General features: G+C 60.5%; 41 protein-coding genes, 1 pseudogene and 2 riboswitches. Of the genes and pseudogenes, 23 read left to right on the top strand and 19 right to left on the bottom strand.

Going from position 1 to position 57,671, the window contains the following annotated elements; translation table 11 throughout:
- Window positions 1-34: 34 nt before the first annotated feature.
- Together AC1DKH_RS18635 and AC1DKH_RS18630 are read right to left on the bottom strand one after the other, a co-directional pair.
- Window positions 35-529: a DUF934 domain-containing protein gene (locus AC1DKH_RS18635; RefSeq protein WP_477798889.1), complete on the bottom strand. Its 495-nt coding sequence runs from the start codon at window positions 527-529 to the stop codon at window positions 35-37.
- Window positions 513-2,171, bottom strand: coding sequence for a nitrite/sulfite reductase (locus AC1DKH_RS18630; protein WP_477798888.1), 1,659 nt, complete (start codon window positions 2,169-2,171; stop codon window positions 513-515). The genes AC1DKH_RS18635 and AC1DKH_RS18630 overlap by 17 nt, the downstream gene beginning before the upstream one ends.
- A gap of 523 nt (window positions 2,172-2,694) precedes the next feature.
- On the opposite strand from AC1DKH_RS18630, the gene AC1DKH_RS18625 reads away from it, so the two are divergent.
- Window positions 2,695-3,780, top strand: a complete 1,086-nt coding sequence (locus tag AC1DKH_RS18625; protein ID WP_477798887.1) for an ABC transporter substrate-binding protein — start codon at window positions 2,695-2,697, stop codon at window positions 3,778-3,780.
- A gap of 6 nt (window positions 3,781-3,786) precedes the next feature.
- On the opposite strand, the gene AC1DKH_RS18620 is transcribed toward AC1DKH_RS18625, so the two are convergent.
- Window positions 3,787-4,008, bottom strand: coding sequence for a DUF2970 domain-containing protein (locus AC1DKH_RS18620; RefSeq protein WP_123356846.1), 222 nt, complete (start codon window positions 4,006-4,008; stop codon window positions 3,787-3,789).
- 176 nt (window positions 4,009-4,184) lie between these two features.
- Between AC1DKH_RS18620 and AC1DKH_RS18615 the strand changes: the two genes are divergently transcribed.
- Window positions 4,185-10,829, top strand: coding sequence for an NEL-type E3 ubiquitin ligase domain-containing protein (locus tag AC1DKH_RS18615; protein WP_477798886.1), 6,645 nt, complete (start codon window positions 4,185-4,187; stop codon window positions 10,827-10,829).
- 148 nt (window positions 10,830-10,977) lie between these two features.
- Here AC1DKH_RS18615 and metH read toward each other — a convergent pair whose 3' ends face one another.
- Entirely contained in the window at window positions 10,978-14,688 is a 3,711-nt protein-coding gene (metH, locus tag AC1DKH_RS18610) for a methionine synthase (protein WP_477798885.1), read from the bottom strand.
- A 156-nt stretch (window positions 14,689-14,844) separates the two neighbouring features.
- Between metH and AC1DKH_RS18605 the strand changes: the two genes are divergently transcribed.
- Window positions 14,845-17,142: a fatty acid cis/trans isomerase gene (locus AC1DKH_RS18605; RefSeq protein ID WP_477798884.1), complete on the top strand. Its 2,298-nt coding sequence runs from the start codon at window positions 14,845-14,847 to the stop codon at window positions 17,140-17,142.
- A gap of 218 nt (window positions 17,143-17,360) precedes the next feature.
- A complete protein-coding gene (gene nfuA / locus AC1DKH_RS18600; protein ID WP_007912592.1) occupies window positions 17,361-17,945 on the top strand; it encodes a Fe-S biogenesis protein NfuA in 585 nt (194 codons plus the stop codon).
- A gap of 157 nt (window positions 17,946-18,102) precedes the next feature.
- Here the strand turns inward: nfuA and cobM are convergent, their stop codons facing one another.
- The 4 genes from cobM to AC1DKH_RS18580 all read right to left on the bottom strand — a co-directional run bounded on the left by cobM (window position 18,103) and on the right by AC1DKH_RS18580 (window position 20,255).
- Window positions 18,103-18,849 (bottom strand): precorrin-4 C(11)-methyltransferase, encoded by a 747-nt coding sequence (gene cobM, locus AC1DKH_RS18595; RefSeq protein ID WP_477755171.1) that lies wholly within the window; start codon window positions 18,847-18,849, stop codon window positions 18,103-18,105.
- 85 nt (window positions 18,850-18,934) lie between these two features.
- The gene (locus tag AC1DKH_RS18590) at window positions 18,935-19,348 is read right to left on the bottom strand and encodes a cobalamin biosynthesis protein (RefSeq protein ID WP_223460948.1); all 414 of its coding nucleotides are present in this window, start codon (window positions 19,346-19,348) and stop codon (window positions 18,935-18,937) included.
- On the bottom strand, window positions 19,345-20,052 hold the full coding sequence (locus AC1DKH_RS18585; RefSeq protein WP_477755172.1) for a CbtA family protein: 708 nt from the start codon (window positions 20,050-20,052) through the stop codon (window positions 19,345-19,347). Before AC1DKH_RS18585 ends, AC1DKH_RS18590 begins: the two co-directional genes overlap by 4 nt.
- A gap of 11 nt (window positions 20,053-20,063) precedes the next feature.
- Window positions 20,064-20,255 carry a CbtB domain-containing protein gene (locus AC1DKH_RS18580; protein WP_150755732.1) on the bottom strand — a complete coding sequence of 64 codons (192 nt, stop codon included), beginning with the start codon at window positions 20,253-20,255 and terminating at the stop codon, window positions 20,064-20,066.
- Window positions 20,256-20,376: 121 nt separating this feature from the next.
- Window positions 20,377-20,601, bottom strand: a riboswitch (cobalamin riboswitch).
- 197 nt (window positions 20,602-20,798) lie between these two features.
- A riboswitch (cobalamin riboswitch) is annotated at window positions 20,799-21,011 on the top strand.
- 103 nt (window positions 21,012-21,114) lie between these two features.
- On the opposite strand from AC1DKH_RS18580, the gene cobW reads away from it, so the two are divergent.
- The 5 genes from cobW to AC1DKH_RS18555 all read left to right on the top strand — a co-directional run bounded on the left by cobW (window position 21,115) and on the right by AC1DKH_RS18555 (window position 29,697).
- A complete protein-coding gene (gene cobW / locus AC1DKH_RS18575) occupies window positions 21,115-22,185 on the top strand; it encodes a cobalamin biosynthesis protein CobW (RefSeq protein WP_477798883.1) in 1,071 nt (356 codons plus the stop codon).
- A gap of 3 nt (window positions 22,186-22,188) precedes the next feature.
- Complete coding sequence (cobN, locus tag AC1DKH_RS18570) at window positions 22,189-26,034, top strand: cobaltochelatase subunit CobN (RefSeq protein WP_477798882.1); 3,846 nt, start codon at window positions 22,189-22,191, stop codon at window positions 26,032-26,034.
- A 150-nt stretch (window positions 26,035-26,184) separates the two neighbouring features.
- Window positions 26,185-27,192, top strand: a complete 1,008-nt coding sequence (locus AC1DKH_RS18565) for a magnesium chelatase ATPase subunit I (protein WP_477755174.1) — start codon at window positions 26,185-26,187, stop codon at window positions 27,190-27,192.
- A gap of 119 nt (window positions 27,193-27,311) precedes the next feature.
- The gene (locus tag AC1DKH_RS18560; RefSeq protein WP_477798881.1) at window positions 27,312-27,857 is read left to right on the top strand and encodes a vWA domain-containing protein; all 546 of its coding nucleotides are present in this window, start codon (window positions 27,312-27,314) and stop codon (window positions 27,855-27,857) included.
- Between the two features lie 193 nt (window positions 27,858-28,050).
- Window positions 28,051-29,697: a phospholipase D-like domain-containing protein gene (locus tag AC1DKH_RS18555; RefSeq protein WP_477798880.1), complete on the top strand. Its 1,647-nt coding sequence runs from the start codon at window positions 28,051-28,053 to the stop codon at window positions 29,695-29,697.
- A gap of 7 nt (window positions 29,698-29,704) precedes the next feature.
- Here the strand turns inward: AC1DKH_RS18555 and AC1DKH_RS18550 are convergent, their stop codons facing one another.
- The gene (locus AC1DKH_RS18550; protein ID WP_477798879.1) at window positions 29,705-30,931 is read right to left on the bottom strand and encodes an NADH:flavin oxidoreductase/NADH oxidase family protein; all 1,227 of its coding nucleotides are present in this window, start codon (window positions 30,929-30,931) and stop codon (window positions 29,705-29,707) included.
- Window positions 30,932-31,007: 76 nt separating this feature from the next.
- On the opposite strand from AC1DKH_RS18550, the gene AC1DKH_RS18545 reads away from it, so the two are divergent.
- The gene (locus AC1DKH_RS18545) at window positions 31,008-31,412 is read left to right on the top strand and encodes a MerR family transcriptional regulator (RefSeq protein WP_477798878.1); all 405 of its coding nucleotides are present in this window, start codon (window positions 31,008-31,010) and stop codon (window positions 31,410-31,412) included.
- 91 nt (window positions 31,413-31,503) lie between these two features.
- Here the strand turns inward: AC1DKH_RS18545 and AC1DKH_RS18540 are convergent, their stop codons facing one another.
- From AC1DKH_RS18540 to wecB, 4 genes are read right to left on the bottom strand one after another with little or no spacing between them, the layout of a single operon-like run.
- Window positions 31,504-32,382, bottom strand: coding sequence for a DUF4434 family protein (locus AC1DKH_RS18540; RefSeq protein WP_477798877.1), 879 nt, complete (start codon window positions 32,380-32,382; stop codon window positions 31,504-31,506).
- On the bottom strand, window positions 32,382-35,546 hold the full coding sequence (locus AC1DKH_RS18535) for an NfrA family protein (RefSeq protein ID WP_477798876.1): 3,165 nt from the start codon (window positions 35,544-35,546) through the stop codon (window positions 32,382-32,384). Before AC1DKH_RS18535 ends, AC1DKH_RS18540 begins: the two co-directional genes overlap by 1 nt.
- A complete protein-coding gene (gene nfrB / locus AC1DKH_RS18530) occupies window positions 35,543-37,717 on the bottom strand; it encodes a cyclic di-3',5'-guanylate-activated glycosyltransferase NfrB (protein WP_477798875.1) in 2,175 nt (724 codons plus the stop codon). Before nfrB ends, AC1DKH_RS18535 begins: the two co-directional genes overlap by 4 nt.
- Window positions 37,714-38,865 (bottom strand): non-hydrolyzing UDP-N-acetylglucosamine 2-epimerase, encoded by a 1,152-nt coding sequence (wecB, locus tag AC1DKH_RS18525; RefSeq protein ID WP_477798874.1) that lies wholly within the window; start codon window positions 38,863-38,865, stop codon window positions 37,714-37,716. Before wecB ends, nfrB begins: the two co-directional genes overlap by 4 nt.
- A 371-nt stretch (window positions 38,866-39,236) precedes the next feature.
- Here wecB and AC1DKH_RS18520 point away from each other — a divergent pair, with 371 nt between their 5' ends.
- The 8 genes from AC1DKH_RS18520 to AC1DKH_RS18485 all read left to right on the top strand — a co-directional run bounded on the left by AC1DKH_RS18520 (window position 39,237) and on the right by AC1DKH_RS18485 (window position 45,922).
- Entirely contained in the window at window positions 39,237-40,085 is an 849-nt protein-coding gene (locus AC1DKH_RS18520; protein ID WP_477798873.1) for a transporter substrate-binding domain-containing protein, read from the top strand.
- A gap of 51 nt (window positions 40,086-40,136) precedes the next feature.
- Complete coding sequence (locus AC1DKH_RS18515) at window positions 40,137-40,799, top strand: amino acid ABC transporter permease (protein ID WP_108217292.1); 663 nt, start codon at window positions 40,137-40,139, stop codon at window positions 40,797-40,799.
- An 8-nt stretch (window positions 40,800-40,807) separates the two neighbouring features.
- On the top strand, window positions 40,808-41,470 hold the full coding sequence (locus tag AC1DKH_RS18510) for an amino acid ABC transporter permease (protein WP_218430801.1): 663 nt from the start codon (window positions 40,808-40,810) through the stop codon (window positions 41,468-41,470).
- Window positions 41,467-42,261, top strand: a complete 795-nt coding sequence (locus AC1DKH_RS18505; protein ID WP_477798872.1) for an amino acid ABC transporter ATP-binding protein — start codon at window positions 41,467-41,469, stop codon at window positions 42,259-42,261. Before AC1DKH_RS18510 ends, AC1DKH_RS18505 begins: the two co-directional genes overlap by 4 nt.
- Before the next feature lie 28 nt (window positions 42,262-42,289).
- The gene (locus AC1DKH_RS18500; protein WP_477755210.1) at window positions 42,290-42,679 is read left to right on the top strand and encodes a RidA family protein; all 390 of its coding nucleotides are present in this window, start codon (window positions 42,290-42,292) and stop codon (window positions 42,677-42,679) included.
- Between the two features lie 134 nt (window positions 42,680-42,813).
- Window positions 42,814-43,578, top strand: coding sequence for an IclR family transcriptional regulator (locus AC1DKH_RS18495; RefSeq protein ID WP_108217296.1), 765 nt, complete (start codon window positions 42,814-42,816; stop codon window positions 43,576-43,578).
- 39 nt (window positions 43,579-43,617) lie between these two features.
- The gene (locus AC1DKH_RS18490) at window positions 43,618-44,835 is read left to right on the top strand and encodes an amino acid deaminase (protein WP_477798871.1); all 1,218 of its coding nucleotides are present in this window, start codon (window positions 43,618-43,620) and stop codon (window positions 44,833-44,835) included.
- A gap of 154 nt (window positions 44,836-44,989) precedes the next feature.
- Entirely contained in the window at window positions 44,990-45,922 is a 933-nt protein-coding gene (locus tag AC1DKH_RS18485) for a sugar kinase (RefSeq protein WP_477798870.1), read from the top strand.
- Window positions 45,923-46,048: 126 nt separating this feature from the next.
- Here AC1DKH_RS18485 and AC1DKH_RS18480 read toward each other — a convergent pair whose 3' ends face one another.
- From AC1DKH_RS18480 to moaA, 5 genes are all read right to left on the bottom strand, one after another.
- Window positions 46,049-46,324 carry a peptidylprolyl isomerase gene (locus AC1DKH_RS18480; protein ID WP_008066899.1) on the bottom strand — a complete coding sequence of 92 codons (276 nt, stop codon included), beginning with the start codon at window positions 46,322-46,324 and terminating at the stop codon, window positions 46,049-46,051.
- 67 nt (window positions 46,325-46,391) lie between these two features.
- On the bottom strand, window positions 46,392-48,929 hold the full coding sequence (locus AC1DKH_RS18475; protein WP_477798869.1) for a PAS domain-containing hybrid sensor histidine kinase/response regulator: 2,538 nt from the start codon (window positions 48,927-48,929) through the stop codon (window positions 46,392-46,394).
- A 203-nt stretch (window positions 48,930-49,132) separates the two neighbouring features.
- A complete protein-coding gene (locus AC1DKH_RS18470) occupies window positions 49,133-51,088 on the bottom strand; it encodes an acetoacetate--CoA ligase (RefSeq protein WP_477798868.1) in 1,956 nt (651 codons plus the stop codon).
- Window positions 51,089-51,164: 76 nt separating this feature from the next.
- Complete coding sequence (locus AC1DKH_RS18465; protein WP_477755215.1) at window positions 51,165-52,064, bottom strand: bestrophin family protein; 900 nt, start codon at window positions 52,062-52,064, stop codon at window positions 51,165-51,167.
- 5 nt (window positions 52,065-52,069) lie between these two features.
- Entirely contained in the window at window positions 52,070-53,068 is a 999-nt protein-coding gene (moaA, locus tag AC1DKH_RS18460; protein ID WP_477798867.1) for a GTP 3',8-cyclase MoaA, read from the bottom strand.
- Between the two features lie 635 nt (window positions 53,069-53,703).
- Here moaA and AC1DKH_RS18455 point away from each other — a divergent pair.
- Together AC1DKH_RS18455 and AC1DKH_RS18450 are read left to right on the top strand one after the other, a co-directional pair.
- Window positions 53,704-54,056, top strand: a pseudogene (locus AC1DKH_RS18455) (cytochrome d ubiquinol oxidase subunit II); the annotation flags it as partial.
- Window positions 54,049-54,204, top strand: a complete 156-nt coding sequence (locus tag AC1DKH_RS18450; RefSeq protein WP_477764046.1) for a DUF2474 domain-containing protein — start codon at window positions 54,049-54,051, stop codon at window positions 54,202-54,204. The pseudogene AC1DKH_RS18455 and the gene AC1DKH_RS18450, both read left to right, overlap by 8 nt.
- Before the next feature lie 243 nt (window positions 54,205-54,447).
- On the opposite strand, the gene AC1DKH_RS18445 is transcribed toward AC1DKH_RS18450, so the two are convergent.
- Window positions 54,448-55,299: a CAP domain-containing protein gene (locus AC1DKH_RS18445; protein WP_477798866.1), complete on the bottom strand. Its 852-nt coding sequence runs from the start codon at window positions 55,297-55,299 to the stop codon at window positions 54,448-54,450.
- A gap of 141 nt (window positions 55,300-55,440) precedes the next feature.
- On the opposite strand from AC1DKH_RS18445, the gene AC1DKH_RS18440 reads away from it, so the two are divergent.
- The 3 genes from AC1DKH_RS18440 to AC1DKH_RS18430 form a co-directional block, all read left to right on the top strand.
- Window positions 55,441-56,061, top strand: a complete 621-nt coding sequence (locus AC1DKH_RS18440) for a cell wall hydrolase (protein ID WP_477755402.1) — start codon at window positions 55,441-55,443, stop codon at window positions 56,059-56,061.
- A gap of 200 nt (window positions 56,062-56,261) precedes the next feature.
- The gene (locus AC1DKH_RS18435) at window positions 56,262-57,239 is read left to right on the top strand and encodes an NAD-dependent epimerase (RefSeq protein WP_477798865.1); all 978 of its coding nucleotides are present in this window, start codon (window positions 56,262-56,264) and stop codon (window positions 57,237-57,239) included.
- Window positions 57,240-57,287: 48 nt separating this feature from the next.
- Window positions 57,288-57,671 (top strand): glycosyltransferase family 2 protein (locus AC1DKH_RS18430; RefSeq protein WP_477798864.1); only part of this gene is annotated, 384 nt, incomplete at its 3' end.

Raw genomic sequence — 57,671 nt, 5'->3', positions numbered from 1 at the left:
CCCTGATCCCGAGTGGGTTCAGGGCTTCATGTTGTCAACGACGACGGAACAGCGGCAGCGGTTCGTCGGTAGCGGCCTGGTAGGTCACCGAGAAGTCCTTGAGGCCTTCAAGGGCTTCGTGCGGGTCTTTGTCGGCGCGAATGGCGAACGCGTCGAAACCACAGCGATGCATGTAGAACAACTGGTCACGCAGCACGTCGCCAATGGCCCGCAATTCGCCCTTGAAACCGTAACGGTCACGCAGCAGGCGGGCGTTGGAGTAGTTGCGGCCATCGGTGAACGCCGGGAAGTTCAAGGCGATGACCTGAAAACTGGCCACGTCTTCACCGATTTCCTCGGCCTCTTCATCGGCGTCCAGCCAGATGCCCAGGCCGCCATCGCGGGCCAGGAGCATACGACTGTGTTCGCGCCACAGCTGCAACGGCACGATGAGGTCGTCGCAGTTGCTGATCTCGTCGATGTTGAAATCCTTGGGCAGCAGGTGCCAGGTCTCGTCGACGACCTCGTTGTTCTTAATTATTCGCTGCATAGACACGCTCCTTGAAGAGGTCGATGCCAATACGCTGATAGGTGTCGATGAAGCGTTCGTCTTCGGTACGTTGTTCGATGTACACGTCGATCAGCTTTTCGATCACGTCAGGCATGGCTTCCTGGGCAAAGGACGGGCCGAGGATCTTGCCCAGGCTGGCGTCACGGCTGGCGCTGCCGCCGAGGGAAACCTGGTAGAACTCCTCGCCTTTCTTGTCCACCCCGAGAATCCCGATGTGGCCGACGTGGTGGTGACCACAGGCGTTCATGCAACCGGAGATGTTCAGGTCCAGCTCGCCGATGTCGAACAGGTAGTCCAGGTCGTCGAAGCGGCGCTGGATCGACTCGGCGATCGGGATTGACTTGGCGTTGGCCAGGGAGCAGAAGTCGCCGCCCGGACAGCAGATGATGTCGGTCAGCAAACCGATGTTCGGCGTGGCGAAACCTTGCTCGCGCAACTCGCCCCACATGGCGAACAGCTGGCTCTGTTCAACGTCGGCCAGGATGATGTTCTGCTCGTGAGAGGTGCGCAGTTGACCGAAGCTGTAACGGTCGGCCAGGTCGGCCACGGCGTCGAGCTGTTTGTCGGTGATGTCGCCCGGTGCAACGCCGGTAGGCTTGAGGGACAAGGTCACGGCCACGTAGCCCGGCTTCTTGTGGGCCAGGGTATTACGCACGCGCCAGCGGGCAAAGCCCGGATGCTGCTGGTCGAGCTCGGCCAGGGCGGCGGTCTGGTTGTCCAGCGCCTTGTAGTCCGGGTCGACGAAGTGTTTGGCGACGCGTTGCACTTCGGCTTCGGTCAATGTGGTCTGGCCACCGCGCAGGTGTTCCATTTCCGCATCGACTTTTTGCGCGAAGACTTCAGGCGTCAGCGCTTTCACCAGAATCTTGATCCGCGCCTTGTACTTGTTGTCGCGACGGCCATAGCGGTTGTAGACCCGCAGGATGGCGTCGAGGTAGCTCAACAGGTCTTGCCACGGCAGGAATTCATTGATGAACGCGCCCACGACCGGCGTACGGCCCAGGCCACCACCGACCAGCACGCGGAAACCCAGTTCGCCGGCGGCGTTGTGCACCGGTTCAAGGCCAATGTCGTGGACTTCGATGGCGGCGCGGTCGGAGGTAGAACCGTTGACGGCGATCTTGAACTTGCGCGGTAGATAAGCGAATTCCGGGTGGAACGTGGTCCACTGGCGGACGATCTCGCACCATGGGCGCGGGTCGATCAGCTCATCGAAGGCCACACCGGCGAACTGGTCGGTGGTGACGTTGCGCAGGCAGTTGCCGCTGGTCTGGATCGCATGCATCTGCACGGTCGCGAGTTCAGCCAGGATGTCCGGGATGTCTTCCACGGCCGGCCAGTTGAACTGCACGTTCTGCCGGGTACTGATGTGGGCGTAGCCCTTGTCGTAGTCGCGGGCAATTTTGGCCATCATTCGCATCTGGCGCGAAGTCAGTTGGCCGTAAGGCACGGCGACTCGCAACATCGGCGCGAAACGCTGGATATAAAGGCCATTTTGCAGGCGCAGGGGGCGGAATTCTTCTTCGCTCAGCTCGCCTGCCAGATAGCGTCGGGTCTGATCACGGAACTGCTTGACGCGGTCCTCGATGATCCGCTGATCGTATTCGTCGTATACGTACATATAAGTCCTGTTCTCAGGCTTGGGCCGGTCGGAAACAGCGGCGTTTTTTGGCTTGCTGGCGTCCGATAAAACCTCGGCAATTCTGCGCGCACGGCCGCGCACTCCCAACGGAGCCGGGGCAAGATACCAGTTTGCAGTTATGCGTAAAAGTGATGTTTGAGCATATGTAAAGAACCAAATCGCCTAATGAGAATCTTTGTTGCAAAGCCCCTGTTTGTGGTGCGGGCAATCGTCGTCTTTACTCTGCTCGAGTCTTTATGCAATCACCGATAAAACCGACAAGAGGCGATGCAATGAGCAACCCAACCAAAGCACGGAAAAGCGATAGCACCGTTGATGCCTGGGCAATTTTGTTCCTGATCATTCTGGTCGTGGGGACGGCGGTTTTCTGGGTCAGCCATCAGTAAACGACCCCGTCCGGGCCCGGTTCCGACGATTGTCTGACTAAAACCGGAAAAATCGCCGTTTTACGGAGGTTCGCTGGATATAATCCGCGGCGAATTTGCGGGGGCTCGGACGATCAATGTTGAAGTTCTTCTGTGGTGCAGTGCTGGCGCTGGGTATGGTCTGGGGACCATGTGTCCAGGCGGCGTCCGTATTGTTCCTCAATCCAGGGACCACCCAAGAGGCGTTCTGGGTCAGTTACTCGCAATTCATGCAGGCCGCGGCCAAGGACCTTGGCATGGATTTGCACATCCAGTATTCCGAGCGAAACGCTGAAACCACACTCAAACAGGCCCGCGAAGCCCTGCAAGGGCCGAATCGACCGGACTATCTGGTGTTCGTCAACGAACTGTACGTTGCGCCCGAAATCCTGCGTCTGGCTCAAGGCAGCGGTGTGAAGCTGTTTCTGGTCAACAACGGCCTGACCGCAGACCAGGTGCGCTTGCTCGGCGCTCAGCCGGACAAGTATTCCGACTGGTTGGGCAGCCTGGTGCCCGACAATGAGGAGGGCGGCTACTTGATGCTCAAGCAGCTGATTCGCCTGCATCGCCCGGTCGCGCCCGGTCAGGCCATTGATCTGGTGGCCTTTTCCGGCCTGAAGAACACGCCAGCCGCGCAACAGCGTGAGAAGGGCATGATGCGGGCATTGGCCGAACACCCTGAAGTGCGGTTGCGCCAGTTGGTCTATGGCAGCTGGACCCGCGAGCGCGCCTATGAACAGGCCAGGTTATTGTTCAAGCGTTATCCGCAAACGTCGCTGGTCTGGTCGGCCAACGATGAAATGGCCTTTGGCGCCATGCAGGCTTACGCCGAAACCGGAGGCCAGCCCGGCAAGGACGCGCTGTTCAGTGCCATCAACAATTCACCGGCCGCGTTACAGGCGCTGTTGGATGGGCGGTTGAGTGTGCTGTTGGGCGGCCACTTCACTCTGGGTGGTTGGGCGCTGGTGCAGCTGCACGACTACGACCAGGGGGTGGATGTCAGCCAGTACGGTGGGCGCGACCGGCAGATTCCGTTGTTGCAGCTGATCGATCACGCACAAGCCAAGCGATTGCTGGCTTTGAGCTCAACTCAGGATTACGGTGTGGATTTCCAGAAACTCTCGGCCAAGGGGCGACCGACGTCCTGGCGCTACCCGTTCAGCTTGCAAGCCCTGATGCACTGAGCCGGTTCAGATACCCGCCAGGTACACCACCAGTTTGACGATGCCAAACAGCGTCAACGCGAACACTGCCGTGAACAGAATCCCCAGAATCACGAAATGACTCGGCTTGCCGTGGGTGAAATCCCGGGCCCGATTCTTCCCGCTCTGTACCCCGAACGCGGCAGCCAGCACGCTGTGCAGCATCTGCCAGAAGGTCGGCGGTTTGTTGTTGTCGACTGGATCGTCCATAAATCCCTCGCCTGTATGTAGGTTCCCAGAGCATAGCCAATCCCGGCGTCGATGCCGTGACCGGCCAGGTGACGATTGAAGCAGTTTGTAACCAGTCCACCGTTGGCAATAATTATGTACCGCAGATTGGCCTCCCTGACGTGATGTCCTGACGTTCCATTTGTCAGGAAAACATTATGTCCATTTCAAACAATAACGCTCCCCCGTTGAAGTCGCGGGTATCAGGTAAAAGCAGCATCCACAGTGAACTTCTTCAACGCAAGACTCCCGACTGGTTGATCAATGCAACGCCTGAACGACGCGTTGCATTGAAGGATGCCGGCACACAATTGCCAGGCTGGTATCAGCGCGCATCCATCCAGCAACAGAATGCGTTGAGAGAGCGCTTCAGCGCCAGCCTTGCTTCGCAGACCCGGCTGGACAAGACCCTGTCGACTTTACAGGACATCGACACGTTCGCCAGGCCCTTACTGGTCAAGGCCCTGAAAGACCGGTTTGGGGTTGACGCAGATGTCGACAAGACCCTGGTGTGTCTGCGACGGCCGCTGGCAATTGGTGTGCTGGAAGTAGAAATCTCATCCTTCGAGGTGATGAAACTTTCATTGCTGCAGGCTGCACTGCATAACTTCGAAGCGTCCGAGTGCGAAAAGGGCGCTTTCCATGAAAAGTCCGCTTTTGTAGTAGAAACGTCGACTCCTGGCACGTTCCAGGTTGCCAACATCGACCTCACGATCAGGCAGTTCCTGTCCTTGTGCCGTACGCTGGATATCGGTGCGCAGTACCAAATCTATGTAAAGGCGTTTTTCCAGCCTGCCGAGGCGCAGGTTGAAGCGACGCTGCGCCGGCAATTCATCGACAGTCAGAAGACCGCAATGAGGGCGGCTGCGGAGCTGGCGTTGCTGAAAAAGGATATCGAGCCCGCAGACTACAGGATGATCCTTTCGGTCATTGATGGTGAAGTCCATCCCCGGCTGGGTGGCAAGCCGGTCTGGTTTAGCGACCTGAGCCTGATGAAGCGCAGGATGACCGGTTGCGTCGTGTTCGCCATCTGCGAACAGTACCGCTATACCGATGAGTTCATTGTTTATGTTCCTCATGATCCGCAGCATCCGCTCAAGCGATACACCTCCGCGCAGTGGCGCGAAGAGTTCAAGCGACAGTTCACGGCTCGGAATACAAAGTCTGCCGACAATGGAGGGCCGACGGCGCACCAGCGCTTTTTCAGCCAGTTCGTGGCTTACGCCGAACGCCCTTATTACTTCAGCCAGTTCACTCGTAAAGCGGCGGGTTCACCCACGGATCCTTTACATTCCATCTGGTTCAAGGTTGTTCAGTACATTCCTCCGTTTTCGGACATCGTCAGAGTCAAGGAGCTGCCCCCTGAGCATCAGGGTAAGCGGGAACCGGTGGACGATCCTTATCTCAATCCCAGCGAAATCAATCGTGTAGATGCGGCAGGAGTCTGGTCTGCCAACACCGATCCGTGGACGTATCTTTACGAACAAAACCGGGCGAAAGTCATCGCCGATGCACGTAGCCATGCGGTTCCCACGGCTGACGTCGATGCCAGGGTACGGGCGGAAAAGCTCAATCATCTGCTGGAAGTCGGCATGCTGGGGTTGAACCTGGTGTCGATGTTCGTGCCGGTACTGGGCGAAATCATGCTGACGGTGATGGCGGGTCAATTGCTGTATGAGTCTTTCGAGGGGGCGATCGAGTGGAGTGAGGGTGATCGCAATGCCGCCAAGGCGCACCTGATCGATGTGGCGGAAAATCTTGCGCTGATCACCGTGATGGCCGGCGTGGGCAAAGGCTTGGGTAAACTGGCAGCGGTGAAACCCGAACCTGTGGTCGAGCGCCTGGAGCAAGTCAAATTGCCCAATGGTGAAACGCGACTGTGGAAGCCGGATTTGCGCGCCTATGAGCTTGATGTCGCGCTGGCGGCCGATGTCCGGCCGAATGCCTTGGGGCAGTACCGGGTCAATGGCAAAACCTGCATCCGGCAGGCCGGTAAAGTCTATGAAACCACCTACGATGAATCGCTGAAAAAATGGCGCATTCAACATCCGACCGATGCGCAGGCCTGGCAACCCGTTCTTGAACACAATGGGCAGGGAGCCTGGCGCCACGGGCTGGAGCGGCCGCTGGAGTGGGATCGCTTGACCCTGTTGCGGCGCATGGGCCATGCCACCGAGGCATTGACGGACAATCAATTGCTTGAGGCCGCTGATATCAGCGGCGTCAGCGACAATGCCTTGCGCAAGATGCATGCGGATAATTTACCTGCGCCCCCTGAACTGACAGAGGCCCTGAGGCTATTCGTGGCAGATCCAGGAGCGGCACCCATCATCGAGCAGCAAAGCAGCGCGCCATTCATCGCAAGGCTGCGGCGAGCGTGTCCGGGGCTGAGTGATTCTGCAGCCCGAAGAGTTCTGCTCGACGCCAATGCCGAGGAGTTGACACGCCTGCGGAACACCCAGCGAATTCCGCTGAAAATGCTCGAGGAGGCCCGCTGGTACGCGCAGCAGGGGCGTCAGGTGCGGGCTTTCGCCGGTCTGTACCGGGACAATATGACTTCCCCCGATAGCCAATGGCTCGCCCTGCATGCCCTGGAAAAGCTGCCGGGCTGGTCCGGCGAGGTGCGTCTGGAGGTTCGTGACGGTCACGTCAACGGTCCGCTGATCGATGGCATTGGCCGCGAGAACGCCGCAAGTCGCAAGTATGTCGTCAAGCAGGGGGCGGCCTACCAAGCGTTCGATGAGCGAGGAGAGGCGCTCAATAGCGTGCCCCGCAGTGGCGACAACTTCTTCAGTTCCATCATGCATGCCTTGCCCGATGAGTCCCGCCAGGCGTTGGGGGTTCCGCACGTCGGTCAAAGCGCCGGGTTGCAAACGGCGATTTTTGACTCGGCAGTGCAACACCGGGTGCAGTTAATGCAACATCTGGAGAGCCGGGCCGGCAGGCGCGCTGTGTTCAAGCCCCCCGTGCGAGTGAATGAGCGACAGGTGGGTTACCCCGCCAGTGGGCGCGGACAAGGCTTGAATCCTTCATTGGTCGCTCGGGTTCAGTCTGTCTATCCCGGGCTCTCCGATCAAAACGCCAGCAGTTTTATCCTGAAGCAGTTGCGGGCCGGGAAAAGCGACACACAGATTTATGGCTTATTGCAGGAGCGTACGCGTGAGTGGGAGGCGCTTGAGTCAACGCTCGACCAATGGGTCGGGACACCGGAGCCTGATTTGCAGACCGTACTGGGGGGCAAAAGCGCTGTCGCGCGAAATCTCAAGGAATGCTGGCGTAATTCGCCGTTGGCAGAGCAATTGCCTTTCTACAGTTCGCTGGATTTGACCTGTGACGACCCGATTCCCCCGCTGTCGGCGGATTTTTCGCATGTGCGTGAGCTGAGCATTCAAGGGCGGGGCATTACTGATGCCAATGCCGACGAACTGCTGGCAAATTTCCCCGGATTGAAAAAACTCAGGATCAATGCAACGGGAGGTGAATTCAGTAATGTGCCAGAGGCATTGGGCAGAATGCGGGAACTTACAGGGCTGAGCCTTTACTCAGCCTCTCCCCGCGCGTTGGATATGCCCTCAAGGTTAGGTGCATTGACGACGCTGCAGGAGCTCGACGTTTATTCTTCGGATCTCACGCCGATGGCCCTGGATGTCAGTCGTTTGCGCAATCTGCGCAGGTTGGCAATATCCTCGCGCGCGCTGCGTGAATGGCCGGTCGGGGTGCTTGATTTACCGGTGCTGGAACGCCTGAACCTCAACGGTACCGGAATCGGAACATTGCCTGACGGGGTTTTCCTGGGGCATGAAAAACTCTGGTCCGGCTTGTCTCTGGACTGGTCGAACTTCTCGCGTGAACACTTCAAACCGGCGTTTGAGTACGTCACTAATCACCCCGAGCACCTGGTTGATCGGGAGGAAATGGTCAGGGGCTACTGCAAGGGTGAACTGTCGCGTCTTGCCGTGGGGATGAACGGGTCGCTCGAAGGCATGTTCAATCAGTTTTTCGAGCAGTGGCGGGAGGCAGATGCACGGTTCGAGGCGGTCGATGCCTTGAGCCAGATGTCAGGTGTGCTCGATCGTCAACTGAAAGACTGGACCCAACGCGTGATGCAGACGCCAAAGGCGATCAATGAGGTGCTGGGGCGGACAAGGGCCACGATGTCCATCAAGGCTTGCTGGCGCAACGGTGCATTCAAACGCTACGGCGCGACGGTCGACGCCACGTTGCTCGATTTGCCGAACCTGGAACTCAGTGAATTCCCCGACTTGCCTGGCGCGGCTTTCGCGCATGTTCAGCGGTTATCTTTGAAAGGCGTGAAAGCGCCTGCTGAAAAAGTCCGTGGCTTTGTTCGGGGGTTTACCGAACTTCAACAACTCGATCTGAGTGGCAGCGGGTTGACCGCTGTGCCAATTGCAGCGGGTGATCTTATGAAGCTGACCCGTCTGGACCTTTCTGGCAACGCGATTGTTGACGACCCTGCGCTGGCCCATGGTTTTGATGGATTGCACGAACTTGAATATCTGGACCTGCACAACAATCCGCTGAATTCGCTGGATGTCAGTCATATGTCGCGTCTTAAAGCCTTGGACTTGCGGGCGACCCACCTGCATGAATGGCCGACAGGGGTGCAAGATTTGCCAGAGCTGAGCTGGCTGGATTTGCGCGACAGCAGGATTTCCTCGTTCCCGGAGACGGTGCTTGAAAGCGAGCTGCTGCTCAAGACCGATCTGACCGGCACGCCATTGACCCCGCAGGCGGTGATTGTGCTGGACATCGCCCGCAGGCAGATCGAGCTGGAGCGTGGTCTACCTGAGGGCACCCTGAAAAGGTTCGCCCAGGGGAGGGTGCCGTCAGTTTTTCCTCCGACCGAGAGCGGTTTTTCCATCGCTCGCCATTTGCTGCCCCTGCCGAAAATTCCTGTGGGGGAAGGGGCTGCGCATCTTGTCAGGCGCCTGCAGCGGTTAAAGCCGATGCTCGCGGAAGATGAAGCCCTGCAAGTGATTGAACAGCTGCGCGAGAGCGGGGCTAACGAGGTGCAAATCAGCGAGCGGATTGCCGGATGGGACCGGACCCATGATGAACTGACGTGCCAATTGAACGGCTGGCTGTTCGCACGCGCGTCAAGTGGCGCTGATTGGGTAGCCTCATCGGCAAGCCGCAACCAGGCCGCATTGCGAATCCTTGATTGCTGGCGTGAGAGCCTGAGTGCCGCGCAAGGTGCTGCAGACACCGTGTTGAGTCTCGACGGCCTGCAATTGGGCGATCTTCCCGAATTGCCCGCAGTGTTCGACCACGTGGGCACGTTGATCCTGACCGGGACAAGGCTGGGTGAACAGGGCTCCGATGGGTTTCTACAGGCTTTCAAGCAGCTCAGGACACTGGAGCTCGATGGCAATGGCCTGCAAGCGGTCCCCGAGCCGGTTGGCCGGATGCACACCCTTGAACGACTGGATTTGTCCTCGAACCGATTCAGCGATAGCGATCATCTGTATGCCTCGTTGAACCTTCTGCAGCGTTTGCAATGGCTGGATCTGAGCTACAACGCACTGGATGAATTCGATCTCGGCGTTTTTGAGCGATTGGAGACGCTGGATCTGCGTAACAACAATTTGACCGAATGGCCGGTTGGCGCGCTGGATACCAGTCATCTCAGGACGCTGAACCTGAGTGGAAACGACATCACGTCGATTCCTCCACAGGCCCTGGATGGCAGCCATGACGTGCTGATGTCGGGCACGGACCTCAGCGACAACTTCAATCTGTCGCTTGAGGCCCTTGAGCAAATGCAGGAGTTTCGCGAAAGGGGGGCGCGCGCCACCGTTTTTGGATACTCGCGCGTTGATCTGGACCAGTGGATTGATCAAGCGCGTAATGAAAGTGAAGCGGTCAGTGAAAGCAGCATCGAATCTGATGAAGATCTTTCCGGCAGGGAACTCGAGGTCGAGCAGAAGGCACCCTGGTTGGCCAATGCCCCTCCCGAGGAGGTAGCCAGCAAGACTCGGCTCTGGAATCAACTGGCGGCGGAACCGGACAACGCGGCGTTCTTCCATTTGCTTTCACGGTTGCAGGACACGCGTGAGTTCCAGGTAGCAAATGCCGACCTGACGCGACGGGTCTGGACAGTCATGGAGGCCGCCGCTGGCAACACCGGACTTCGAGAAACGCTGTTTGCCAGTTCAAACACTCACGGCACCTGTGTCGACGGTCGAATCCTGACCTTCAGTGCGCTGGAAAGCACGGTGTATACACACAATGCCTTGCAAGAAGTGTCTGCCGAATGGCCCGGTGCAAAAGGCAAAGCCTTATTGAGGTTGTCCAGACGGCTTTTCCGATTGGACAAGGTCGATGAACTGGCGACGAAAGCCGCTACCCATGCCGGTCAGGATCAGGCGGAAGTACGCCTGGGTTATCGAATCGGCCTGACCGGCGGGTGGGACGATGGCCTGGAGCTGCCGGGGCAGCCGAAGCACATGACGTATGCCTCTGGCGTCACGCGGCAACAACTGGCGGACGCGCGCGCGGAAGTCGTCAATGCGGAGCGGTCCGACGGGTTTTTCGAAGACTTGATCCAGCGCGACTATTGGGTGGATTACCTCAAGGAGAAATACCCTGAAGTGTTCAGGGCACTTGATGAGGCGCAGAGTCAGGCAGGGGAGGATGACGGTGCTGATAGCGCCGATGATGGTGCCTTCTTGAACCAGCTGTTCGAACAGGCGGCGGCGCGCAATGCGAAGATGATCGAGTTGTCCCGAAAGGAGGTTGCGGGTGGGGAGCCGCAACCGGGGACCTCGGCCAGAAGCAGCTGAATCAGCCGCCGGATAACTAATGTAGGAGCGAGCCTGCTCGCGATAGCGGTCTATCAGTCAACATCAATGTTGAATGATGTTCCGCAATCGCGAGCAGGCTCGCTCCTACAGAGGGCCTTGCCAACCACAATGTGGTTGGCAAGGCTGTTTAGTTGTCGTAACCCAGGTTCGGCGCCAGCCAGCGTTCGGTCACGCTCAATTCCTGGCCTTTACGCGAGGTGTAGCTCTGCACCTGGTCCTTGTCGATCTTGCCCACGGCAAAGTATTGCGCCTGCGGGTGAGCGAAGTACCAGCCGCTGACCGCCGCTGCCGGGAACATCGCGTAGTGTTCGGTGAGGAACACGCCGCTGCGGCCTGCGCGCATTTCTTCGGCTTCTGGATCGAGCAGGGCGAACAGCTGGGCTTTCTCGGTGTGATCCGGGCAAGCCGGGTAGCCCGGTGCCGGACGGATGCCGGTGTATTGCTCTTTGATCAGCGCCTCGTTGTCCAGTGTCTCGTCCTTGGCGTAACCCCAGTAGTCTTTACGCACCTGCTGGTGCAGCCACTCGGCACAGGCCTCGGCCAAGCGGTCGGCCAAGGCCTTGACCATGATCGAGTTGTAGTCGTCGCCCGCGTCCTGATAGGCCTTGGCGACCTCTTCGGCACCGATCCCCGCGGTGGTGATGAAGCCACCCACGTAGTCGGTCACTTCACTGTCTTTGGGCGCCACGAAGTCGGCCAGGGAGAAGTTCGGCTTGCCGTCGGTCTTGATGATCTGTTGACGCAAGTGGTGCAGCTTGGCCATTGGCTTGCCGTCATCGCCATAGAGCTCGATGTCGTCGTCATGCACCTGGTTGGCCGGCCAGAAGCCAAACACCGCGCGGGCGCTGATCAGTTTCTCGTCGATCAGTTTGGTGAGCATTTCCCGGGCATCTTTGTACAGCGATGTGGCGGCTTCACCGACCACTTCGTCCTGGAGGATGCGCGGGAACTTGCCGGCCAGGTCCCAGGATATGAAAAACGGCGTCCAGTCGATGTATTCGGCCAGAACGTTGAGGTCGATGTTGTCCAGCACCCGCGTACCGGTGAAAGTCGGTTTGACCGGCGTGTAGCTCGCCCAGTCGAATTGCGGCTTCTTGGCGATGGCCGCGCCGTAGCTCAGGCGTTCGGTGCGGGCGCTGCGGTTGGCAGTGCGCTCGCGAACCTCAATGTAGTCCAGGCGGGTTTTCTCGACGAAGCCGGCCTTGAGTTCCTTGGACAGCAACTGGGTCGCCACGCCCACGGCGCGGGAGGCGTCGGTGACGTAGATTACCGCGTCGTTGCTGTACTTCGGCTCGATCTTCACCGCCGTGTGCGCCTTGGAGGTGGTCGCGCCACCGATCATCAACGGCAGGTGGAAGTCCTGGCGCTGCATTTCGCGGGCGACGTGGACCATTTCATCCAGCGACGGGGTGATCAGGCCGGACAGGCCGATGATGTCGCACTTCTGTTCCTTGGCCACTTGCAGGATTTTTTCCGCCGGGACCATCACGCCGAGGTCGACGATGTCATAGCCGTTGCAACCCAGCACTACGCCAACGATGTTCTTGCCGATGTCGTGCACGTCGCCTTTCACGGTCGCCATGAGGATCTTGCCCTTGGCCTGCGGCTTGTCGCCTTTTTCCAGTTCGATGAACGGGATCAGATGCGCCACGGCCTGCTTCATCACCCGAGCGGATTTCACCACCTGAGGCAGGAACATTTTACCGGCGCCGAACAGATCGCCGACGATGTTCATGCCGGCCATCAGCGGACCTTCGATCACTTCGATCGGGCGGCTGAAGGACAGGCGTGATTCTTCGGTGTCTTCAACGATGTGGGTGGTGATGCCTTTGACCAGCGCATGCTCCAGACGCTTGTTGACGTCCCAGTTGCGCCACTCTTCGGTCTCGGCTTCCTTGACGCTGCCGTCGCCCTTGTACTTGTCGGCGATGGCGAGGAGGGCGTCGGTGCCTTCCGGGGTGCGGTTGAGGATCACGTCTTCCACGGCGTCGCGCAGCTCCACCGGGATCTGGTCGTAGATCTCCAGTTGGCCGGCGTTGACGATACCCATGGTCAGGCCGTTACGGATCGCATACAGCAGGAACACCGAGTGAATCGCCTCGCGCACCGGGTTGTTGCCACGGAACGAGAACGACACGTTGGACACGCCACCCGAGGTCAGGGCGTACGGCAGTTCGTCACGGATGTAGGCACAGGCGTTGATGAAGTCCACAGCATAGTTGTTGTGTTCTTCGATGCCGGTGGCCACGGCGAAGATGTTCGGGTCGAAAATGATGTCTTCCGGCGGGAAGCCGACTTCGTTGACCAGAATGTCGTAGGAGCGTTTGCAGATTTCCTTCTTGCGCGCTTCGGTGTCGGCCTGGCCGGCTTCGTCGAAGGCCATCACCACCACGGCGGCGCCGTAGCGCTTGCACAGCTTGGCGTGATGGATGAACTGCTCGACGCCTTCTTTCATGCTGATCGAGTTGACGATGCCCTTGCCCTGGATGCACTTGAGGCCGGCTTCGATCACTTCCCACTTCGAGGAGTCGATCATGATCGGGACGCGGGAGATGTCCGGTTCGCCGGCGATCAGATTGAGGAAGGTCACCATGGCCTTCTTCGAATCGAGCATCCCTTCGTCCATGTTGATGTCGATCACCTGGGCGCCGGCTTCGACCTGCTGCAGGGCGACTTCCAGGGCTTCGGTGTAGTTGTCTTCGCGGATCAGGCGGGCGAACTTGGCGGAGCCGGTGATATTGGTGCGCTCGCCGACGTTGACGAACAGCGAGCTGCGATCGATGGTGAACGGCTCAAGGCCCGAGAGGCGGCACGCCTTGGGAATGTCCGGAATCTCGCGCGGCGCATATCCGGCCACAGCCTTGGCGATGGCTTCGATGTGGCCCGGCGTGGTGCCGCAGCAACCGCCGACGATGTTGAGGAAGCCGCTCTGGGCGAATTCTTCGATGACCTTGGCGGTTTCCGACGGCAATTCGTCGTACTCGCCGAATTCGTTCGGCAGGCCGGCGTTCGGGTGCGCGGAAACGTGGGTGTTGGCCTTGTTCGACAGCTCTTCGAGGTACGGGCGCAATTCGCGGGCGCCGAGGGCGCAGTTCAAACCGACGGAAATCGGCTTGGCGTGGGCCACGGAGTTCCAGAACGCTTCGGTGGTCTGGCCCGACAGGGTGCGGCCCGAGGCGTCGGTGATGGTGCCGGAAATCATGATCGGCAACTCAATGCCCAACTCCTCGAACACGCCCTGTACGGCGAAGATCGCGGCCTTGGCGTTCAGGGTGTCGAAAATGGTTTCGATCAGGATCAGGTCGGCGCCGCCTTCGATCAGGCCTTTGGTGGACTCGGTGTAGTTTTCCACCAGTTCATCGAAGGTCACGTTGCGGTAGCCGGGGTTGTTCACGTCCGGGGACAAAGAGCAGGTGCGGCTGGTCGGGCCGAGCACGCCGGCAACGAAGCGCGGCTTGTCCGGGGTTTCCAGGGTCTTGGCGTCGGCGACCTTGCGCGCCAGGCGTGCGCCTTCTACGTTTAACTCATACGCCAGGCCTTGCATGCCGTAGTCAGCCAGGGAAATCTGGGTGGCGTTGAAGGTATTGGTTTCCAGAATGTCGGCGCCGGCGTCCAGGTAGGCTTTTTCAATGCCGCCAATCACATCCGGGCGAGTCAGTACCAACAGGTCGTTGTTGCCTTTGACATCGCTTGGCCAGTCAGCGAAGCGTTTGCCACGGTAATCCTGCTCTTCGAGCTTGTAGCTCTGGATCATCGTGCCCATACCGCCATCGAGAATCAGGATGCGCTCTTTGAGGGCGTGCTTGAGAGCTTGAAGGCGAACGCTGCGATCGGACATTTGGACTACTCGGTAAGACCATGACGAAGGGCCGGGATGATAGCAAACCTGTGCGCTTTTGGAGCAAGACTCGAATTTGCATGAATATCGTTCATGTTGGCAAGGATGACAGACCGGTAGAATCGCGGCGTTTTTCCAGGATTCAGGACCAGGGACATGTCGTATCGCTTCGTCATCGGCACATTGCTGTTGTTTTTAAGCTGGGGCGCTGTGGCGCAAAGTCCGGCGATTTCTTCTGTCATTTCATACAGCCGCGACATTCAACCGATCTTCACTGAAAAGTGCGTGGCCTGCCACGCCTGCAACGACGCCGCCTGTCAGCTCAACCTGGGCAGCGGCGAGGGCGCGGCACGGGGCGCGACGAAAATCCCGGTCTACGACGGTGACCGCCGCCAGGCCGTTGCGCCGACCCGACTGTTCTATGACGCCTCCGGCAAACAGGCCTGGCAGCAAAAGGGCTTCTATTCGGTGCTCGATGCCCGGGGCAGCCAGGCCGCACTGATGGCGCGGATGCTGGAACTGGGCCACAAAACCCCATTGCAGCCCAGCGCCAAGCTGCCGGAAGACATCGTCCTGGGCCTGAACCGGGAAAACATGTGTGCCATGCCCGCGGAGTTCGACGGCTACGCCGCTTCGCACCCGAAAGAAGGCATGCCACTGGCAGTGACCGGCCTGACTGACCAGCAGTACCAGACGCTGCAACGCTGGCTGGCGGCAGGCGCGCCGATCGATCAGCAGGCGCTGGCGCCCAGCGCCAGGGAAGCCTTGGAGGTGGTGCAATGGGAAAACCTGCTCAATTCCCCGGGAGCCCGGGAAAGCCTGGTGGGGCGCTGGCTGTTCGAGCACTGGTTCCTCGCCCATCTCTACTTCAAGGATGGCGAGCCTGGGCATTTCTTCCAGTGGGTGCGTTCGCGCACCCCGACCGGCCAGCCGATCGACCTGATCAACACCCGTCGCCCGAACGATGATCCGGGCACGCAGTTTTACTATCGCTTGTGGCCTGTGCAGGGCGTGATCGTGCACAAGACCCACATCACCTATGCGCTGAGTGCGGCGAAACTGGCGCGGGTCAAGAGCCTGTTCTACAGCGGCAACTGGCAGGTCGACGCATTGCCGGGCTACGGGCCGCAGAGCCGGGCCAACCCGTTTGCCACCTTCGAAGCGATCCCGGCCCAGGCGCGCTATCAGTTCATGCTCGATAACGCCGAGTACTTTGTGCGCACGTTTATCCGCGGCCCGGTGTGCCGCGGGCAGATCGCCACGGACGTGATCCGCGATAATTTCTGGGCGCTGTTCCAGGCGCCCGAGCACGACCTGTATGTCACCGATCCGAACTATCGCGGACAGGCCACGCCGTTGCTGGCGATGCCGGGGCAGAACGATGATGTCGGCAGCGTCCTCAGCCTGTGGCACGACTACCGCGACAAACGTAATGAATACGAAGCCTTGCGCCGGGACAGCTACGCCGACCAGCCGGCGCCAAGCTGGTCGACCCTGTGGGCGGGCAACGACAATGCGCTGCTGAGCATCTTCCGCCATTTCGACAGTGCTTCGGTGACCAAAGGCCTGATCGGCGACGTGCCGCAAACGATCTGGCTGTTCGACTATCCGCTGCTGGAGCGTACTTACTATCAACTGGCAGTGAACTTCGATGTGTTCGGCAACGTGTCCCACCAGGCCCAGACGCGGCTGTATTTCGACCTGATCCGCAACGGTGCCGAGCAGAATTTCCTGCGCCTGATGCCTGCCGATTCCCGGGATGGCTACCTCGACGACTGGTATCAGAACAGTGGAAAATTCAAGATGTGGCTGGACTACGAGTCCATCGACGATGACAAGCCGACTGCGCTGAATCTCAATCCGCAGGATCCCAAGCGCGACTTTGCCATGCAGTTGCTGGCCCGTTACGGCGATCTCAATGCCAGACCCGACCCGATCAACCGCTGCGACGGCGCCTACTGCTCGCGGCCGAACATTGATCCGGACCTGCAAAGTGCCGAACAGACGCTAAGCCGCCTGACTTCGCGTCCGGCGGCCGGGTTGAAAGTGATTGATCAACTGCCGGAAGCGACCCTGCTGCGCATCGAAACCCGTAGCGGCAAGCGTGAGGTCTATAGCCTGCTGCGCAACCGTGCCCACAGCAACGTCGCATTCCTGCTTGGCGAATCGCTGCGCTATCAGCCGGGGCTCGACACTCTGACGATTTTCCCGGGTGTACTCAGCAGCTATCCGAACTTCATGTTCAACATCCCGGCCGGGCAAGTGCCGGCGTTTGTGGATGCGATGGAAAGCGCCAAGGATACCGACAGCTTCGAGAAAATCGTCGAACGTTGGGGAATACGCCGCAGTCATCCGCAATTCTGGGCTTATTTCCATGACCTGAGCCGCTACATCCAGGAAACCGATCCGGTGGAAGAGGGCGTGCTGGACATGAACCGCTACGAGAATCTCTGAACCACCACAAATCCCCTTGTAGGAGCGAGCTCGCTCGCGATGGTCTCAAGTGCTCCGCGTAAATCCGGGAGTGCGCGTTATCGTTGGCGACCATCGCGAGCAAGCTCGCTCCTACAGAAAACCAGGGGGATCGTCGGAATCTTTCCCGACAAAAATACTAGGACTTTGTCCGGCGCGTTGATTGGCGTAAACTGCGCCCAAGCCTGCGAGGAGTTTCCATGACCGCTATTACCATCACTGACGCCGCCCACGATTATCTGGCTGATCTGCTGTCCAAGCAGAACACCCCGGGCATCGGCATCCGCGTCTTCATCACCCAGCCTGGCACCCAGTACGCCGAAACCTGCATTGCCTACTGCAAGCCGGGCGAAGAAAAACCCGAAGACACCGCGCTGGGGCTCAAAAGCTTCACCGCGTACATCGACCACTTCAGCGAAGCCTTCCTGGACGATGCGGTTGTCGACTACGCCACCGACCGCATGGGCGGCCAGCTGACCATCAAGGCGCCAAACGCCAAAGTACCGATGGTCAATGCCGACAGCCCGGTCAACGAGCGCATCAACTACTACCTGCAAACCGAGATCAACCCGGGGCTGGCCAGCCACGGCGGTCAGGTCAGCCTGATCGACGTGGTCGAAGACGGCATCGCCGTCCTGCAGTTCGGCGGTGGTTGCCAGGGCTGCGGCCAGGCCGACGTGACGCTGAAGGAAGGCATCGAGCGCACTTTGCTCGAGCGCATCCCGGAGCTCAAAGGCGTTCGCGACGTGACCGACCACACGCAGAAAGAAAACGCCTATTACTAAGGTGTTCGCTGCGAAACGAAAAAACGGCGCACCGTGAGCGCCGTTTTTTTATGGGTGAAATTTACTGACGCCATCGCGAGCAAGTCGGATCGCCGCACCGTCGCTCCCACAGTTGACCGCATTTCAATGTGGGAGCGAGCTTGCTCGCGATGGGGCCCTACGGGCGATACAAATGAGCATGCCCCGCGCGATACAGCGATGACTCGCTGAAGTGGTCGCTGCCCAGCACCCGACCCACCAGAATCAACGCCGTACGGCGAAAGCCCTTGGCTTCAACCTTTCCGGCAATATCCTCGAGTGTTCCCATCACCCAATCCTGATCCGGCCAGCTCGCGCGGTGGACCACCGCAATCGGGCAATCGGCGCCGTAATGGGGCAGCAGTTCCTCAACGATCTTCGCCAGGTGATTGACCCCCAAGTGAATCGCCATGGTCGCGCCGTGTTGCGCGAGGCTGGAGAACTCCTCTCCGGGTGGCATAGTGGTCTTGTCGGCGTAGCGCGTCAGAATCACGCTCTGCGAAACGTCCGGCAGCGTCAGCTCCGCACCCAAAAGCGCAGCGCAAGCGGCTGTGGCCGTCACGCCAGGTACGATTTCGAACGCAATTCCCAACTCGCGCAGATAGCGAATCTGTTCGCCAATGGCGCCATAAAGACTCGGATCGCCGGAGTGCACCCGGGCAACATCCTGACCGTTGGCGTGGGCGGTCCTGATCAGGTCGATGATCTGTTCCAGGTGCAGTTCGGCGCTGTTGACCACCTGTTCGGCACAGTGACCTTCCAGTACGGCGGCCGGTACCAGGGAACCGGCATAAATGATCACCGGACAACTGCGAATCAGCCGCTGGCCCTTGACGGTAATCAGTTCGGGGTCGCCGGGACCTGCGCCAATGAAGTAGACGGTCATCGTCGGTTCCTGTGGGGAAAAAAGGGGCTGAACAGGGCTTCAGATGAAGAGTGTTCATGATCAACGGTGGGGATTATCGGGTTTTTTATGCCGCGCCGGCCAATGCCAGGGTTGCCTGGGCGTATTTTTGTCGTGGAATCAGCAGTTTTGCCGGGGCCTGGGCGAGTTGTTCCGCCAGGGCCAGTGCGGCGCTTTCCGCCACGCCGTAGCAACCGGTGCGTTCAAACGCTATTTGCGATTGATGACTGAGTTGCGGTTCATAAGCGGCCAGTTGTTCACTGCTGAAATACATCAATTCCAGGCCAAGCTGTTGGGCCAGTTCGATTAGCGCAGGTTCGTCACGCTTGGAGTCGATGCTGGCCAGGGCCTTGATTTCATGACGAGCAATCTGGTGCGCCTCCAGTGCCTGATCGAGCAGCGCCAGCAACGTGCTGACGGGGCAGCCGCGCTGGCAGCCCAGGCCGACCACCAGGGTCGGCGCTGTGCTGATATCCGTCATGCGTGGTATTGACCATCGCTTTTGCGACGGAACAACCAGGCGCTGATCAGGCCCAGGGCCAGCCAGAACGCCACGTTGGTCAGTTGCGAAGCGATTTTGAACTGGGCTTCCAGTGCCTCCGGAGCGAGCATCGAATGCACTTCCGGTTGCGGCGCGCCAATCACATGGGGGACGGCGAGAATCGCTGCGCCGAGGACTTTCATCAGCCAGTGACGGCTGAATACGATCAGGGCGATACCGACGGCAGTGGAAGCAGCGGTGCCAATCCACCACAGTTGCCGTTGTGCCAGATCGGCGGCGGCAGTGCCGGGCAATTCAGGTGGCAGGCCGAGCGTCGGCGCGAGCACGAACGTCGCATAACCGGCCAGGCCCCAGAGCAGGCCCTGGGAGGTTTTGGTCGGCGCACGCAAGGTGTACAGGCCGGCGAGCATCAGGGCGAAACCGACCGCTACCACCAGGTTGCCGCCGGTGGTCGACAGCACGCGCTGCCAGCCGTCTTCCGGCTCCCAGGCTTGCGCATCGTGAGTGTGGGCAGCCATCGCACCGTCGGCGTGTTCATGCATTTCAACAGCGGCCGGCTCGGATTTTTCGTAGGTCTCGGCCTGCAAAATCAGCGGAGCGACCCAGAAGCTTTGCAGCAGGGTCAGCAACAGGGCGGCCAGCAACCCGGTGAAACCTGCGGTTTGCGCAATACGCTTGATCATGACGACAGCTCTCAATGGCACGGGAACGCGGAGCTGTGACGGGTATCGTGGGCGGCGTTGTGCACCGCTTCGATGTGCGAGAAACCGGCAAAATACACAAGGCAGGCGCCAAGGATCGACGCGCAGACGGCGACGGTCAGACGTTGGGTCAGGGTTGAGGTGGTGCTCGCGGATGTGTGTTCGGCGCTGCTGATGATCGACATGGCGTTTCCCTCTGGTCTGTCAGCGGGGATTAAGAGCGCATGCAAAAAACCGCACGACCAGGCGCGCAAGGTTTCAAACAGCGCCCGCCCACCGCGGGTTTGTTGGTTCAGTGACCGTACTGGTCACTTTGTGTTGCGGGCCGGTCTCCGGGCTCACGAGGGGCAAAGGCTTGGCCTGAACCTGAAAGCATCACCTTCCCATGCCGTATTGGCACAGTGGATCTGACGCTTCGCTCGCTTACCGTTGCGGGGGCAGCACCGGACTGACATGGCTTTAGAGTAAAGCACATGATTCACCGGTTTCCCGTTTCACCCTGTGAAGGGCACCCGTAACAAGGTGCGTAGGAGAGCATGGGCAGGGGTTGGGCGTCAATTGGCAAGGGTTCTCACTTGAAGCTGAATGATGCCCGGCTCTTTGTAGGAGCTGCCGAAGGCTGCGATCTTTTGATTTTGCTTTTTAAAAACAAGATCAAAAGATCGCAGCCTTCGGCAGCTCCTACAGGGGAGGGCGCGCGTAGCGATTGACCCGCCCCAATACCATGCGTAGCCTTGCGCTTTCGAGGTTCTTCGGCGTTTGTCGAAGCTAAGAAGGGAACGCGGTCGATGCCGCGGCTGCCCCCGCAACTGTGAACGGTGATGTTCGTTGCCACGCCACTGCTGACTCAATCCATGAGGCCGGCGGGAAGGCGCAGCGAATGCCAGGCTCTAGGCCGGCACACCGTCAGCCAGGAGACCTGCCTCGTCACAGATTCTCACTTTCAACCGGGCGGGGTGATCCGGTGGCGAACTCTTCAGGCACGCGCGCCCGCGTTGCCGGTCGTCGTCCCGTATGCCCGCCACCTTAGCCATAGGGCATCCGATGAAAACACTGGCCAAACTCCCCGTCACCATCGTCACCGGCTTTCTCGGCTCGGGTAAAACCACGCTGCTGCGGCACATGCTCGACAACGCCCAGGGTCGCCGCATCGCGGTGATCGTCAACGAATTCGGTGAGTTGGGTATTGATGGCGAAATCCTCAAGCAATGCTCCATCGGTTGCACCGAAGAAGAAGCCAACGGCCGTGTCTATGAGCTGGCCAACGGCTGCCTGTGCTGCACCGTCCAGGAAGAATTCTTCCCGGTGATGCGCGAACTGGTGGCCCGTCGCGGCGATCTCGACCATATCCTCATCGAAACCTCGGGCCTGGCCCTGCCCAAGCCGCTGGTGCAAGCCTTCCAGTGGCCGGAAATCCGCAGCGCCTGCACGGTGGATGCGGTAATCACCGTGGTCGACAGCCCGGCCGTGGCCGCCGGCACCTTCGCCGCGTTCCCGGATCAGGTCGACGTCCAGCGCAAACTCGACCCGAACCTGGACCACGAATCGCCGCTGCACGAACTGTTCGCCGACCAACTGGCCAGCGCCGATCTGGTGATTCTCAACAAAGCCGACCTGATCAACCCGGCGGACCTGGCCCGCGTGCGCCTGGAAGTCGCCGAGGAATTGCCGCCAGCGGTGAAAATCATTGAAGCCAGCAGCGGTCGCCTGCCGCTGGACGTGCTGATCGGCCTGGGTGCCGGCTCCGAAGAACACATCGACAGTCGTCACAGCCACCACGACCATCATCACGATGGTGACGATGATCATGACGACCACGATCACGACGCCTTCGATTCGATCTCCATCGAACTGCCGCAAGCCGACGAAAGCTTGCTGCTGGATGCGCTGACCCAATTGGTGGTCCAGCACGGCATCCTGCGGGTCAAGGGTTTTGCCGCGATCCCGAACAAACCGATGCGCCTGCTGATCCAGGGCGTGGGCACGCGTTTCGACAAGCACTTCGACCGCCAGTGGGGCGCCGAAGAAGCACGCGTAACCCGCCTGGTGCTGATCGGCCAGGAACTGGACGCCGCCGTGCTCGAAGCGCAATTGCGCGCCGCGCTCAGCGTGTAAGCCATGCACCTGCTCAGGACCCAACCCGGCGGTTTCGTGTCGGATGACAACATTGCCGACCTTGGACAAACCCCTGCCGAGCTGGTGGTCCTGTGTAGCGGCGATTCCAGCCTGGCGCTGCTCGCCGAAGCGGCGCAGCAATTGCCCGACGATTACCCGAGCGTGCGCCTGGCCAACCCGATGCTGGTGCAGAACCATGCCTCGGTCGATTTGTACGTCGATGAAGTGCTGCGTCACGCCAGGGTGATCCTGATTTCACTGCACGGCGGCATCGCCTATTGGCGTTACGGCATCGAGCGCCTGGTCGAACTGTCGCAGCGCGGCGTGCAGGTGATTCTGGTGCCGGGCGATGATCGTCCGGACCCGGAGCTCAGTGACCTGAGCACCGTCGGTGCCGAGGATCGCGACCGGCTCTGGCAGTTTCTGCGTCAGGGTGGCATGGGTAACGCCCTGGATTTCTTCCGCTGTCTGGCCAACCGCTGGCTGGCGCGTGATTACACCTGGGGCGAGCCGCAAACCCTGCCGCGCACGGCGATTTACCATCCGCACCAACATTCTGCCGCACTGAGCGACTGGCAAGCCGACTGGCACGCCGATCAACCGGTGGCGGCGGTGCTGTTTTACCGCTCGCATTTGCAGGCGGCGAACACCGCTTTCATTGATGTTTTTTGCCAGCGTTTACAGGCGGCGGGGTTGAATCCATTGCCGATTGCGCTGGCCAGTCTTAAAGAGCCAGCTTGCCTTTCCATGGTCGAGGACTGGCTGGACGAGGCCAGCGTCTCGGTGATCCTGAACACCACCGGTTTCGCCCAGTCCAGTCCCGAAGCGCCGCACCTGCGGCCGTTCCGTCGCGATATTCCGGTGATCCAGGCGATTTGCGCCCAGGACAACGAGCCGGGTTGGCGTGCCAGTGAACAAGGGCTTGGCCCTCGCGACCTGGCGATGCACATCGCCTTGCCGGAACTGGACGGGCGTATCATCAGCCGTCCGATCAGCTTCAAGGACCTGGCGTGGCGCAGTGAGCGCAGTCAGTCGGATGTGGTCTGCTATCGGCCACAACCGGAACGCATGGATTTCGTTGCCGAACTGGCGCGGCGCTGGGTCGATCTGGCGCGGGTGCCAAATGCAGAAAAACGCATTGCCCTGATTCTTGCCAATTACCCGACCCGCGACGGGCGCATCGGTAATGGCGTCGGCCTCGACACCCCGGCCGCCGCGCTGAATATCCTGCGGGCGCTGCATGCCGAAGGTTATCCATTACCGGTTGAGTTACCGGACAGCGGCACCGCGCTGATCCAGCAGTTGCTGGGTGGCGTCAGCAACGATCTCGAGACCCTCGACCTGCGTCCGTGCCAGCAAAGCCTGGGCATGGATGATTATCTGGCGATGTTCAATGCACTGCCCGAAGCCAACCGCGCGGCGGTGCTCGAACGTTGGGGCGCGCCGGAGAGCGACCCGATGTGCCGCAGCGGACGGATGATGATCGCCGGCCTGCGCTTGGGCCTGACCTTCGTCGGCATTCAACCGGCGCGGGGTTATCAGGTCGACCCGAGCGCGGTGTATCACGACCCGGACCTGGTCCCGCCCCACGGCTACCTGGCGTTCTACTTCTGGCTGCGTAACACCTACGGCGCCCACGGCGTGATCCACGTCGGCAAGCACGGCAACCTCGAATGGCTGCCAGGCAAAGGCGTGGGGCTCTCGGAAAATTGCTGGCCGGATGCACTGCTCGGGCCGCTGCCGAACATCTATCCGTTCATCGTCAATGACCCGGGCGAGGGCGCCCAGGCCAAGCGGCGCACCCAGGCGGTGATCATCGATCACTTGATGCCACCGCTGACCCGCGCCGAAACCTACGGCCCACTGCGTAACCTCGAACTGTTGGCCGACGAGTATTACGAAGCGCAGTTGCTCGATCCGCGCCGCGCCCGCGAGTTGCAGCGCGACATTCTGCAACTGGTGCGCGACACCCACATCGACCGTGAACTGCAGCTGGACGAGCAGCTCGACAGCGATGCCGATGCAGCGATCTGGTTGCCGCGACTCGACACTTATCTGTGCGACTTGAAAGAGTCGCAGATCCGCGATGGCCTGCATGTGTTCGGCGAATCGCCCACCGGGCGTTTGCGTATCGATACCTTGCTGGCGTTGTTGCGCATTCCACGGGGCGATGGCCGCGGTGCGCAGTCGAGTCTGCTGCGGGCACTGGCCAAGGCCTTCGGACTAGGGTTCGATCCGCTCGATTGCGCCTTGGCCGAGCCGTGGACTGGGCCGCGTCCCGAGCCGCTTTTGCTGATCAGCGACGAGACCTGGCGTACGGCGGGCGATACCCGCGAACGCCTCGAGCTGTTCGCCACCCAACTGATCTCGGATGCTTTGGCTGACCATTGTGGGAGCGAGCCTGCTCGCGATGGAGTGTCAGTTGGCATCAATGTGGCTGACACTCCATCGCGAGCAGGCTCGCTCCTACAGGGGGGCGCGGACTGGATTGAGGTACAAGCCATTATCGATGGTTTGCGTGACGTCATTGCCCCGCGTCTGGACGCCTGCGGCCCCGCAGAAATGCGCGGCTTGCTCGATGCCCTGAGCGGTCGCTTCGTCCCGGCCGGTCCCAGCGGCGCGCCGAGTCGTGGTCGCCTGGACGTACTGCCCACCGGGCGCAACTTCTATTCGGTGGACGTGCGCAACCTGCCGACCACCACGGCGTGGCGCATCGGGTTCCAGTCGGCCAACCTGATTCTCGAGCGCCACCTGCAAGACCACGGCGATCATTTGCGCCAGCTCGGTCTGTCGGTGTGGGGCACCGCGACCATGCGCACCGGCGGCGATGACATCGCCCAGGCCATGGCGCTGATGGGCGTGCGTCCAGTCTGGGCGACCGGCAGCCAGCGGGTCGATGATTTCGAGATTCTGCCGCTGAGTTTGCTCGATCGTCCGCGGGTGGACGTGACCTTGCGTGTGTCCGGTTTCTTCCGTGATGCCTTTGCCAATCTGATTCGCTTGTTCGACGCGGCGGTGCAAGCGGTCGCCGACCTCGATGAGCCGGACGACCTCAATCCGTTGGCGGCCAAGGTACGCGCCGAGCGTGTAGCCTTGCTGCAATCGGGGCTCGATGAAGACGCTGCGCGACGTCAGGCCGGCTGGCGGATTTTCGGGGCCAAACCCGGTGCCTACGGCGCGGGTGTGCAGGGCGCCATCGACGGTCGTCTGTGGCAAACCCGCGAGGACCTGGCCGAGGTTTACCTCAACTGGGGCGGCTACGCTTACGGCGGTTCCGACGAGGGCACCGCCGCCCGCGAACAGTTCAGCCAGCGCTTGAGCCAGGTACAGGCGGTGCTGCAAAACCAGGATAACCGCGAGCACGACTTGCTCGACTCCAACGATTACTACCAGTTCCAGGGCGGTATGCTCGCGGCGGTGGAAAGCCTGAAGGGCGAGGCCGCGGCCAGCTATCATGGCGACCACAGCCAGCCGGACCTGCCGAAGATTCGCACCTTGAAGGAAGAGCTGAACCGGGTGATCCGTTCCCGTGCGGCCAATCCGAAGTGGCTCGAAGGCGTTAAGCGTCACGGCTACAAAGGTGCGTTCGAAATGGCCGCGACAGTCGACAACCTGTTCGCCTTCGATGCCACCACGCAGTTGATCGACGATCACCAGTACGCGTTGCTGGCCGATGCCTATTTGCTCGATCCGGACACCCGGGATTTTGTCCGCGAACACAATCCCCACGCCTTGCGCGACATGACCGAGCGCATGCTCGAGGCGCAACAGCGCGGGCTGTGGAAGGAGCCGGGCGAGTACCGCGAGGCACTGGAGAGTCTGTTGCTGGATATAGAAGAAGACGGCTAATCACCGAACCCCCTGTAGGAGCGGGTTTGCCCGCGAAGGCAATTTGTCAGCCAACGATGATGTTGAATGTAATTGCCACTTCGCGAGCAAGCTCGCTCCTACAGGGGTTGGGGCGCCAGTGAGATCACCGACCATGACCGAGATAAAACAATGACCGACACCCCGCATTTCCCGCTCTCCGCCGTGGTCGGCGCCGACGAATTGAAGCTGGCCCTGTACCTGACCGCCATCGACCCGAAAATCGGCGGTGTGCTGATCGAAGGCCCGCGGGGCATGGCCAAGTCGACCCTGGCCCGGGGTCTGGCGGACCTGCTGGCCAGCGGTCAGTTCGTCACCTTGCCATTGGGCGCCACCGAGGAACGCCTGGTCGGCACCCTCGATCTCGATGCGGCACTGGGCGAGGGGCGCGCACAGTTTTCCCCCGGCGTACTGGCCAAGGCTGACGGTGGCGTGCTCTATGTCGACGAGGTCAATCTGTTGCCCGATCACCTCGTTGACCTGCTGCTCGATGTGGCCGCCAGCGGCACCAATCTGGTGGAGCGTGACGGCATTTCCCATCGGCACTCGGCGAAGTTCGTGCTGATTGGCACCATGAACCCGGAAGAGGGTGAACTGCGTCCGCAACTGCTTGACCGTTTCGGCTTGAATGTCGCCCTCGGTGGTCACACTGCGCCGACCGAGCGCGGGCAGATCATCCGCCGTCGCCTGGATTTCGACAGTGATCCGCAAGGTTTCTGCGCCGAATGGGAATCGGCGCAGGCGTCTCTGCGCGAGCGTTGCCGGAACGCACGCAATGCACTGGCTAGCATTCCCCTCGACGACCAGGCGCTGGCACAGATTACCGAGCGTTGCTTTGCTGCCGGGGTCGATGGATTGCGCGCCGATCTGGTCTGGCTGCGTGCCGCACGGGCTCATGCCGCCTGGCGCGGGGCGAACGCCATCGCCGAGGAAGATATCGACGCAGTCGCCGAGTTCGCCTTGCGCCATCGTCGTCGCGAGCATTCAGCTCCGGCGCCTCAGCCATCCCAGGCGACGCAACAATCGGCGCCGCAGCACGCCAACCCAAGCGAAGGGCAGGGCCAGTGGGGCGAGTTGCCTGCCCAGGCGCTCGCGGTCGGCGCACGACGTGAAGTGCCGAGCTGGCCAAAAAAGCCCTAGGCATTCGCCCTCGCTGCGACGCGGGGGCGAATGCCAGACCCCGGGCCGGGCGGCTGGACCACGGCAAACAAGGCAAGCATCATGCAGCACGTAGCGGTTCGGTCAACTGGCCCGGCACCTTGCTTAATGGTCGGCCCCGTCAGCGTGCTGATCTGTTGTATCAACTGCGCACCCGTTCGCCCCAAGAATTGTGGCTGGTGATTGTCGATGCGTCGGCTTCGACCCGCCGTCATCAGGCGTTGAGTGATGCCAAAGGCTTGCTGGCGCAGCTGTTCGATGATGCCTACCGCCAACGTGCGCGCCTGGCGTTGCTGACCGCCAGCGGCTCGGTGCCCAAGTGGCAGGTGCAAGGGTTGAAGGCTTCCAACGGTTTGCGCCATTGGCTCGATGGGCTCGGCGCAGGCGGCGGAACGCCGTTGCTGGCGGCGCTGGGTGAGGCGAGGCACTGGCTGACCGCGCGGCAAAAACGCTTTCCGGCGGAACCGCAAAGACTTTTATTGGTGACCGATGGGCGGCTGAAGGACTGGTCCATGCTGCCGGCAATCGAATGCCCAGGGCTGGTGATCGACATCGAACGCGGGCCGATTCGTCTTGGGCGCAGCAAAGTATTGGCTGCGCAGCTGCAATCGGATTATCGACATATGGACGATCTGCTTCCAGGCTGAACATTGCGCTGTCTGTGCTGGCCTCTTCGCGAGCAAAGTTGCTCCCACATCAGATCTGGCAAAGATCCGGTGTGGGAGCGGCGGTGCGGCGATCCGACTTGCTCGCGACGGCATCAATCCGGTTTCGGGTCGTCAGGGTAAAAATTCATCGACGATCTATGCTCACCGGGCAAATCCATCACAGGAGTGAACCATGCGTATCCTGGCCGTCAATGAACAGGGCGATTTTCGCGTCAAGGCTTACGCCGGCACCAATGGCGTGCTGTTGGCCATGGACCTGGCCGAATCCCGTCGCATTGGCCTGTTGGGTTTTGCCATTGAAAAACAGCAGGGCAGCAAACCCTGGATGTTTCTGTTCAATAGCCTGACGTTCCCGGACAAGGACCATACCTTCCCCCAGTTGCACGCCACGCCCAGTGATATCGCACCGTTACAGAAATTCCGCTGGGCCGATTACGCGGTCAATCCGGGGATGACGATCCATTATCGGGTCTACCTGGTCTACGGCAGCCACAATGCGCCACAACTGGGTGAGTGCCTGGAGGTAACGGTCACCTCCGACGATGGCCATCCCGGCAACCAAAGTGTCAATTTCAACCGCGCAGTAGCCGCCAGTCAGGCGTTCGAGCGCAAGTTTCCCGATCTCGATGCACTCATTGGCAAAAAGAACAAGCTGCCCATCGAAGCCTGGCCCGATGCCCCGCGTAGATGGTTGGAGAACGGTTTGCTCGGGCGCTTGTTGGGGTTTATCGCGCGTGCTGTCGATGGCAAGTGGGCGCTGGATATCGCCATCTATGAGTACCAGTTACAGGTGATAGTCGACGCAGTGGAGGCTGCGCTGGAACGCGGCGTGAAAGTTCGCGTCCTTTATCACGCGCAACCGGGCGACGACACTACCGTCTTGAACGAGGTCAGCCTGAAAAATATCCCCCAGGCGAACAAACGCGGGCGGGTCACCCACAATATCTTTCACAACAAGTTCATGGTCTTGAGTCGGCTCGACGCAGCGGGGCAGTATCAGCCCGAAGCGGTACTCTGCGGCAGTACCAACTTCACCCCCAACGGCGTTTACCGTCAGGCCAACGTGGTGCATGTGCTGGACGATACGCGGCTCAGTACCCGTTATCTGCAAACCTTCGAGCAGGTCTGGAGCACGCCGGCAGATGTCGGCGCCACGCGGCAATGGATCACGCAGCACAACCCGATGGATCCGACGCAGGCACTTTTCGCCGGGTTCTCGCCGCGCTCGGGCGGAGGTGACCTGGATGAGTTCGTCTCGATCATCAATGCCGCGAAAAAGGACGTGCTGTTCGTCACTGCGTTCGCCTTGCCCGACGCCATCCTCAACGCCTTGCTCGGCTTGCCCCATGACGACATCCTGCGCTATGGCCTGCAAAACACCGCCAGCGAAATCACCGGGTTTCACGCCGACCGCACCGCTGAATTCACCACCGTTGCCCTGCTCGACAAAGGGCTGGAAGGCTGGCTCAAGGAAAGCAGGGAGGGTCAGAAGGGCAATATCCTGGTGCACACCAAAGCCATCGTCACTGACTTCACCAGTGATGCGCCGACGATCATAAGCGGTAGCCACAACCTCAGCGACGCAGCCAGCAACGGCAATGACGAAAACTATCTGATCATTCGCGGCGATACCGATCTGGCAGACCGTTATGGCCTGGAGTTGCTGCGGTTCTACGAGCATTACCGCTTTCGTTATTTCGCGAAAAAACTTGCGCTCAAGCAGGTCCAGCCGTTGGCGACGGATAACAGCTGGACTGATCAATATTACCGCGCGGGGGATCTACGGATGTTGTCGCGACTGCGGTTTACCGGCCAATAGCGATCCATCAGTCCGCGCTCATGGCCCGGCGATACTGACGCGTGCGTTTGGCGATGTATAACTGATCAATAATCAACGCCAACAACGCCGAAACCTTGGGCCGGGTGGTGCGTCCACGGCTCAAGCGATGCAGCTGGAATTTGACCACCGCCATGCTCGCCAGCGCCGCCAGGGGCTTGCGCTTCCAGCGGATCGGCGGCAGTTGCGGATGGCTGTTCTGGCCTTCGCGCCAATGCTTGACCAGGTGCGGCTCCACGGCCAGCGCGGTGCCAATCCCGGCCATGGCGATGCCGCTGTCGAGGACCTGTTCGACGATTGCCAAACGCCGGATCCCGCCCGTCACCATCACCGGCATCCGCGCCACGCTGGCCAGTTCACCGGCCATTTCCAGAAAATATGCCTCCCGCGCCAGGGTCCGGCCGTCGCGCGCTTCGCCTTGCATGGCCGGTGCTTCGTAACTGCCGCCGGAGAGTTCCAGCAGGTCGATCGGTTGTTCGTTGAGCCACAGGATCACCTGCCGTGCATCATCGGCATCGAAACCACCGCGCTGGAAGTCCGCTGAGTTGAGTTTTACCGACACACAGAATTGCGGCGACACCGCCTGGCGAACCGCCGCGACGACGGACAACAGCAGGCGCGCGCGATTTTCCAGGGATCCGCCCCACTGATCGGTGCGCCGATTGGTGAGCGGCGAAAGGAACTGGCTGATCAGGTAACCGTGGGCGGCGTGGATCTGCACACCGGTAAAACCGGCTTTCTCCGCCAGTGCGGCGCTGGTGGCGAAGCGTCGGATCACCTCAGCGATGTCGTCCTCGCTCATGGGTTTGGGTTCGGCGAACATCTTCGAAAACTGGCCGAGATCCAGCGCAACCGCCGACGGTGCCAGCGCTTGCTGGCCAAGGTTAGCCATGGTCTGGCGACCAGGATGATTGAGCTGCATCCAGAAATGCGCACCGCCGGCCCGGCCGGCACTGGCCCACTGGCGGAAGCGATCCATGTGACGCTCGTCCTCTAGCGCGACTCCGCCGGGGCCGGTCATGGCGCGGCGGTCGATCATCACGTTGCCGGTCAGCAACAAGCCGGTCTCACCCTCGGCCCAGGCCTGATACAGGCGAAACAGAGCGTGGTCGGGCACCTGATCGGTATTGGCCAGGTTCTCTTCCATCGCGGCTTTGGCAATGCGATTGCCGATGGTCTGGCCGTTGGGCAAATTCAGCGTTTGGAAGGGCGACATGCTTGACTCCTCGTAGTGATGAGTAGAGGCTAAGTTTAAAGTTAACTTTAATGTCAAGCGAACAAATGAGACCCCTATGAAGATTGGTGAATTGGCACAGTTGAGCGGGTTGACCGCATCGCGTATCCGTTTTTACGAGTCTCAGGGATTGATCCGGCAGGTCGAGCGTTCTTCCAACGGTTATCGGCGTTACTCGCAACAGGCGCTGCAGACCCTGCAACTCATCCAGTGCGCACAACAGGCCGGTTTCAGCCTGGACGAACTCAAGCAGTTGCTGCCGGATAATGTGACGGGTGCGTTCAAGCACGATGAGTTGATGGCCGGCCTGCATCGCAAGATCGAGCAGATCGAAGAAATGCAACGGCACCTGGCCCATAGCAAGGCGCAGTTGCTGGGGTGGATCGACACTATTCAGGCCCGCCCCGAAGGCATGAGCTGCGATGAAAATGCCGAACGGGTGATGACGTCATTCAAGCACTAGGTCAGCCTTGAACATGGAAGCAGGCCTGCTCGCGGATTGGATGGATTGGTTCATAAGCTCAGCCGGCGCCGATTTTTTCAACACGTCGTCTTCAATGGTTTTGTACATCGCCGACCTTGCCGTTGTACTGGTTGTCGAGAATCACCTTACCCCACGGTCGGTAGCGCAAGGAGAAAACCGACGTCGGGTGGCAGCCCGGCGTTGTTGATTGCGGGGCCATCGGTTCAGCGCGGAAAGGTTGCCCGGCAGCACTGACTTGCCGGAAGGCTTCCCTGACGATACCGATGGAGCAGGGCAGTGCCTTGGCGTAGCCGTCGCGAACCACGGGTGGCAAGCGTCCAGTGCCGGCTCCGTCCTGCCACCACACCTGGATTCCGGCGTTGGCCACTTCGCCCAGCCACTGGCCATTCACCTGTGGCGCAAGTTTGCCGACGCTGAACACGCTGATGTGCAGCGGCGCGTCGAGCTTGCCAGCGAAATCCGTGAGTTGGCGTTGCAGGGTTTGCCGACGATCGAGCGGTAGAAAGTGCGAGTCATCCAGTTCCATGGGTAAATACCAGCCGCTGACCGGGAGTTTCCAGTCCTTGCGCAACGTCTGCTGCCGGGCCAGCGACAGCCCCAGTTGCGCCTGCCAGTAGCTCGCCAGCCCGGCACTGTCCAGCTCATCGATGCGCTGGTAATAGGCCGGGTCCATGCGCAGGCCCAGCACCAGTTTCAGCCCTTGGGCCTGGGCCAGTTTCAGGCTGGTCGCGAGCCAACCGTTGGCGCCGCCGAAGTCCGAATCTCCGTAGGCCGTCCACTGCACGATCACCGTGTGCGCGCCTTGTCGGGCGGTGTCCTGCCAGATTCGCTGCCATTGCGCCTGGCTCAGGTTGGCATCGGCATTGAGCGGCTGGTAGAAAATCCGCTCGTCGGCATGGCTCGCCACTCCACCCAGCAACAGGCACAACACCAGAAGTAGTCGCCTCATCAGAAATTCAACTCCACGCCCAGCAGCACGCCGTTGCCGCCTTCATACAGATTGCCGCCCAACCACTGTTGATACTCGGTGCGCACCGACAGGTGTGCGCGATAGGCGTTGTAGAGGTCATCGTTGAACCACCATTGCCAACGCAAACCCAGCCCGGTGCGCAAATCCTGGCGCCAGTCGTTGCTCGGGTCCTGGCTGGCGAATTCGAGAAAACCGTACGGCATGAGGGTTTGCGCGCCGTTGAACGGCAGTTTCCAGGCGTGCCCTTGCTGGAAGCGCGACAGCCATTGATGGTCGCCGGCCTTGGTCCACCACGCCGCGTCGAGATAGAGGAAACGTTCCTCCCAATCGCTTTCATCGACGCGCCAATCGTTGCGGAATCGACCCTGATCGAGGAACGACGCAGTAGCGCGCAGGAGGTAGTCGGTGGTGGTGTGCCCATCCTCACGATGATCGTCAGCCTGATCGGACAGCTTTTTGGGGACCAGCATCTGACCCAGGCTCAAGCCGTGGTTGTCCTGGTCATCGAACTGACTTTGCTTGTAGATCTCACCGTAGAAGTTGATGTTGGCGGTGCCCCAGGGCTTGTAGCGCAGACCGACGCCGGTACCGAGGGATTCGGCATAGCTCGAGCGGCCCACGCCGCCGAGCAACACGCGGCCGTAGACCGACAGCGAGCTGCCGGCGCGACTGGGTTCCTCGCCCAGCGCGTGGTCCCACATGGCCATTTGCACGTTCTGCGAACTGGAACGGCGTTGGGTGCCGGTGCTGTCGTCGGGGCGCAGGATGTCGTTGGTCGATATCCCGGCCGGTGACCAGGTGCTGGCGATGCTGACTGAGTCGCGACGGGACAGGCTTTCGTGGGCGCGACGCTGGCGATAGCGACGCGCTTGCATGCTGCCTTCCTCGTCATCGGCGGTCACCGGGTTCTGTTCCAGGTCGATCACCCGGCGCAGTTCCTTGCGCGCCGAGGCGCTGTCTTCGACCTCGTCATAACGCCAGGCCAGGGTTTCGCCGAGGCGATAGTCTTCCGGGAAGTCCTGGGTGGCGCGTTGCAGATACGGGATGGCGCGGGCGCGTTCTGCCTTGGTCTCGGCACCGGCCAGGCGCACGCCGTAGTCGGCGCGATAACGGGGATTGGCCGGATCCCGGCGCATGGCCTCGGCCAGCCACTCGGTACTTTGTGGCAGGTCGCCGGCCTTTTGCGCGGTGACGGAGGCGGCGTAGAAGTGCTCGGCATCCGGTGCAAGTTGCAGGGCGGAACGCTGGCGCTGCAGCGCGAGCGTGTGATCGCCCCGGGCATCGGCAATCGCCGCGCCCAATGCCCACTCATTGGCGCCACGGGTGCGGCTTTGTTGCCAGTAGTGTTCGGCCGTTTGCGTGTCACCGATATTCAGGGCACCACGGCTGGCAGTGAGACGGGCATTGTCGCTGAGTTCGGCGTCCGGAATGCCGCGCCAGATGGCCAGGGCACCCGCCGAATCTCCGGCAGCTTCCAGGGCGTAAGCCAGTGGCAAGCGACTGTTTCGGTTACCCATTTTTTCGGCGGTCTGGTAATACACCACTGCTTCGCCGGGGCGCTCAGGCATTGCGCAGCGGCCGAGGGCGCGGTAATCGCCTGCGGCTTGCGGGTGATCGCCAATGACCTGTTGAACCGCGCTGCACTGGCCGTTTTCCGCCAATTGCGCCAGCAGTTGCCCTCGAGTGGCGGGGTCGACGCGGTTGAGCAGCGAAACGATGCGTTGCTGTTGTGCCGCGGTCGGTGTCGACGCGGCATACAACCCTGCCAACCGTTGTAGCAAGGGCGTCGGCAGATTGCCGCCGTGGCGGTCGTAGGCGTTCTCGAGCAGCTGTTGCGCATGTTCCCGTTGGCCGGCATTCAGCGCCAGGTAGGTAGCCTGATTCAGCGAATCGAGATTGCCGGTCTGCTGGTAATGCCGCTCCCAGAAGACCGCCGCTTCGCTGTTGCGACCCGATGCCTGGAGCAGTTCGGCGCGGCGTTTGACCACGTCGGCGGTCTGCGGTTGGCTGGCGAGGTAGGCCATGACTTTGTCGCTGCGGCCCTCATCCTGCCAGACATCCAGCAGGCGTTCGCGGCGTCGCGAGTCCCAGGGTTCCGGCAGGCGTGTTGTTTGCAGCAGTTCGGTGGCTTGCAGACGCTGGGCGAGGATCAGCCAGGCCTGCGGATTTTCTTCGGGTTGGCAACTTTTCAACTGAGTCAGCGCAGCTTGCGGATCATGCCGCGACAGCCAGTCGGCGGTTTCCAGGCAGGGCCGCTGCAACTCACCACTCAAGCGTTGCACCGTGGCACTGTCGCCGGTTTGCCGCGCCAGTTCCCACAGGCGCTGGCGCTGCGCCGGATCGGCAAGATCGGCAGGCGGCAGCGATTGCATCCAGCGCTGTGCCTGCTGGACGTGGCCCATGGCGATCGCCCGGTCGACCATGGCCAGTCGAGTCTTGCGCGCGGCTTCCGGGCTTGGCGCTGTTTGCAGCAATTGCTGCATGGGTTGCTCGTCAAGGCGTTGCACGTAGGCGTTGGCCAGGCGTTGCCAGCCTTGGGCATCGAGTTGTTGGTTCGCGGCCAGAGGCGCCAGTTCCTTGACGGTGCCATCCCAATCGCGCAATTGCTCGGACCAATTGGCCCGGGCCAGTTGCAGCGCTCGCTCATCACCCTTGGTCGGCAGTTGCGCCAGCCAGTCATGGGCCGAGGCTGCACCGCCGCGCTTGGCCAGGCTCGCGCTGTAGGCCTGCCACAGGCGCACGCGCTGGTCCAGATTGCTGGAGCCTATCCACTGCTCCACCTGTTTTCTGTCCGGTGGATCCTGTTCGATCCAGGCCAGGCGCAGGTTGAGCAGAGTGTCGCTGTTGGCCGGAGTATCCGGTAGCGCTTGCACGGCGTCTTCGTAGCGTTGCTGCTTGACCAGCGATTGCACCAGTAACGCCCGCGCTTCATCGTTTTCTGGCACTTTGCTCAGCAAGTGGCGCATCAGCCGTTCGACTTCCTTCCAGTTGCCGTTTTTCGCTTCGCGGTAACTTCGGTCCATATAGGGGTAACTGCGGAACTGATCGAAATCGGTCAACGGTTCGGCCTGCACCCACGCTGTCGTGTTCAGGCAGAGCAACAGGCTACCGGCCATCAAGGTTTGACGATGGACGGGCTTCATACGACCTCCCGGGCAATGCAGTAGGCAGCGTGCTGCTCGCTCGTCTGATCGGACAGGGCCTGTTCGAGGATTTCCTGGGTGATCATGCCGCGTTCAATCAAGTGTTCACCTAGAGACATTTTTTCCGCATCGAAATCGATCAGCGCCTGATTGAACAGGGTTGGCGGCACCATGCCGCGTACTTGCAACAGGTTGCCCAGCAACACCTGGTGATGGCTGACGCGCTCGATCAGGTCTTCGTCGTCCTGATGTTGCTCAAGCACCTCAAGCATCTGATGTACTTCCTCGCTTTGACGAGGGCTGGCGTACCAGTAGCGGATCCCCAGCGTAACCCGACCTTGTGGTGCAAGGCGGCAACGCACCGGGCGTTTCAGTTGACGGCTGATGGCTCCCAGAGACACCTGGCTCACCGGACCTTCGGAAGCCAGCACCAAGGTTCCGTTTTCCTCGGCGACCGGCAGCACGCCATAGTGTGTGGCGATTTTGCGCGGCACCGCATCGATCAGGCGCTTGTCGAGTTTGAACGGATTGAGTGGCGCCCATTCCAGGTCCAGCTGTTCGGCCAGGGTCTGCACCAGTTGCGTAGTGTCGATGTGTCCGCGCAGCAGCAGTTCTTGACCCAGGCGCCGGCGTACCGGGTTGGTGATCGCTGCCTCGAGTTGATCTTCAGTGAGCAGGCCTTTTTCCACCAGTCGATGGCCCAGCGGCGTGCGCTGGGCCTCGACCAGGGCCGGAAATTCATGAGTGGTCTTGTCCCAGGCGACGCGACGTGAATCGCCCATTTCCATCACCTGGCGTAGCGCCCGAAGGTTGGCGAAGAAATTGACGAAATTGCTCCACATCATTCTGGGGGCTGACAGCAGCCCTTCGCCCAGACCGTAATAACGGGTGACAAACCAACCGCGCTGAAACAGCCGATTGAGCAGCATGAAGCCGTTGAGCCACAGCAGGGTCGCCAACAACGTGCTGTCGGAGAGGAACGACGGGTACCGCCAGGCATTCGGCGTGATCACGGTGACCAGCCACATCGCCAGCAACACCAGAAGCAGAATGTTCACCAGGAAGCTCAACAGGTACGCAATCAGGCCACGGCGGTCGCGCCACAGAAAATAATTGAGCAGGCCCTTGGAGCTCCAGCCCAGATTCTTGGTGCCCTGGAACACTATGCCGACGATCCATCGTGACTTCTGGCGGATCGCGTGCCGCAAATCCCTGGGGAAGTGCTCGCGCACGCAGATCACCTGGGAAAACGCACGGTCCATCCCGAACACCCAAGGCTGTTCAAGCGCCAGTTTCGGGTCGGTCACCGAGTAGCGGGCGAAGATGCACTTCATGCCTTTTTGCTTGAGGCGAAAACCGATGTCGTAGTCCTCGGTGAGGCTCTGCACGTCGAACGCAATGCCATCACCGTCCTCGAGCAGGGCACTGATGGCCTTGCGGCTGAAGCAAGTGCCGACCCCGGCGCTGGGCACTTGCCCGGTCAACGCCTCGCGCACGATGACATCCTTGCCATGGTTCTCGGCGAACTCGTCGACATAGTGCCCGGCGGTGAAGCCTTTCCATTCCGGTGCGTAGGGGTAGACCGGAATCTGGATCAGGTCCTTGGCCGGCAGCAGGTAGTTGAACAGGCGCAACTCCATGGGCGAAATCACGTCCTCGGCATCGTGCAGGATGAAGCCGGCGAACTGGATTTTTGCATCGTTTTCAAAACGCAGGATCGCGTCGATCACATTGTTCAGGCAGTCGGCCTTGCTGGTGGGGCCGGGGCGCGCGCACACCACTTTGTGCACGTTGGGATAGTGCAGGCACACCGCATCGACGTCGGCCTGGGTCTCGGCGTCGTTGGGGTAGGTGCCGACGAAAATCTGATAGTTCTCGTAGTCGATGGTCGAGGCGGCCAGGCGCGCCATTTCGCCGACCACGCCGACCTCGTTCCACGCCGGCACCATGATCGCCAGGGGTTTTTCGCCGATGGAATACAGCCGTTGCTCATCGGCGCGCTTGAATTTTTCATAGATCCGCCAGCGCCGGATCAGTTTGCGGGTCCAGTACACCAGGTCGATGAACAGGTCATCGAGCCCGAGTATGAACATCAGCAGGGCCAGGGTAATCGCGAGGTATTTGAGTGCGAACAACGCATAGGCAAAGAAGTCGACAAAAGCCAGGCTCATACGGCTCTACCCGCCGCCCGGTGTTTCAACCAGATGCCGAGGCGATTGGCGATGCGTTCGCTGGCGTGTCCGTCGCCATAAGGACTATGGGCCCGGCTCATGCGCTGGAAGGTGGCGTCATCATCGAACAACAGGCTCGATTCCTTGACGATACGATCGGTGTCGGTGCCCACCAGCACCACCGTTCCGCCTTCGAGCGCCAATGGCCGCTCCGTGACATCGCGCAGCACCAACAACGGTTTGCCAATGGCGGGGGCTTCCTCCTGGATGCCACCGGAATCGGTGAGAATGAAATGCGCGCGGCCCATCAGCCAGACGAAATGCTGGTAATCCTGCGGCGCTACCAGATAGATATTGGGTTTGTCCGAGAGAACGCTGTAGACCGCCTTTTGCACCTGCGGATTGAGGTGCACCGGGTAGACGAATTGCACATCGGGATAACGTTCGGCGAGGGTAGCCAGGGCCAGGCAGATGTTGCGAAAGCCGCCGCCGAAGTTCTCCCGGCGATGCCCGGTGATCAGCACCATGCGCCTGTTGTCGTCGAGCACGGCCAGCGGCGAGTCGGCGGCCGGGTGCCAGTGGGTTTCCTGTTGGTGATTGCGCATCCATACCAACGCATCAATCACCGTATTACCGGTGACCTCAATGTTGGCCTTGGACACACCTTCGCGCAGCAGGTTGTCTTCGTTATTGGCGGTCGGCGCGAAATGCAGGTCGGCGATGACCCCGGTCAGGTGCCGGTTGGCTTCCTCCGGCCAGGGTGCGCGCAAGTTGCCGGTACGCAAACCCGCCTCGACGTGGCCGATGGGCAACTGGCGATTGAAGGCGGCGAGGGCGGCAATGAAGCTGGTGGTGGTGTCGCCGTGCACCAGCACGATATCCGGTTGCACCCGCTCGTAGGCTTTGTCGAGCTGCCCCAGCAATTGTTCGGAGAGGCCGTTGAGCGTCTGGCCCTGGGTCATCACCTGCAAGTCTTCATCGACCGTCAGTTCGAACGAGTCGAGGACCTGCTTGAGCATTTCCCGGTGCTGGCCAGTGGAGCAGATGTTCAGGGTGATACCTGGCCAATTACGCAGGACCCGCGCCAAGGGCGCCATCTTGATGGCCTCCGGACGCGTACCGAAAACCATCATGACTTTAAATGACATCAACACTCCTGGGACCGCACGCGCCGGATACGTCGCGGCTGCTAAAACCGGCTATTTCTCGGACATAGAATAAAGCAGTCGGATGGGGCGTTGTCCAATGAACTGCACTGGCTCGCAGTTCTTGCTTCGAATGGGTTCATCTGCGCCCGGTTGTGAACCAGATACCCGCCCTTTGTAGCCAACGGTAGCGGTCAGGAGGCCGTGCGTTTGGTAACGATTTTTCCTGTTTGAATGCATCCCCCTGATTCAAAACAAATTTCAATTTCGCTCACATTTCCTCCACATCCGGTGGCACACTTTCTGCTGTCTATTCCGTTGTTACATACATAGTTCCGGTATAGCGGAATAAACATCACCCTGGAGTGCTTGCCATGCATCGCCGACCTTCCTTGTTCACAGCATGTGTTTTTCTGTTCGCAGCCTCTGCCGCTGCCATGGGCGTGGCCCAGGCAGCAGACAGCAAGCTCGATAGCGTTCTGGCCCGCGGCAAACTGATTGTAGGCACCGGCAGCACCAACGCGCCGTGGCACTTCCAGGGTGCGGATGGCAAGTTGCAAGGCTTTGATATTGATATCGGGCGCATGGTGGCCAAGGGCTTGTTCAACGATCCGGGCAAAGTCGAGTTCGTGGTGCAGTCGTCCGACGCACGTATCCCCAACCTGCTGACCGACAAGGTCGACATGAGCTGCCAGTTCATCACCGTGACGGCCAGCCGTGCCCAGCAAGTGGCGTTCACCCTGCCGTACTACCGCGAAGGTGTCGGCCTGCTGCTGCCGGCGAACAGCAAGTACAAGGAAATCGATGACATGAAAGCCGCCGGTGACAGTCTCACCGTGGCGGTGCTGCAAAACGTCTATGCCGAAGAACTGGTGCACCAGGCGCTACCCAAGGCCAAGGTCGATCAGTACGACAGCGTGGACCTGATGTACCAGGCCGTGAACTCCGGCCGCGCCGACGCGGCGGCCACCGACCAGTCTTCAGTGAAATACCTGATGGTGCAGAACCCCGGCCGTTATCGCAGCCCGGCCTACGCCTGGAGCCCGCAGACCTATGCGTGCGCGGTCAAGCGCGGCGACCAGGACTGGCTGAACTTCGTCAACACCACCCTGCATGAAGCCATGACCGGCGTTGAGTTCCCGACTTACGCGGCGTCGTTCAAGCAGTGGTTCGGTGTGGATCTGCCAACGCCGGCGATTGGCTTCCCCGTCGAATTCAAATGATTCCGTGAGAGTGGGGCGATTTGAGTCGCCCCGCTCAAGGTACTTCTGACCATGAACTATCAGTTGAACTTTGCCGCCGTCTGGCGCGATTTCGACACCTTGCTGGCGGGGCTCGGTATGGGCCTTGAACTGGCGCTGGTGTCGATCGCCATCGGCTGCGTGATCGGCCTGATGATGGCGTTTGCCTTGCTGTCCAGGCATCGCGCATTGCGGGTGCTGGCGTCGGTGTATGTCACGGTGATTCGTAACACGCCGATCCTGGTGTTGATCCTGTTGATCTACTTTGCGTTGCCGAGCCTGGGGATCCGGCTGGACAAGATCCCCTCGTTCATCATCACCCTGTCGCTGTATGCCGGGGCGTACCTGACTGAAGTGTTTCGCGGCGGCTTGCTGAGCATTCCCAAGGGTCTGCGAGAAGCAGGGTTGGCCATTGGCCTGGGCGAGTGGCAGGTCAAGGCCTACGTCACCGTGCCGGTGATGCTGCGCAATGTGTTGCCGGCCCTGTCGAACAACTTCATTTCGCTGTTCAAGGACACTTCGCTGGCGGCCGCGATTGCCGTACCTGAGCTGACCTATTACGCGCGCAAGATCAATGTCGAGAGCTACCGGGTGATTGAAACCTGGCTGGTGACCACGGCGCTTTATGTGGCGGCCTGTTACCTCATTGCCATGATGCTGCGTTACCTCGAACAGCGTCTGGCGATTCGCCGATAGGAGGCCCCATGTACGAATCCCCCAGTTGGTTGCATGAGTTGTGGGTGGCGCGGGAAGTGCTGTGGCAAGGCTTCCTGACCAGCGTCCAGGTGTCGGTGCTGGCGATTTTGCTCGGCACACTGGTTGGCGTCGTCGCCGGGCTGGTGCTGACCTACGGCAAATTCTGGATGCGCGCACCGTTTCGTTTTTATGTCGATGTGATTCGCGGCACGCCCGTGTTCGTGCTGGTGCTGGCGTGCTTTTACATGGCGCCGGCGCTGGGCTGGCAGATCAGCGCGTTCCAGGCCGGTGCGCTGGGGCTGACGCTGTTCTGCGGCTCCCATGTCGCCGAGATCGTGCGCGGTGCCTTGCAGGCCTTGCCGCTTGGGCAGATGGAGGCGAGCAAGGCCATCGGCCTGACGTTCTACCAGGCCCTCGGTTACGTGTTGTTGCCCCAGGCGCTGCGGCAGATTCTGCCGACCTGGGTCAATTCGTCGACCGAGATCGTCAAGGCCTCGACCCTGTTGTCGGTGATCGGTGTCGCCGAGTTGCTGCTCAGCACCCAGCAGATCATTGCCCGGACCTTCATGACCCTGGAGTTTTACCTGTTCGCCGGATTCCTGTTCTTCGTCATCAACTACGGCATCGAGTTACTCGGCCGGCACATTGAAAAGCGGGTGGCTTTGCCATGACTCAGACTCAAACCAATGCACAAAACGGCCAACCCCTGCTGGACATTCGCGGCCTGCACAAGCGTTACGACCAGCTTGAAGTGCTCAAGGGCGTCGACCTGAGCATGCGGCGCGGCAACGTGGTAACGCTGATCGGTTCCAGCGGCTCGGGCAAGACCACACTGCTGCGCTGCGTGAACATGCTCGAAGAGTTCCAGGGCGGGCAGATCCTGCTCGACGGCGAATCCATCGGTTATGACGAGGTCAACGGCAAACGCATTCGCCACCCGGAGAAAGTCATCGCTCGCCATCGCGCCATGACCGGCATGGCGTTCCAGCAGTTCAACCTGTTCCCGCACCTGACCGCGTTGCAGAACGTCACCCTGGGTCTGCTCAAGGTCAAGAAACTGCACAAGGACGAGGCCGTGGCCCTGGCCGAGAAATGGCTGGAGCGTGTTGGCCTGCTGGAACGGCGCGATCACTTCCCCGGTCAGTTGTCTGGCGGTCAGCAACAGCGCGTGGCGATTGCTCGCGCAATCGCCATGAACCCGAGCCTGATGCTGTTCGACGAAGTGACCTCGGCCCTGGACCCGGAACTGGTCGGCGAAGTGCTGAGCGTGATCAAGGGCCTGGCCGAAGACGGCATGACCATGCTGCTGGTGACCCACGAAATGCGCTTTGCGTTCGAGGTTTCGGACAAGATCGTATTCATGAATCAGGGGCGTATCGAAGAGCAGGGGCCGCCCAAGGACCTGTTCGAGCGCCCGCAATCGCCACGACTGGCGGAATTTCTCAAAAGCACTCGCTTTTAACGTCATTTTCAAAGCAGGAGAAACACCCATGAGCATTACTCGTTACGGCACCGGCAGCACCGCCGCTGGCGGTCAGCCTCGCCCTTTCGCCCGCGCCGTTGAAGCCGATGGCTGGCTGCACGTTTCCGGGCAGGTGCCGGCGGTGGACGGCGAGATCATTGTCGGTGGCATCGTCGAGCAGACCCACCAGACCATGAAAAACCTGATCGCGATTCTCGAAGAGGCAGGTTTCGGCCTGGAAGACGTGGTGCGTGCTGGCGTGTGGCTGGAGGATCCGCGGGATTTCACGAGTTTCAACAAGGTCTTCTCCGAGTACTTCAAACCCGAACACGCCCCGGCGCGGGCCTGTGTGCAGGCGAACATGATGGTCGACTGCAAGGTGGAGATCGACTGTATTGCTTACAAGAAAAAGGCTTGATCGGCGGTTGCTCTTGTAGGAGCTGCCGAAGGCTGCGATCTTCTGGCGTTTTTTGATGGGTGCTGCCAAGGCAAGATCAAAAGATCGCAGCCTGCGGCAGCTCCTACGGGCGACTTTGAATGGGGACCACTGAAATGACCGAAGACACCATCAAGCGCCGGGCACGCGGTCTGGACCGGGCATTCGATATCCTCGATTTCCTCAAGGAGATCGGCCAGCCTCTGCGCCCGAACGACATTGCCAACGGCATCGGCAGCCCCAAATCCACGGTCTACGAACTGGTGGCGTCGCTGCTGGAACGGCGGATCCTGGAGCCGGTGGGCAAGGACGGTCATGTCTACCTCGGTCGTCAGTTGTACTTTCTCGGGCAGGCCCACTTGCGCCATTTCGACCTGACCCGCGAGGCCGATCACGCCCTGCAGGAAATCGTCAGCCAGACCCATGAAACGGCGCAGATGTGTCTGCTCAACGGGCGCAAATACACCGTTGCGCTGATGAAGGAGGGGGAACGGCATTTCCGTATTTCCTCGGACATCGGCGAAAACGCACCCATCCCCTGGACCGCCTCCGGGCGGCTGTTGCTGGCGCACCTGAGCGACCAGGCAATCGTCGACCTGATCGACCACGACGACTTCATCCTGCCTGACGGCGAACGCTTGCCGCTGGAACAGTTTCTCAAGGAAATCCGTCAGGCCGGAATCGATGGTTTCTTTTCTTTCGATAGCGTCGCCGACACCTTTACTCATTGCTTCGCCGCCCCGGTCAAAGACCCTGGCGGCGTGGCCATCGCGACCCTGTGCATCGTCGCTCCACGAGCCGATGCCAAGAAAAACTACAATGACTACCGCCGGGTGCTGATCGACAGCGCCAACAGCCTGGCCCGTCGCATCAACGAATAACAGCGGCTGCCTGCAGCCGCGTGAACTAGGAGTTCGACCATGTCTTCTGCCCCCCATACTGCCAACGTGGACAAAGGCGCTGCCCCGATCGGCGCCAGCCTGGTGCGTGACGTCAGCCTGCCCGCGCTGGTACTGCACCGCGAGGCGCTGGAACACAACATTCGCTGGATGCAGGACTTCGTCAGCAACAGCGGTGCGGAACTGGCGCCCCACGGCAAGACCAGCATGACCCCGGCGCTGTTCCGTCGCCAACTGGACGCCGGTGCCTGGGGCATCACCCTGGCCAGCGCCACGCAAACCCGTGCCGCCTACGCCCATGGCGTGCGCCGGGTGTTGATGGCCAACCAGTTGGTCGGCATGCCGAACATGGCGCTGATCGCCGACCTGCTGGCCGACCCGACGTTCGATTTCTATTGCATGGTCGATCATCCGGACAACGTCGCCGACCTCGGCGCCTATTTCGCCTCCCGCGGCGTGCGCCTGAACGTCATGATTGAATACGGCGTAGTCGGAGGTCGTTGCGGTTGCCGCAGCGAGCAGGAAGTGCTCGATCTGGCCAAGTCCATCACCGCGCAACCGGCCCTGGCCCTGACCGGGATCGAAGGCTACGAAGGCGTGATCCATGGTGATCACGCCGTGACCGGTATCCGCGATTTCGCCGCGTCACTGGTGCGCTTGGCGGTGCAGTTGCAGGACAGCGGCGCCTTCGCCATTGCCAAGCCGATCATCACCGCGTCGGGCTCGGCCTGGTATGACCTGATTGCCGAATCCTTCGAAGCGCAGAACGCCGGTGGACGTTTCCTCAGCGTGCTGCGTCCTGGCAGTTACGTGGCTCACGACCATGGCATCTACAAGGAGGCGCAGTGCTGCGTACTCGACCGTCGCAGCGATCTGCACGAAGGCCTGCGTCCGGCGCTGGAAGTGTGGGCGCACGTGCAGTCATTGCCGGAGCCGGGGTTTGCGGTGATTGCCCTGGGCAAGCGCGACGTGGCCTACGACGCCGGCTTGCCGGTGCCGTTGTTGCGGTACAAGGCGGGTGTGGTGCCGGCCAAAGGCGATGACGTGAGTGCGTGCAAGGTGACCGCGGTGATGGACCAGCATGCGTTCATGACCGTGGCGCCAGGGGTTGATCTGCGGGTGGGCGACATCATTTCGTTCGGCACATCGCACCCGTGCCTGACGTTCGACAAGTGGCGTGTCGGCTGTCTGGTGGACGAGCAACTGAACGTCATCGAGACCATGGAAACCTGTTTCTAAAGTTTGAGACCGAGTTGCGGTCATCGTCGGATCGCCGCCCGGAGCAAGCTCGCTCCCACAGGGTTTTGTGTACACCGAAGATCCAATGTGGGAGCGAGCTTGCTCGCGATGAGGCCCGACCAGACAACACCGAAACACCAGAGACCCCACAACAATGAACACCATCAACACCCTGGGCCCCAACACTCCACGCATCGCCCTGATAGGCGAATGCATGATCGAGTTGCAGCATCGCGCCGACGGCAGCCTGCAACAGAGCTTCGGTGGCGACACCTTGAACACGGCGGTGTACCTGTCCCGGGAACTGGGAGAGAACGGCACCGTGGATTACGTCACCGCCTTGGGCGATGACAGTTTCAGCGACGCGATGTGCCAGAGTTGGGCGGAGGAAAATATCGGGCTCGGCATGGTTCAGCGCCTGCCGGGACGTCTGCCGGGTTTGTATTGCATACAGACTGACGCCGCCGGTGAGCGACGCTTTCTGTACTGGCGCAACGAAGCGGCGGTACGCGATTGCTTCACCACCCCGGCCGCCGTGCCGATCCTTGCGGCGCTGCCGGATTACGACGTGCTGTACTTCAGCGGCATCACCCTGGCGGTACTCGGCGTGCAAGGCCGGGAAAAGTTGCTGAACACCCTGATCGAAGCCCACCAGTGCGATGCGCGAATTGTGTTCGACAACAACTACCGGCCACGGCTGTGGGCGTCGGTCGAGGACGCCCGGGCGGCGTATCGCCGTGTGCTGCCGCATGTCGACCTGGCGTTGCTGACAGTGGATGACGAAGAGGCGTTGTTCGGTTACTCCGATTGTGAGGCGGTGTTCGCTGCGTATGAGCAGATGGGTACGCCGGAGGTGGTGCTCAAGCGCGGCGCCGAAGCGTGCCTGATTCGTTGTGATGGCGAGTCATTCGAAGTGCCGGCGCAGAAGGTCGAGCGGGTGGTGGACACCACGGCGGCGGGGGATTCGTTCAGCGCGGCGTATCTGGCTTCGCGGCTCAAGGGCGGCAGCCCTTCGCAAGCTGCCGAGGCCGGGCATCGGTTGGCGAGCCGGGTGATTCAGGTGCCGGGGGCGTTGATCCCACGGTAAGCGGTGAATGGCCGCTGGCTGCGCCATCGGATCGCGAGCAAGCTCGCTCCCACAATTGATTTGTGCCCGGCGCAGAACCCCTGTGGGAGCGAGCTTGCTCGCGATGGGGGCCGAAAGCCAACAGCATCAATCCCGGAAAAACACCTGCACCAGGTGATAGCCGAACTTGCTCTTGATCGGCCCATGCACCACCCGCAGCGGTTTTTTGAAGATTACCGCATCGATCACGCCGACCATCTGCCCCGGGCGTACTTCACCGAGGTCACCGCCGCGCTTGCCCGAGGGGCAGGTCGAGTACTTCTTGGCCAGCACATCGAACGCTTCACCCTTGGCGATGCGTTGTTTGAGCTGCTCGGCTTCTTCCGAGGTTTTCACCAGAATATGGCGGGCTTGAGCTTTCATGTGGCGGTTACCTTGCAACGGTGGTGGCTATGTGGGTGGCAGCGGGGGCGCGCGATTATGCCTCAACTCAGTTTGGTTGACCGATCATCGTGCGAATCTTGTTGGCCAGCAGGTCGATGGAAAACGGTTTGGCCACCATGTCCATGCCTTCCTCGAGGAAACCCTGGCGTTCGGCGGCGATTTCCGCGTAACCGGTCATGAACAGTACTTTCAGTTCGGGGCGGTGCTGGCGGGCGATTTCTGCCAGTTGCCGGCCGTTCATGCCTGGCAACCCGACGTCGGTCACCAACAGGTCCAGCCGCAGGTCTGACTCCAGCACCGGCAGGGCACTCTTGGCATCTTCGGCTTCATGGGCGCGGTAGCCGAGCTCCTTGAGCAGGTCCAGTACCAGCATGCGCACCGCCGCATCGTCCTCTACCAGCATCACGGTTTCGCCGGCAATCGCCGCCGGTGCCTCGCCGCCGACGGGCGACAGGACTTTTTCCGACTCGGCCGAATGCAGACGCGGCAGGTACAAGCGCACGCTGGTGCCCCGTTCAGGCAGGCTGAACAGACTGACGTGGCCCCCCGATTGTTGGGCGAAACCGTAAATCATCGACAAGCCCAAGCCGGTGCCCTGGCCAATGGGCTTGGTGGTGAAGAACGGGTCGAATGCCTTGGCCAGCACCAAGGGCGTCATGCCGGTGCCGTTGTCGCTGACGGTAATCATCACGTAGTCGCCGGGCTTGAGTGGTTCCAGGGTCGTGATGTCGCTGCCGTCGAGGTACACATTGGCGGTTTCGATCTGCAGCACGCCGCCATCCGGCATGGCGTCCCGGGCGTTGATCACCAGGTTGAGCAAGGCGTTTTCCAACTGACTGACATCCGTGCTGATCCGCCAGATGTTTTCGGCCAGTTGCAGTTTGAGTTCGATGTGGTCGCCCTTGGTTCGACTGAACAAGTCTTCGAGCGAGTGAACCAACTCGTTGGGGTTCAGCGGCTTGCGGTTGAGCGACTGTCGCCGGGAGAACGCCAGCAAGCGATGGGTGAGGGCGGCGGCACGGTTGGCCGAGGACACTGCCGCCTCGGTGAATCGGCCGATCTCGCTGGCACGGCCGTCGGCGATGTAGCGCTGCATCAGGTCGAGGCTGCCGATGATGCCAGTGAGCATGTTGTTGAAGTCATGGGCGATGCCGCCGGTAAGCTGGCCGACCGCATCCATTTTCTGGGCATGGCGCAAGGCGTCTTCGGCACGCTCACGTTCGAACATCTCGTTCTGCAGGCGCTCGTTGGCCTCGGCCAGTTGGCGGGTGCGGGCGGCAACCCGTTCCTCAAGGGTTTCGTTCAGGTTGCGCAGGGCTTCTTCGGTCTTTTTGCTTTCGGTTTCATCGATCACGAAGATGTAGAAACCGTTTACCGCGCCGTCTGCGCCGTGGCGTGGCAGGTAATTCATCAAGGCCTGGCGGGTGCTGCCGTCGCGGTGTGGCGTGCTGATGCTGAAACAGCAGGGCCGGCCGGACAGCGCCTCAGTGATGTACGGGGCGCGCAGTGCATAGGCTTCTTCGCCGATCACTTCAAGAATGGTTCGCCCGTAAAGTTCTTGCGGCGTCAGCCCGTACCAGTCGAGGTACGCCGCATTGTTCAGGCGAAAGCGTTCTTCGCGGTCAACGTAACTGATCAGGACCGGCATGGCGTTGATGATCAGTTGCAGCTCGGTCTGGCTCTGGCGCAGGGCCTGTTCGGTGTGTTTACGTTCGGTCAGGTCCAGGGCGGCGCCGAGGAAGCGCATCGGCCGGCCGTGGTGATCCTTGTAGCAGCGACCGCGGGCAAACACCCAACGCATCTGGCCGTCGGTTTGGAGCAGGCGATACTCCTCGGCGTACTCAGTGCCGTGGGTGATGCAATGCTTGATGCTGCGGGCGATCAGGGCGCGGTCTTGCGGGTGTACGCCGTGCAGGTACTCGCTGATCGGCAACTGGCTGGCCATGGCCGGGTCGATCCCGTGCAGTTGGGCAAAATGCGCATCGGCGATGAAACGGTCCTCGCTGATGTCCCAGTCCCAGGTGCCGACCGCATCGGTGGCGGCGAGGGCCAGTTGCAGGCGCTCCTCGGTTTCACGCTGGGCCTTGAGGCTGGCCGCCGAGCGCTGTTCGAGTTCGAGGGCGATGCGCCGGCGTTCGTTGGTTTCGATGGCGGTGACCAGGATCCCGGCCACCTTGGCACTTTCGTCACGGATTGGGCTGTAGGTCAGGTCGAGCCAGAAGTCGGATTCCCGGTCCCCGCGTTGCAGGGCAAAGCGCTGCTCACTGTAGGTTCGCACCTGACCTTGCAGGACGGCGCTGTATATCGGGTCGGTAAAGTCTTGCAACTCTGGCCAGATCAGGTGTGTCGGTTGGCCGAAAGCGTGTGGATGTTTGCTTCCGGCGAGCAGGGCAAAGCCGTCGTTGTAGATCTGTGTCAGCTGCGGGCCCCATAGCAACAGCATCGGCATTGGCGAGTGAATGACGATGTCCACGGCGGTTCGCAGGCTTTGTGGCCATTTACTGGCCGCGCCCAGCGGGCTGCTTGCCCAGTCGATTCGGGCGATCAAGGCCTGGGCATCGCTGGCGGTTGGTGTTGCGTTCATTCGGGAGTCCTGCACATGAGTCGCTTTGGCTGGCCTCTATTCTTGCACAGGTGGTCGATTGTGGAGGACCCGTCAGGGTGAGCGGTAGGCGACACAGTACCCTGTGGGAGCGAGCTTGCTCGCGATGGCGTCGGGTCAATTTGCATTGATGTCAACGGACACTCCGCTATCGCGAGCAAGCTCGCTCCCACAGGTATCCCATTTCAATCCATCAGTTCGGGCCGGTCACGAAATTGTTCCAGCGCCTCGGGATTGGCCAGCGCATCGGTGTTCTTCACTTTCTGCCCGTGCACCACATTGCGTACTGCCAACTCAACGACTTTGCCGCTGATGGTCCGGGGAATGTCAGTCACCGCGACAATCTTGGCCGGCACATGACGCGGCGTGGTGTTGGCGCGAATCGTCTGGCGGATCTGCTGTTGCAGCGCCTCGTCCAGTTCGAGCCCGTCGTGCAAGCGTACGAACAGCACCACCCGCACGTCATCCTGCCACTGCTGACCGATGGCCACGCTGTCGAGTACCTGGGGGACTTTCTCCACCTGACGATAGATTTCCGCCGTGCCGATGCGCACGCCGCCGGGGTTGAGCACGGCATCGGAGCGACCGTGGATCATCATCCCGCCATGGGGCAGTTGTTCGGCGTAATCACCTTGGGCCCAGACGCCGGGGAACAGGCTGAAATAGGATTGGCGCAGTTTCTCGCCATCGGGATCGTTCCAAAGGCCAATGGGCATTGCCGGGAAATGCCGGGTGCAGACCAGCTCACCTTTTTCGCCGATTACCGGGTGGCCTTCGTCGTTCCACACTTCGACGGCCATGCCCAGGCTCTTGCCCATGATCTCGCCACGCCTGACCTGCGACATCGGGTTGCCGTTGACGAAGCACGAGACGATGTCGGTGCCACCGGACATCGAGGCCAGACACACGTCAGCCTTGAAGTCGCGATAGACGAAGTCGTAACTCTGCGGTGACAGCGCCGAGCCGGTGCATGGCAGCATCTTGAGGCTGCTCAGATCATGGCTTTCACGGGGCTTGATACCGCTGCTTTCCAGGGTCGCGAGGTATTTGGGGCTGGTGCCAAAGACACTGATGCGTTCGTCGTCGATCAGGTCGATCAGGCGCTGCGGCTCGGGGTGGAACGGCGAGCCGTCGTACAGCACCACGGAGCTGCCTGTCGCCAGCGCCGACACCAGCCAGTTCCACATCATCCAGCCGCAGGTGGTGTAGTAGAACAGCCGTTCACCGGGGCCGAGATCACCATGCAGGCCGTGTTCCTTGACGTGTTGCAGCAACACGCCGCCGGTGCTGTGGATGATGCATTTGGGTACGCCGGTGGTGCCGCTGGAGTAGAGGATGTACAGCGGATGGGCGAAGGGCACGGGGACGAAATCCGGCTCGCCGCCGGGCGTGTAGAAATCGTCCCACAACGTCACATTCGCCTGGGTGCGGAATTCTTCTATGTGCGCGTGTGGCCGGGCGTAAGGCACGATGATCAACTGTTGCAGCGAAGGCAGACGCTGGAGAATCTCGTTGACCTTGGCGGTTTGGTCGATTTCCTTGCCGGCGTAGCGATAACCGGCGCAGGTCACCAGCACTTTCGGTTCGATCTGGCCGAAACGGTCAACCACCCCTTGGGTGCCGAAGTCCGGCGAAGAGCAGGACCAGATGGCGCCAAGGCTGGTGGTGGCGAGCATGGCCACCAGGGTTTGCCAGGTGTTGGGCATGCACGCGGCGACCCGGTCGCCAACCCTGACGCTGGCTGCTATCAGCCCGTTTTGAAAGCCGGCGACATGTTCCGCGAGTTCGGCCCAGGTCAAATGTTCACGCAGACCGTTTTCGCCAACGGCTACCACGGCGATCGCATCATCGCGACGCTGTAGCAGGTGTTCGGCAAAGTTCAGCGTTGCGCCGGGGAACCACTGGGCGCTGGGCATCTGCGGGCCTTCGAGCAGCACCGCGTCAGGTTGCTCGTGGAAGCGGATGTCGAAGAAGTCGACGATGGCCTGCCAGAAGTCCGGGCGTTGCTCGATGGACCATTGGTGCAGGGCAGGGTAGTCGTCGATCTTGAGGTGATGCCGCTGATTGATGAAACGCCGGAAGGCCTCCATGCGGGTCTTGCCAATGCGTTTGGCGTCAGGTTGCCAGAGGATGTCGGACATGGTTTGCCTCTTCTTATGCCTTTAGATCCATTCGCGGGCAAGCCCGCTCCCACAGGTTTTGCTTTTTTGCTGGAAATCAGTTCAACACAAAATCCACCGGCTCCAGCTGTGGCGGCAACTCTGTCACACCCAGGGCCGCCAGTACATCACGCTCGATGTTGCGCACGATGGCGTCGGTGGGCAGGTCGTTTTCGTCGCGGCCGAAGGGGTCTTCCAGTTCATCGGCAATCGCATCCAGGCCGAAAAAGGTGTAGCTGACAATCGCGGTGAAAATCGGTGTCAGCCAACCCAGGGGTTCGGCCATGGCAAACGGCAAGAGGATGCAGAACAGGTAAATGGTGCGGTGCAGCAACAGGGTGTAGGGGAACGGCAGCGGGGTGTTCTTGATTCGTTCACAGACGGCCTGGGCATGGGTCAGGCTGGTCAGGTGGTTGGCCATGAGCGTGTAGCGCCAGTCGTTGATCGCCCCTGACTCGTTGAGTGCCGAGCACTGCTGACCGACCTGCATCAGTATCTGCCCGCTGACGTCCGTGGTGTTGCCCTTGGGCATCGGCTGCAGCCAGTCGCCACTGGCGGCCAGTTCGTTTTCCTGGCGCAGCCGCGCGTTGAGGGCATGGGCAAAGCCACACAGGTTGCTGAGGACCGTGTGTCGCTCATCCGTGTCTTTGATAGCCAGGGTTTCACGAATCATCGAGCGGACTTCCACGATCACATCGCCCCACGCCTTGCGCGCTTCATACCAGCGGTCGTAGCAGGCGTTGTTGCGAAAGCTCATGAAGATCGACAACGACAAACCCAGCAGCGTGAAGGGCGTGGCGCTGACCTTGGAAAAGTAGCTGGGGTGCAAGGTTTCGATGAGCACGATGGCCGAGGCGAGCAGCGTCACCATCAGGCTGCGCCAGGCGATGCGTTTGGCAATCGAACCCTTGAGGGACGTCAGCACGCCGATCAGGTTGGGTTTGGGTCTTACGATCATGGGTTTCAGCCGCCCGTCATGTTCATGAAGCGAATGACCTGAACATCGTCGTTCACTTCGAAGTTGTGTCGATAAGGCTTGAGTTTCATCGCCTCGATAATGGCTTTTTCCAGGCGCTCGGGCTGTCCGGGGTGGCTGCGCAAGACCGCCTTGAGATCCACGGCGTGCTCATTGCCCAGGCACAGCAGCAGACGTCCTTCCACGGTCAGTCGCACCCGGTTGCAGGTGCCACAAAAGTTGTGGCTGTGGGGGGAGATGAACCCCAGGCGAATCTGCGGCGCCTCGGCCAGGCGCCAGTAGCGCGACGGACCCTGGGTCGACTCGGCGGAATCAATCAAAGTGTAGCGTTCGCCGATGCGTTCACGGACCTGGGCACTGGAGAAAAACGCTTCGGCGCGGCTGTGCTCGTGGATGGTGCCCAGCGGCATTTCCTCGATAAAGGAAATGTCGAGGTTGCGGTCGATGGCGAAGCTCACCAGATCATTGATCTCATGGTCGTTGCGGCCCTTCATCACCACGCAATTGAGCTTGGTATTGCGAAATCCAGCCTGGTTGGCCGCGTCGATGCCCTTGATCACCTGCGTCAGATCACCGGTGCGGGTCAGTTCGCGAAAACGTTGCGGGTCCAGGCAGTCGAGGCTGATGTTAAGGCGCTTGACCCCGGCGTCGAACAACGGTCCGGCCAGTTTGGCCAGCTGCGAACCGTTGGTGGTCATGCACAGTTCACGCAGGCCCGGCAGGGCGGCGATCTTTTCGCACAGTTGCACCACGCCCGGACGGATCAGCGGCTCGCCCCCGGTCAGGCGGATCTTGCGGGTGCCCAGTGCGACGAAGCTTTCGGCAACCTGGTAAATCTCTTCCAGGGTCAGCACCCGTTGGCGCGGCAGAAACTGCATGTCCTCGGCCATGCAATACACGCAACGGAAATCGCAGCGGTCGGTGACCGACATCCGCAGATAGTCCACGCGCCGGGAGAAGCCATCGATCAAGACTCGTTCTGACATGACTTCCTCTCCTGGCACCGAAAAAACTGTAGGAGCGAGCTTGCTCGCGATGGTCGTTAACGATTACGCGCGCTTGCTGGTTACACGCGGTGCTCTTGGGTCCATCGCGAGCAAGCTCGCTCCTACAGTTACGAACTCCGTTAATAACGGACTTGTTGAGCGCAGGCTAAGAGCAACTTTGGCTGGCGTCCAATCACTATTAATAACTGGGTGATCGACCGGATCTATGATGAGCTTTATTTTGTTTTAAGAATGGCTGTAATAGATTTCAAGATATTGAAAAATAACAAAAAAATCCATGATAGAGCGTTTCGATAATGTGGTCATAAATAGCGATTAGACTATATTTAAACGCCATTCATATGCGTTCTCCGCAAATCGAACAATGACCTGAGTCAGGTCGAAGCCTGTGTGCATTGTCACGGAGAAGTACCATGTCTCAAGTCGACCGATACAAACCCTATAAAGGTGCCGCCGCTGGTTGGGCAGTGAAAACGCGCTGAGGAGCATTCGCGTCATGCTCAAGACCAACCAGAACAGCGGGCTCGACTACCCCGGTTGCGCCTGGGGCGAGTCGCCGGAAAACGGCATGGTCAAGTTCCTGCTGCAATGGGAGCGCGAAGCACAGGTCAACGGTGGCGAGTGTGATCTGCGTGTGGACGCCAATCCTTCATCCGGAACTCGCCACGCGCTGGTTTGCCCATGCGCACCTGGCGATGTTCGGCTTGCTCAAGACCCTGCGCCAACGCCACACCCATAGGCCGTTCGCCTTCACCCTGATGCTGGTGTTCCTGGGCTATATCGGCCTGGCGTTCAGCCTCTGGCCGAACATCGTGCCGCCGTCGATCAGACTGTGGGCGGCCGCATCACCGCCGACTAGCCAGTTGTTCATCCTGATTGGCGCGCTGTTCATTCTGCCGATCATCTGATGTACACGGTCTGGAGCTACTACGTGTTCCTCAGCAAAGTGAGGATTGGCGATGGCTAGCATTGAAACGAATCAAACCGCACCTGCGCGCTGGTACAAGCGCCTGGGATGGCTGGTGGTGATCTGGCTGGGCAGCGTGGTTGCCTTGGGTGTGGTGGCGGGGGCGTTGCGGATGTTGATGCACGCGGCCGGGATGAGTAGCCACTGATGGCAAGCCATTAAAGGGTTCCAGTTCACTTTGAGGCGTATGTATGGATTGGATTGGGTGAATATCCATTTTTGCGGTAATGGCCACTAACGGTTCCGCCGTAAGGGCGGAACCGTTAGTGGCCGTTACCAAAGAAACGGATATGTACACCATCGGCTGCACAGTCCGCCCGCGACACACTCTGTGCGCCAAGGACTTCAGTCTCACCGCAAAAACTTTCTTAAAGGGCACAGAGTCTTGTCTTTACTGAGCCCCAAACATCGCCGTCCAGTAAATCCCCGCATCGCTCTTCGGGTCGGTCGCATACGCTGCGCCCAGTTCGCGGAACTGCGGGTTCATCAGGTTGGCGCAATGACCAGGGCTGACCAGCCAGCCTTCGACCACCTTGCGTACGCTGTCCTGCCCGGCGGCGATGTTTTCGCCGATCTGCTGGAAGTCATAGCCGGCCAGTTCCGCGCGGTCGCCCGGGGTGCGGCCGTCACGGTCCTTGTGATCGAAGTAGTTATTGTTGGCCATGGAGCGCGAGTTGCCTTCGGCGGCGGTGGCCAGCGTGGCGTTCCAGGCCAGCGGCGCGGTCGCATTGAAAGACTGGGTGCCGCATTGACGCGGCTTGGCCCGTGCGGCATTGAGTTCGATGAGCAGCTTCTGGCCCTCGGTCTGCCAGTCGCCCAGGTGTGAACTCAGCAGTGGCCGCGCCACGACGATGCGCCACTGATTGTCCTGGCGGCTGACGCCGACATCGACGAATTGCGGGTCGAGGACGATCTGGCAAAAACTCTCCTGAATCGCCTTCATCGCCGAGGCGGCATCGCGAGGCCCGGACAGGCTGATGGCCTGCACATTCTTCATGGGATAACCCGCAGTGGCCATGGCCTGCTGCAGATTGCCGATGCTCGGGCCGGACAGCACCAGGCGCGGGTCGGCCGACAGCGGCGGCAGCTCCGCTGAGACCTGGCCGGCACAGCGCTGCAGTTGGCTGCGGTAGACGTTGATCGATTCGACCAATTGCGCTTCGTCCGCCGCGATAGCGTTAGCGGCGAATACCAGGCCCAGAGACAAACCGGTCAAACGCAGTGCGGATGAGATGAAACCCATGAATATCCCCTTGAGCAGATTGCGCCCATGATGCGCGAAGTTGGTCCATCCAGGACAACGGATTTATCCAGAGTGTAGTGGGGTGGGCGAAATCATTTCACTACTAGACTGAATCGAACCACTCACCGAGTGACACCGACCATGCGCCTCGACTGGATCGCCACTTGCCTCGCCTTCATGTTGTTTGCCGGCCCGGTGTCCGCTGCGGATCAAGCGCAAAAGCAGCAAGCGGCCGAGAACAAGGCCGAGGTGCTGGAACAGAAAGCCGCCGAGAACAACAACCCCGCACCGGTGCCCAAGGCTGAAGCGATTACCCCGTCCGAAGTCCAGGCCGTCGACCCGGCGGGCGTCGCGCCGCTGGACGATGCGATCACGTGCCTGGCCCGGTCCATTTACTGGGAAGCCAGGGGCAAGGACACCGCCGACATGGAGGCGGTGGCCAACGTGGTCATGAATCGCCTGGGCCACGAGGGCTTTCCGGACACGGTGTGCAAAGTGGTCAAACAGGGTTCAGAAACCAAGAGTTGCCAGTTTTCCTGGTGGTGTGACGGCAAATCCGATTCGGTCCAGGAAGAGGTGCCTTACGCGATGGCCAAGGAAATCGCGCGCAAGGCCCTGAACAAGGAACTGCCGGACCGCACGCAGGGTGCACTGTATTTCCACGATCGTACCGTCAAACCGGATTGGGCCACGCAATACATCAAGACCGTGGATATCGGTTTGTTCCGGTTTTACAAGCCACATGACGATTCGGCCAGATAATAGCGGCTGTTTCGGCCAGATATGGTTTTTTTTGCTGAGGTTGCGCACGGCGTTATCGAAACTGAAATGTTTCTGTTTTATAAGCTTCACAACGAAACCGTGCGCGAATGACGCCATAAGCAGGAGCTACACATGAAGCCCACGAGGGTCTGGATCAGTAATCTCGCGTCGATCGCAGCGCAGTCGCAGGCGTGCGTCCAATGACCGTTCTGGTCACCGGTGCAGCCGGGTTCATCGGTTTTCATACGGTCCAGCGTTTGTGCCGCGAGGGTCAGGACGTTGTCGGGATCGACAACCTCAACGACTACTACGACGTGGAGCTCAAGCACGCACGCCTCAAAGTGCTGGAGACTTTGCCGGGTTTTCGTTTCCGGAAAATGGACATCGTCGATAAACCGGCCCTGATGAGCCTGTTTCAAGAACACCGTTTTACCGAAGTGGTGCATCTGGCTGCTCAAGCCGGGGTGCGCTACTCGCTGGACAACCCGGATATCTATGGGCAATCGAACCTGGTGGGTTTCCTCAATGTGCTGGAAGCCTGTCGGCACTATCGCCCCGAGCACCTGATCTACGCCTCGAGCAGTTCGGTGTACGGCACCAACAGCAAGATGCCGTTCAGTGTCGAGGACCCTGTCGAACATCCCGTTTCGCTGTACGCCGCCAGCAAGCGCGCCAATGAACTGCTGGCCGAAAGTTACTGCCATTTGTATGGCCTGAAAGCCAGTGGCCTGCGCTTTTTTACCGTCTACGGTCCATGGGGTCGCCCGGACATGGCGCTGTTCAAGTTTACCGACGCCATCCTCAAAGACCTGCCCATCGACATTTACAACCAGGGGCAGATGTCGCGCGACTTTACCTACGTCGACGACATTGTCGAAGGTATCGCCCGACTACGCCCAAGGCCTCCGGTGCCGGAAGGCTCCGCCACCGGGGTAAACCGGCTCTTCAACATCGGGCGTGGCATGCCGGTGGCGTTACTGGATTTCGTCGACTGCCTGGAGTCCGCCCTGGGCCTGCAGGCCCGGCGCAACTACATGCCGATGCAGGCCGGTGATGTGGTCAAGACCTGGGCCGATGTCTCGGCACTGGCCGAGTGGGTGGGCTTCAGCCCGCAGGTGACGCTCGAAACCGGCGTCGGCGAGTTTGTGAAGTGGTATCGGCAGTTCTATCAGATTTGAAGCGTTCGCCTCTGATCTCGAAAAAATCAAAAGGGCGAGAGAGACCCCATGAACCAAGACATTTTTGTATCCGTACTGATTCCCGCCAAAAACGAAGCGAACAACCTCAAGCCATTGCTTGAGGAAATCCGCGTCGCATTGGCCGCTGAATCGTACGAAATCATCGTCGTCGACGATGGCAGCACCGATGCGACCCTGCAGGAATTGCGGCAGATCCGCCAGAACGGCCTGAACACCCTGCGCATCCTCCATCACGAACGTTCGCTGGGGCAGAGCACTTCGTTGTACCACGCCGCACGGGAGGCCCGCGGGCAATGGCTGGCGACCCTCGATGGCGACGGCCAGAACGACCCGGCGGACATCCCCGGCATGCTGGCGCTGGTGCGCGGCGAACCGGGCCAGGTTGACGTGCAACTGGTCGCCGGGCATCGG

The sequence above is a fragment of the Pseudomonas sp. 05L36 genome, from assembly GCF_056398125.1.
The sequence above is the reverse complement of the archived record's forward strand: the minus strand, read 5'-3'. Positions and strand labels throughout refer to the sequence as shown.

Coding starts and splice junctions, on each gene's coding strand:
- AC1DKH_RS18515 (WP_108217292.1), top strand. CDS start 40,137: ATGAACTATCAGTTGAACTTTGCCGCCGTCTGGCGCGATTTCGACACC.
- AC1DKH_RS18555 (WP_477798880.1), top strand. CDS start 28,051: ATGCGTATCCTGGCCGTCAATGAACAGGGCGATTTTCGCGTCAAGGCT.
- AC1DKH_RS18475 (WP_477798869.1), bottom strand. CDS start 48,929: ATGAACGCAACACCAACCGCCAGCGATGCCCAGGCCTTGATCGCCCGA.
- AC1DKH_RS18620 (WP_123356846.1), bottom strand. CDS start 4,008: ATGGACGATCCAGTCGACAACAACAAACCGCCGACCTTCTGGCAGATG.
- AC1DKH_RS18615 (WP_477798886.1), top strand. CDS start 4,185: ATGTCCATTTCAAACAATAACGCTCCCCCGTTGAAGTCGCGGGTATCA.
- wecB (WP_477798874.1), bottom strand. CDS start 38,865: ATGTCATTTAAAGTCATGATGGTTTTCGGTACGCGTCCGGAGGCCATC.
- AC1DKH_RS18550 (WP_477798879.1), bottom strand. CDS start 30,931: ATGTCGCCCTTCCAAACGCTGAATTTGCCCAACGGCCAGACCATCGGC.
- AC1DKH_RS18635 (WP_477798889.1), bottom strand. CDS start 529: ATGCAGCGAATAATTAAGAACAACGAGGTCGTCGACGAGACCTGGCAC.
- AC1DKH_RS18585 (WP_477755172.1), bottom strand. CDS start 20,052: ATGATCAAGCGTATTGCGCAAACCGCAGGTTTCACCGGGTTGCTGGCC.
- nfrB (WP_477798875.1), bottom strand. CDS start 37,717: ATGAGCCTGGCTTTTGTCGACTTCTTTGCCTATGCGTTGTTCGCACTC.
- AC1DKH_RS18485 (WP_477798870.1), top strand. CDS start 44,990: ATGAACACCATCAACACCCTGGGCCCCAACACTCCACGCATCGCCCTG.
- nfuA (WP_007912592.1), top strand. CDS start 17,361: ATGACCGCTATTACCATCACTGACGCCGCCCACGATTATCTGGCTGAT.
- AC1DKH_RS18630 (WP_477798888.1), bottom strand. CDS start 2,171: ATGTACGTATACGACGAATACGATCAGCGGATCATCGAGGACCGCGTC.
- AC1DKH_RS18440 (WP_477755402.1), top strand. CDS start 55,441: ATGCGCCTCGACTGGATCGCCACTTGCCTCGCCTTCATGTTGTTTGCC.
- AC1DKH_RS18495 (WP_108217296.1), top strand. CDS start 42,814: ATGACCGAAGACACCATCAAGCGCCGGGCACGCGGTCTGGACCGGGCA.
- moaA (WP_477798867.1), bottom strand. CDS start 53,068: ATGTCAGAACGAGTCTTGATCGATGGCTTCTCCCGGCGCGTGGACTAT.
- AC1DKH_RS18505 (WP_477798872.1), top strand. CDS start 41,467: ATGACTCAGACTCAAACCAATGCACAAAACGGCCAACCCCTGCTGGAC.
- AC1DKH_RS18590 (WP_223460948.1), bottom strand. CDS start 19,348: ATGACGGATATCAGCACAGCGCCGACCCTGGTGGTCGGCCTGGGCTGC.
- AC1DKH_RS18535 (WP_477798876.1), bottom strand. CDS start 35,546: ATGAAGCCCGTCCATCGTCAAACCTTGATGGCCGGTAGCCTGTTGCTC.
- AC1DKH_RS18580 (WP_150755732.1), bottom strand. CDS start 20,255: ATGTCGATCATCAGCAGCGCCGAACACACATCCGCGAGCACCACCTCA.
- AC1DKH_RS18465 (WP_477755215.1), bottom strand. CDS start 52,064: ATGATCGTAAGACCCAAACCCAACCTGATCGGCGTGCTGACGTCCCTC.
- AC1DKH_RS18435 (WP_477798865.1), top strand. CDS start 56,262: ATGACCGTTCTGGTCACCGGTGCAGCCGGGTTCATCGGTTTTCATACG.
- AC1DKH_RS18540 (WP_477798877.1), bottom strand. CDS start 32,382: ATGAGGCGACTACTTCTGGTGTTGTGCCTGTTGCTGGGTGGAGTGGCG.
- AC1DKH_RS18490 (WP_477798871.1), top strand. CDS start 43,618: ATGTCTTCTGCCCCCCATACTGCCAACGTGGACAAAGGCGCTGCCCCG.
- AC1DKH_RS18510 (WP_218430801.1), top strand. CDS start 40,808: ATGTACGAATCCCCCAGTTGGTTGCATGAGTTGTGGGTGGCGCGGGAA.
- cobM (WP_477755171.1), bottom strand. CDS start 18,849: ATGACCGTCTACTTCATTGGCGCAGGTCCCGGCGACCCCGAACTGATT.
- AC1DKH_RS18520 (WP_477798873.1), top strand. CDS start 39,237: ATGCATCGCCGACCTTCCTTGTTCACAGCATGTGTTTTTCTGTTCGCA.
- metH (WP_477798885.1), bottom strand. CDS start 14,688: ATGTCCGATCGCAGCGTTCGCCTTCAAGCTCTCAAGCACGCCCTCAAA.
- cobN (WP_477798882.1), top strand. CDS start 22,189: ATGCACCTGCTCAGGACCCAACCCGGCGGTTTCGTGTCGGATGACAAC.
- AC1DKH_RS18625 (WP_477798887.1), top strand. CDS start 2,695: ATGTTGAAGTTCTTCTGTGGTGCAGTGCTGGCGCTGGGTATGGTCTGG.
- AC1DKH_RS18605 (WP_477798884.1), top strand. CDS start 14,845: ATGTCGTATCGCTTCGTCATCGGCACATTGCTGTTGTTTTTAAGCTGG.
- AC1DKH_RS18565 (WP_477755174.1), top strand. CDS start 26,185: ATGACCGACACCCCGCATTTCCCGCTCTCCGCCGTGGTCGGCGCCGAC.
- AC1DKH_RS18545 (WP_477798878.1), top strand. CDS start 31,008: ATGAAGATTGGTGAATTGGCACAGTTGAGCGGGTTGACCGCATCGCGT.
- AC1DKH_RS18445 (WP_477798866.1), bottom strand. CDS start 55,299: ATGGGTTTCATCTCATCCGCACTGCGTTTGACCGGTTTGTCTCTGGGC.
- AC1DKH_RS18470 (WP_477798868.1), bottom strand. CDS start 51,088: ATGTCCGACATCCTCTGGCAACCTGACGCCAAACGCATTGGCAAGACC.
- cobW (WP_477798883.1), top strand. CDS start 21,115: ATGAAAACACTGGCCAAACTCCCCGTCACCATCGTCACCGGCTTTCTC.
- AC1DKH_RS18500 (WP_477755210.1), top strand. CDS start 42,290: ATGAGCATTACTCGTTACGGCACCGGCAGCACCGCCGCTGGCGGTCAG.
- AC1DKH_RS18480 (WP_008066899.1), bottom strand. CDS start 46,324: ATGAAAGCTCAAGCCCGCCATATTCTGGTGAAAACCTCGGAAGAAGCC.
- AC1DKH_RS18450 (WP_477764046.1), top strand. CDS start 54,049: ATGGCTAGCATTGAAACGAATCAAACCGCACCTGCGCGCTGGTACAAG.